This window comes from Halanaerobium sehlinense (genome assembly GCF_055379485.1).
Genome location: NZ_AP042442.1, coordinates 1,153,428 through 1,211,098 on the forward strand (window position 1 = coordinate 1,153,428; position 57,671 = coordinate 1,211,098).

Genomic DNA, 57,671 nt, shown 5'->3' on the forward strand with positions numbered 1-57,671 from the left:
TCCCAGAAGTAGGAGATTATGGAGCAGGAATGGTTTTTCTGCCGCAGGACGAAAAGAAGAGAGAAGAAATTATAGATTTAGTTGAAAAGATTGTTAGTAAAGAAGAACAAAAAGTTCTTGGCTGGCGCAGGGTAACGGTTGAGGCAGCAGAAATTGGAAAGTCAGCCCTGGAAGTAATGCCAGATTTTTATCAAATTTTTATTGAGAAGTCTAAAGAAGTAGAGCAGGGAATAGATTTTGAACGAAAATTATATTTAATCCGCAAAAAAATTGAAAATAAGATTCGTAGTTCAGAGTATAAAGGGGAGCTTTATTTTGCCTCACTCTCCAGCCGCACCTTAGTCTATAAGGGAATGCTGACCCCCGAGCAGCTGGAAGGATTTTTCCCGGATTTAAGTCAGCCAGAAATGAAGACAGCGATTGCTCTGGTGCATTCACGCTTCAGCACAAATACCTTTCCCAGCTGGGAGAGGGCACATCCCAACCGCTATTTGATCCATAATGGTGAGATTAATACCATGCTGGGTAATCAAAACTGGATGCGGGCCCGGGAAGGGATTTTTGAGAGTGATATTTTCAGCGATGATCTAAAAGAACTGCTGCCGGTTATTGCACCTGAAGGTAGTGACTCAGCTCGTTTTGATAATGTTTTAGAGTTTTTAGCTCTAAATGGCCGCTCACTTGCTCATTCGGTGATGATGATGATTCCCGAACCATGGGAGCATAACGAAGAGATGGAAAAAGAGAAGAGAGATTTTTATCATTACCACAGCACCTTAATCGAAGCCTGGGATGGCCCGGCTGCCATGGCCTTTACTGATGGTACTCAGGTGGGAGCAGTGCTTGATCGGAATGGTCTGCGCCCATCCAGATATTATCTGACAGATGATGATTTACTGATTCTTTCTTCCGAAGTTGGAGTTTTAGAACTTCCAGAAGAAAAAGTTATCAGCAAACAGCGTCTCGAGCCAGGTAAAATGCTCTTATTAGATACAGAAGAAGGCAGAATTATAAATGATGAAGAGTTAAAAGCAGAAATAGCCGCAGCAGAACCATATGGCAGCTGGCTTGAAGAAGAGCTGATAGAGCTTGAAGATTTAAAAGTTGAAGCAGATCAGTCAGAATCTGAAAATAAAACCGAAGCAAAGGATTTGCAGCCATCCCAGCTGGTTAAGCTGCAGAAGAGTTTCGGCTACAGTTATGAGGACCTGCAGAAAATTTTAATTCCGATGGCCCGGGATGGAGTCGATCCAATTGGCTCAATGGGGAATGATGCCTCCTTGGCAGTTTTATCTGACCAGCCACAGCTTTTATATAACTATTTTAAACAGCGTTTTGCTCAGGTAACCAACCCACCTATCGATTCAATTAGAGAAAAGTTAATTACTGCAAGCAATACTTTTCTGGGCTCAGAAGGCAACCTGCTGCAGCCGGATTCGTTAAGCTGTCGTCAGCTTGAGTTAGAACATCCACTGCTCAGTAATGAAGAATTAGAGTTAATTAAAGAACTTAATCAGCCTGGTTTCAAAACTGCTGCTCTGGATATTATCTTTGATAAAAAGGATAAGACAGGTAGTTTGGCTGCTAGAATGAAAGAACTTTGTGATGAAGCTGAAAAACTAGTAGAAGAAGGAATTAATATTTTAGTTCTTTCTGACCGGGGAGTAAATGGGGAGAAGATTGCAGTTCCAGCACTGCTTGCAGTTAGTGGAATTCACCATTATTTAATTGAAAAAGGATTAAGAACAAAGATAAGTCTAGTTTTAGAATCAGGAGAACCGAGAGAGGTTCACCATTTTTCAACTTTGATTGGTTATGGACTGGATGCAGTTAATCCTTATCTTGCTTATGCATCTCTGGAGAATCTGGTTGAAGAAGGCCACCTGGAAATTTCTAAAGAAAGGGCAGTAAAACAGTATATTAAGGCATCTGTCAAAGGTGTAATAAAGGTTATGGCTAAGATGGGAATTTCTACTGTTCAGAGCTATAGGGGAGCCCAGATTTTTGAAGCAATTGGAATATCTGATGAAGTTATAAATGAATATTTCTGCCGTACAGCATCACGAATCGGTGGAATTGGAATAGATGAAATAGAAAAAGAAAGTATTATGCGCCATGACAGTGCTTTTAAGGGAGTTAAAGTAGATAAAGAAACCTTAGAATCAGGAGGTCATTTCAGCTGGCGCAAAGACGGAGAAGAACACCTTTATGATCCGGAGACTATCTACTTACTGCAGCGGGCGGTAAGAGAAAATAATTACCAGCTATTTAAAGAATACAAAAATAAATTGAATGATCAGAGTTCAAAAATGATGACTCTGCGCGGGCTTTTAGAACCAGAATATCAGCCGCAGCCGATTCCTCTAGAGGAAGTTGAACCGGCTGAAGAAATTATGAAACGATTCAAAACTGGTGCAATGTCATATGGTTCAATCAGTCAGGAAGCTCATGAAGCACTTGCGATTGCAATGAATAGAGTTGGTGGAAAAAGCAATACTGGAGAAGGTGGTGAAGACCCAGAACGATTTACACCTGATCCGAACGGTGATCTGAGGAGCAGTGCCATAAAACAGGTTGCCTCAGGTCGTTTTGGAGTTAATGCCCATTATCTGAGTAATGCAGAAGAGATTCAGATTAAAATGGCTCAGGGAGCTAAGCCGGGTGAAGGTGGTCAGCTTCCAGGTAGAAAAGTATATCCCTGGATTGCAGAAACAAGAGGGACAACTCCAGGTGTTGGCTTAATTTCACCTCCTCCTCATCATGATATTTATTCAATTGAGGATTTAGCTCAGCTGATACATGACTTGAAAAATGCCAACCGTGAAGCCAGAATTAATGTTAAGCTGGTATCTGAAGTAGGAGTGGGTACAGTAGCAGCTGGTGTGGCCAAGGGAAAAGCAGATGTAATTTTAATCAGCGGTTATGATGGTGGGACAGGTGCTTCTCCCCGGACCAGTATTCGACACGCTGGACTTCCCTGGGAGCTTGGACTTTCTGAAACCCATCAGACACTGGTTTTAAATAATTTAAGAGATCGAGTAACTTTAGAAACAGATGGTAAAATAATGACAGGTAAGGATCTGGCAGTAGCAGCAATGCTGGGAGCTGAAGAATACGGATTTGCCACAACTCCTTTAGTTGCCTTAGGCTGTGTAATGATGAGAGTCTGCAGCAAAAATACCTGTCCGGTAGGAGTCGCAACTCAGGACCCGGAACTGCGGAAAAAGTTCCAGGGTAAGCCAGAACATGTTGTTAACTTTATGCGCTTTATGGCTGAGGACTTCCGCCATGAGCTGGCAGCTTTAGGTTTCCGCTCAGTAAATGAGCTTGTCGGTAGAGTTGATAAACTCAGACAGGATAAGCGCAGAGATCACTGGAAGGCAAAAGGGCTTGACTATTCTTCTATTCTTTATCAGCCAGAAAAGGTTAAAGAAAGAGCTGTTTACTGTCAGCAAAAACAGGATCACGGTCTGGATAAAAGTCTTGATCTGCGTGAACTGCTGGATTTAACAAAGGAAGCAGTAGAAAGTGGAGTTCAGATAGAAAAAGACTTAAAAATTAAAAACACAGATCGGGTTGTAGGGACTATTCTAGGAAATGAGATAACCAAACGCTATGGTGCAGAAGGTTTAAAAGAAGATACAATTCAACTTAATTTTGAAGGATCAGCAGGACAGAGCTTTGCCGCTTATTTACCTAAAGGAGTGACCTTCAGACTGAAAGGTGACAGCAATGATTATTTGGGTAAAGGACTATCAGGAGCTAAGGTTATTGTCGAGAAATCAGAAATGTCAAAGTTTAAGGCTGAAGAAAATATTATTATTGGAAATGTGGCCTTTTTTGGTGCAACTTCTGGTAATGCCTATATAGAAGGTAAGGCAGGAGAGCGTTTCTGTGTAAGAAATAGTGGAGTAAATGCTGTTGTCGAAGGCCTGGGAGACCACGGCTGTGAATATATGACAGGTGGAAAAGTTATAGTTCTCGGTCAGGTTGGCCGTAATTTTGCTGCTGGAATGACAGGTGGAACTGCCTATGTATTTGATATAGAAGCTGATTTCAAAGATAAGGCAAATACAGAGATGGTCAAACTTGATTATTTAACCGAAACAGAAGATGAAGTGATTGTTAAAGAAATGATTAAAGAACATTTAAAATATACCGGCAGTGATCGAGCCGCTGAAATTTTAAATAACTGGCAGGAATATAAAGAGAAGTTTATTCGCGTTATGCCTCTTGATTACCAGCGGATGGTTAATGCGATTGCCGAGTTTGAGACACAGGGCTTAAGCCGAAAAGATGCTTTAATGAAAGCTTTCGAAGAAAATGCTCATGATGAAGCTAGAGTAAGCGGAAATTAAGGACAGAGGAGGAAAATAAAAATGGGTAAAGCAACTGGATTTATGGAATATAAGCGGGAAGTTCCTAAAGAACGACCGCCTAAAGAACGAATAAATGACTGGCTTGAATTTAAAAATAAATTTAGCGAAAAAGCTGCTAAGATTCAGGGAGCCCGCTGTATGGAATGTGGTATCCCCTTCTGTCACAGTGGTCTTGAAATTGGAGGTATGGTTTCCGGCTGTCCGGTAAACAACTTAATTCCGGAGTGGAACGATCTAATCTATAAAGGGAAATGGGAAGAAGCGGTGAAAAGGCTGCTGAAAACTAATAATTTCCCCGAGTTCACAGGTCGAGTCTGTCCGGCTCCCTGTGAGGGATCCTGTACAGTAGGACTCAATGACCCGGCAGTTACAATTAAGGCAAATGAATATCAGATTATAGAAAAAGCCTTTTCCGAAGGCTGGATCAAGCCTGAACCACCAGAAAATAGAACGGGAAAATCAGCAGCAGTAGTGGGTTCTGGACCTGCTGGTCTGGCTGCAGCTGATCAGCTAAACAAATTAGGACACAAAGTAACTGTTTATGAACGTCAGGATAGAATTGGAGGACTTCTGGTTTACGGTATTCCAAATATGAAGCTTGATAAAGAACTAGTTCTCAAACGGCGTCTTGATATTATGGAGGCTGAAGGTGTAGAATTTATCACTGAGACTGAGATTGGTAAAGACCTGAGCCTGGATGAACTGAAAGAACAATTTGATGCAGTTGTTCTAACAGGTGGAGCAACTAAGCCTCGTGACCTTAAAGTTCCGGGTAGAGAGGCAGAAGGTGTTCATTTTGCTGTAGACTATCTAAAAGCAAACACAAAGCATATTTTAGGTGATCAGAATGAAGATTATATTTCTGCAGAAAATAAAGATGTAATTGTGATTGGTGGTGGTGATACTGGAACTGACTGTGTAGCAACTGCTGTCAGACAGGGTGCGAAAAGTGTAAATCAGTTTGAGATAATGCCTAAATCCCCATCTGAACGTCAGGCAGATAATCCCTGGCCTGAATGGCCCAAGACTCTTAAGGTTGATTATGGGCAGGAAGAGGCAATTGAAGTTTTTGGCTCTGATCCGCGAGAGTTTCTGATTATGACTGAAGAAATTCTGACTGAAGAAGTTGAGGCTGGAAAGATTGTAAATGGAGTTAAGACTGTTAAAATCAACTGGGAAAGAAATGATGAAAATCGCTTTGTACCTATTGAAAAGCCAGGAACAGAAAAAATATGGTCTGCTGATCTAATTTTAATTGCAATGGGATTTTTAGGACCGGAAGTGGATTTAATCGAGTCAGCAGGATTGGAGCAGGATAATCGCTCTAATGTTAAAGCAGAATATGGTGATTTTACTACAAATATTGAAGGGGTTTTTGCTGCTGGTGATATGCGCCGCGGCCAGAGTCTGATTGTAAATGCAATTGATGAGGGTAGAAAAGCAGCTCAAGAAGTAGATAAATATCTTCACGTGCACCTTCCGTTTGCGGGACCAATTTTTGGAAAATAAAATTAGATCTTTATAAAAACTACTTAACTCTCACTACCTATTATGATATAATATATTTAATGAAAAAATAATACTTATAGTATTCATCACAATAGCTAATCTTGTTAATGGAAACGATTAAGAGATAGGTGGTGTGAAAATTGGATCAGGAATTTTTAAATGCTATTAGACAAATAGTGAGGGAAGAAATATCTGGGGTAAAAACTGATGTATCTTCACTAAAAGATGATGTTTCTTCATTAAAAAGTGATGTATCTTCATTAAAAGGTGATGTATCTTCACTAAAAGATGATGTATCTTCATTAAAAGGTGATGTATCTTCATTAAAAGGTGATGTATCTTCACTAAAAGATGATGTTTCTTCATTAAAAACTGATGTATCTTCATTAAAAAGTGATGTGTCTTCACTAAAAACTGATGTGTCTTCACTAAAAACTGATGTGTCTTCACTAAAAACTGATGTTTCTTCACTAAAAACTGATGTATCAACCTTAAAGAAAGATGTAGCAGAAATGAAGCCTCAACTAGAAGAAAATACTCAGATGCTTAAGACTTTGCTTGCTAGAACTGATAATCATGGAGCAATGTTAGAACAGCTTAATTTAAGAGTATCTAGGCTTGAAGGAAATAAGAAAAAATATCAGAAATTGAATGATGACTTTTATCATCACAGTCATAAAGTACTTGTTGAAATAAAAGAACCAGTATTTAAAACTGACTCAGATGATCATTCTGATTCTTGACAATTTTCAAAAAACAATATATAATTAAACAAATTACAACTATATAATTAAAAGTTTTGAGAGGGAGGAAAATAATATTTAATGATTACAGAGAGTCGGTACTGCTGAGAACCGATATCTAAAAATTTATTTTTGTAGCCCTTGAACTGCAGTACTGAAAAAAGTAAGTGCTGTCGGAATCTTAATTTAAATGCATCCGTTATCATATGCAGAGGTATAAATGATTTAAAATCAGGAGTACTGAAGAGGCTGGCTAACAGCAAATTTGGGTGGTACCACGTGAGATGACTCTCGTCCCTATTAATAGTTTAACTATTAGTAGAGATGAGAGTTTTTTTATTTTAAGGATTTTTTTAAATTGATAATTTATCTTAAAAAGGAGTGAGCAGTATGAGTAGTAATGAAAAGCAGATTATGAGTGGAGCAGAAATTTTTGTTAGATCATTAGAGGCAGAAGGTGTAGATACTATATTTGGCTATATTGGGGCAAAGGTAATAGATATTTATGATAAATTGTACGATTCAAAAATTAGACATATTATGCCACATCATGAGCAGGGAGGAGTCCATGCAGCTGATGGATATGCGCGTTCAAGTGGGAAAACGGGAGTCTGTATTGCGACTTCAGGACCTGGTGCAGCAAATATGGTAACAGCACTAGCAACCGCAAATATGGATTCAGTTCCGCTGGTAGCCTTTACAGGTCAGGTGCCAAACAATATGATTGGTACTGATGGTTTTCAAGAAGCGGATATCAAAGGGGTAACTATGCCTATTACCAAAAACAACTATATTGTTAATGATGTAAAAAATTTAGCGAGAATAATTAAGGAAGCTTTCTATATTGCTTCTACCGGCAGACCCGGGCCAGTACTGGTTGATATACCGTCAAATATTTTAAAAGAAGAAACTGAGTTCAGTTATCCAAAAGAGGTTGATCTTCCTGGGTATAATCCAACTTATAGAGCAAATAAACTGCAGCTAAAAAGGGCTGCAGAGCTAATAAATGATTCAAATCAGCCGATTATCTATGCTGGAGGAGGTTCAATTATTTCAGGAGCAGAAAAGGAAATTGCCGAACTGGCAGCAAAAGCTGAAATACCGGTAACAACTACCCTAAATGGAATAGGTGTTTTTGATGAAAATAATTATTTATCCTTAGGAATGCTGGGAATGCATGGGACAACTGAAGCTAATTCAGCAATTACAAATTCTGACTTAATTATTGCGTTAGGTGCTCGGTTTGATGACCGTGTAACCGGAAAGATAGAAGAATTTGCAGTTGACGCAGATGTGATCCATATTGATATTGATCCTGCAGAAATAGCCAAAATAATAGAAACAAAAGTTCCAATTACAGCAGATGTTAAGACCGCTTTAAAAGAATTAATACCGCAAATTAAAGAGGTTAAAAGACCTGCCTGGATCAATGAAATCAACGAGTGGAGAAAAATTGATCAAAAAGCAGATCCTGAAAAAAGCAAAAAATTATTACCATCAGAGATTATAGAAACTCTTTATGATTTAACAGGTGGAGATGCAGTAATTACTGCTGGTGTTGGTCAGCATCAGATGTGGGCTGCTCAGTATTATAAATACAGTAAGCCCAGAACTTTTATTAGTTCAGGTGGTTTGGGAACTATGGGTTATGGTTTTCCAGCAGCTATTGGAGCTAAAATTGCTAATCCAGAAAAAGAAGTTTTTGCACTTGTTGGAGACGGCAGTTTTCAGATGAATATCCAGGAACTGGCAACTGCAGCTAAAAATCATGTGGCGGTAAAGATAATTATTTTTAATAATCAGTATCTCGGAATGGTTAGACAGTGGCAGGAATTATTTTATGACAAACGTTACTCTGCAACCTGTTTAAGAAGGCAGGTTAACTGTCCTCCTAAATGTTCGGGCCCTAATTCAGACTGTCCCGAAATGATTCCCAATTTTATTCAGGTAGCAAAAGGCTATGGAATCAAAGGGGAAACTATTACTGAGCGAAAAGATATTAAATCAGCTCTTCAAAATGCAATTAAAGCTAAAGAAAGTTATATTTTAAATTTTATGATTGAAGAAGAAGAAAATGTTTTTCCAATGGTTTCTGCAGGAGGAAGTCTTAAAGATATGATTTTAAGAAAAGATAAACAAAAATAGCAGTTAATCTATCTCAATTTATTTCTAATAATTTATTTTTAATAATTTTCACTAAAAATTCAAATAATTATCAAAAAATGTATTGCATATTCTATTAAAAAAACATACTATTAAAGTAAGAGAAAAATATATAGGAGAGTTATAAATTGAGATATTTTAACAAATTTACTTTTAAGGAAAAGATTATATTCTTCTGTTTTCTCACAGGATTCTTAACAAAATATAATTATCTTAACTGGTATATATTTCAAGTTAGTTCATTTTATATCTTAATTTCAAAAAATATTATTATGATATTGTTGGCTTTAGTATCTGCAAATTATTTATTAAAGAATAAAAAAAGAATTTACATCACATTTATAATTCACCTCTTTTTTACAGCTTTCTTTTTTGCAAATCTATGGTACAATAAATATTTCTCTAATTATTTAAGTGTCGCTGATATTACGATGGGCCAAGGCATACGTCCTTTTAAAGTTTTATTCCGACAGTTGATTGGTTATCATGACCTGTTATTTATTTTTGAAATACCTATTTTAATATTTTTATTTTACCACAGTTCTGCCCTTAAATCTGATGAGGTATCAATTTATAAAGATTCCAGAAAGTTTATTTTAACAATTTTTTTAATAATTATAGTAATTTTAGGAGGTCATATATACTATACAAATAATCTTTATGCAGTAAATGGCTTTTTAGAATTATACGAACACAGTACTCCTGCCTTTGTTAGTGTCTATGGTATTTTACCTCTTTATGCTGCCGAGTATATCATTTTAAATAATCAGGAGGAAACAGATGTTGAGGAAATAGATGAGGCTGAAATTGTGGAGGAAGAAGATTTAAGCCAAACTCATAAATTAGAAAACATTAAAAATATAATTGTAATTCAACTTGAATCTTTTGATCAAAAAATAATCGGTTATCAACATAATAATCAGGAAATAACTCCATTTTTAAATAAATTAAAAAAGAAATCACTTTACTTTAATAATATCTATGCTCAACATGTTAATGGAAGTTTTGATGCTGAATTTTCATTTTTAACTTCACTTTATCCTAGAAATAAAACTTATGCTTTTAAAACTAATGATATGTCAGAGTTTAATTCTATAGTAAAGGTATTAAAAGAACGAAATTATGAGTTTTTAGCTTTTCATGGAAACAAGGGGGATTTCTTTTATCGTGATAAAGCTTATCCGGAAATGGGTTTTGATAAATTTTATCATCGGGCTGATTTTACGCTAGAAAATGCTAAAGTTGCTGAAGAAAGTTATTTGGGAATCAATGATTATGATTTTTTTGAACAATCAATTAGTTATCTACAGCAGGCTAAAAAACCTTTTTTTGCCTTTTATATAACTGTTACCAGCCATACACCATTTGATTTTTATCCAGAAGATTATAGTCAACCAGAATTTGAGGACTTAGAGCCTCTGATAGTCAAAGATTATTTTAATTCACTTTACTTTACTGATCTTGCAGTTGAAAATTTTTTTGAGAAATTAAAAAATAAAGGCCTTTATCAAAATACTCTTTTTGTTTTTTATGCTGATCACAGTTCTGATATCAAAAAGGAAAGTTATAATTCCAGCGGCAACTTTCTGATGGAGTCTTCAGCAAAAGAGCCAGAAAATATTCCCTTAATGATTTTTAATCCTCAAATTCAGGCAAAAATAATTGATAAAACAGGAACCCATACAGATATTGCACCAACAATTTTAGATATTTTAGGGGATAGAGAAAAACCCGAGGGTTTTTTAGGAAACTCTTTATTAAAAAATGAAGAAAGACCTGTTTTGTTTTTACATGAGATGCCTCAAATTTTGTATAATGATAACCTATTTGTAAGATTACCAATGAGCTCAGATCAGAAAAATGACTTCGAAAGAATAGCATTAAAAAGTGAAGAAACAAAAAAAATAACTCTGAAAGAATCAGAAAAGGAAAGAATAGTCAATCTGATAGATTATATGCAAAAGATTATGAAAAAAAGTATATCAGAATCAGATTCTCAATAAATTGGGAGGTTATTAAATGAAGAATTTTTTTAAGAGGGCGTCAGTTTACATTCTAATAATGTTATTTGCAGCAGCAGTTATTTTTGGAGCCAATTATTATTATGGACAAAAAATTGCCGAAGATGTAACAGCTGAAATGAGAGAGGCAGCTTCAGCTAATAATTATCAGCTGAGGTCTATAGAAGTTACAAGTAATCCCTTACTCCAAAAGATAGATATTAAAAATCTTAATTTATCTCAGGCTGATCAATTTAATTTAATTATTAATCAGGCAGAAATAAACTTTGGTTGGCGGCAGATATTAAATTATATTAGAAACCAAGATTTTGAACTAGATAAAGATTTAGATAGTAATATTTATCAAATAAGGTTTTCAAATTTAAATGAGAATTATCAACTTGACTTTCAGGAGGCAGAGCTGCACTATCGAGGTAATTTAACTGAAGAAATATTTTTGGCCTTTAAAAATGATAATAATCTGCAGCCCTTATTAGACAGTGATCATCAGCTGGATTTTACTGCAGCTGAGCTTAAATATAATTTCCCTTACTATAGAAGCTATGGCCTAACTGATGAAGCATGGGCCGGACTATCAACATTTAATAACTTTGTTTTCAGAGCAGATTATAATAAAGATCAAAGAAATTTTAATCTCAAAGAATTTAATTTAAGCAGTGAGCTTTTAACTTTAATTTACAACTTTGAATCAATTATAGACTATAGTGATCAAAAACAGCAAATTACTTTTGAAGAATTGAAGGGTGATTATGATTTCCACCTGACAGCAGAAGATATAGATTTTGAAGCAAATAATTTTTATCAGGATTTAAGATTTAAACAGTTTGGTTTTAATGGGAGCTTTGATCTATCAAATTTAAATGATAGAGTTAGAGCTAATCAGCTTGATTTCAATTTAAAACTAACAGAATTTAAACTTGTGCTGGCAGAAATTTTAGCTCAGCAATTAAATCAGAATAGTTTTGGTATCCTTGCTGAAAATAATCAATTTGAAATACTAATTAATAGTTTTTCTTACCAGCAGCAGTACAGTCATCCTACCGGCAGCAGCCAATCTGAATTAGACTCATCAATGCTGCTTGCTGATTTAACTGCTGAATATAATTATAGTGAAGATATGCCATATATCAGCAGTGCCGAATTGAAATATAAACCTCAAACTGCTAAAGCAGAACAGCTTAATTCATTTCTGCAGCTTGTTTTAAATCAGCAAATAAGCAGAAATGAAGCTGGCTTTTATTCAATAAAGTTTTGGGGGCCAATTGATGATTTGAGTCTGGAATAAGTTTTAATTATTTTACAAATTAAAAGACAAAAACAGTCTCAAAAGAAGTAGCAGCAAGTTTTTATGTGAAATTACTTTACAAGCTGCAGTTAAAATGCTAAAATATAACTAGAAAATTTAATAAAACTAACGAGGATGGGTGAAATTCCCTACCGGTGGTAAAGTCCACAAATCCAAGAGGATTGATCTGATGAAATGCAGAACCGACAGTAAAGTCTGGAAGGGAGTTAGGTTATAAGTTTATTAATCTAATTTGTTTACTGAGCACTATAATTTTTTTAGCTGCAGGTAAACCGGTTTAATTTACTTATATTATAATATTCGACTATTTAAAGTCCTTCCAGTTTTGGAGGGGCTTTTTCTATTTTAAAGAGAATTATAGTTTAACTTAATTTTTCTGATATTAATAAATTTAAAGGGATTATTGCAGATTATTGGAGGTATAAAATGCAGGAATTTTCTAATGCTGATCAAAAATATATGAAAAGAGCTTTAGAATTGGCTGAGTTGGGAGAAGGAAGAACTTCACCGAACCCAATGGTTGGAGCTGTAGTTGTAAAGGATGGAAAAATAGTTGGTGAAGGTTATCATCAGGAATATGGTGGCCCACATGCAGAAGTATTTGCACTTGAAGAGGCAGGAGAAAAAGCTGTAGGAGCAGATATTTATGTTAGTTTAGAACCCTGCAGTCATTACGGCAAAACTCCTCCCTGTGCACAAAAGTTAATTGATTATGGAATAAGCCGAGCAGTAGTAGCAATGGTCGATCCCAATCCTGAGGTAGCTGGCCGAGGAATAGAGATGCTTCGAAAAGCTGGAATTGAAGTGGAAATTGGATTATTTAAGAAAGAGGCTCAGAAATTAAACGAGATCTTTTTGAAATATATTCAAAGTGATTATCCTTTTGTCTATTTGAAAAAAGCTCAAACTTTAGATGGTTATATTGCGAGTAAAACTGGTGATTCAAAGTGGATAACTAATTCAGCTGCCAGATTAGAAGGCCATAAACTAAGACATCGAGTTGATGCCATAATTGTCGGAATTGGAACTGTTTTGGCTGATGACCCTTCCCTGACAGCAAGGTTAGATAATAAAGAGGGAGTTGATCCATTAAGGGTTATCTTAGATCCTGATTTAGAAATACCGCTGGATGCAAAATTAATAAATCAGGATTCAACAGCAAAAACTTTAATAATTACGGCGGCAAATAGTGATAAAGCTGTTTTAGAAAAAAAAGAAAAATTATCAAAAAAAGAAATGGTGGAAATACTATCTTTGGAATCTAATAATAAATACTTTGATCTCAAAGAAGTTTTAAAAAGTTTAAGCCAGAGGAAAATAAGCAGCCTCTTAGTTGAAGGAGGAGCCAAACTGAGCCACACTTTTTTAAAAGAAGATCTTGTTGATAAATTCTACTATTTTATCGCTCCAAAAATCTATGGTGGTAGTGATGGCACAGCTTCTTTTTGTGGTAAAGGGCCAGAATTAATGTCAGATGCAGTTGATTTGAAAATCTTAGAACAAAAATTACTGGGAGATAATATATTACTGATTGCTGAAAGAAAATAGTTTCTATAACAGAATTAAAGCACATCTTCAATAAGCGATTGATATATTTTAAGGAGGTGGATTTATTGTTTAGTGGCATAGTTCAAGAAAAGGGTAAGTTTTTAAGAAAATTTAAAGGCAATAATAAATATCAATTAGAAATAAAGGCAGAAAAAGTTTTAGAAAACGTTAAAACTGGTGACAGTATTGCAGTTAATGGAGTCTGTTTAACAGTGGTTGATTATGGCAGCGATTATTTTAGAGCTGATGTAATGCCGGAAACACTTAAGGCAACAAATCTGGGAGATTTAGAACCTGACTCAATCTTGAATTTAGAACAATCTTTAAAAGCAAATGATTTCATTGGCGGCCATTTTGTTACAGGTCATGTTGATTCAACTGCTGTAGTAAAGTCAATAAAAAAAGAAAATAATGCTCAGATAATTGAGATGAAAGTAGACCAAGAAACAGAAAAATTTATTGTTCAAAAAGGATCAGTAGCTCTAAACGGAGTCAGTCTGACAGTAATGGGAATTGAAAATGGGATTCTAAAAATATCTTTAATTCCTGAAAGTTGGGCTGAAACTAATTTATCACTTTTAAGTGCTGGTGATCGAGTCAATATTGAAACTGATATGTTGGGTAAATATGTTTATAAAATGCTTAATAATTTAGACCAGCCAAATAAGCAGGATACAAAGATTTCTAAAAGTTTTTTAGCTGAAAATGGTTTTATTTAATTAACCAGATAATAAACTTAAACTTAATATAAATTTTGATTTGGAGGGAGAGTTAATATGGATAAAATAGAAGCAGCGATAGAAGATATCAAAGCTGGAAAAATGGTTGTAGTAGTTGATGATGAAGATAGAGAAAATGAAGGTGACCTTTTGATGGCTGCTGAAAAAGTAGATAAAAAAGCCATTAATTTTATGATTAAAGAGGCCAGAGGTCTGGTCTGTACTCCGATCGAAGCTGGATTGAGTCAAAAACTTGATTTAGAGATGATGGTAGAAAAAAATACAGAATCACATGGGACTGCTTTTACTGTTTCGGTTGATCATAAAAATGTTACAACTGGAATTTCTGCTCAAGAAAGAGCTTTAACAATTCAAAAACTAATTGATCCTGAATCAAAAGCAGAAGATTTTATGAGGCCTGGACATATATTCCCCTTAATCGCAAAAAAAGGTGGGGTTTTAAGAAGGGCCGGTCACACAGAAGCTGCTGTTGATTTAGCAAGGCTAGCAGGATTAAAACCAGCTGGTGTTATCTGTGAAATTATCAAAGAAGATGGTGAAATGGGAAGGCTTCCATTCCTAAAAGAATTTGCTAAAAAGCACGATTTAAAGTTAATTTCTATAGAAGATTTAATTAATTACAGAAAAGAAAAAGATAAACTGATTAATTTAGCAGCTGAAGCAGAACTGCCAACTGATTTTGGAGATTTTAAAATCAAGGTTTTCACAACAAAGGTAGATGATAAAGAGCATATTGCAATTATCAAAGGTAATATAGAAAATGAGGAAGATGTATTAGTTAGAGTCCACTCACAGTGTATCACAGGTGATATTTTTGGTTCAAAAAGATGTGACTGTGGTGAACAGCTGGCAGCAGCCTTACAGCTAATAGAAGATGAAGGCAGTGGTGTTGTTTTATATATGCGTCAGGAAGGAAGAGGAATCGGTTTAGTTAATAAAATTAAAGCTTATCAGCTGCAGGATCAGGGGATGGATACAGTTGAAGCTAATGTGGCTTTAGGTTTTGAGCCAGATTTAAGGGACTACGGTATTGGAGCCCAGATACTGAGTGAACTAGGCCTTTCAACAATTCGCCTTCTAACAAATAATCCAACCAAAATAGTTGGTTTAGAGGGATATGGACTAAAGGTGACCGAAAGAATTCCCTTAGAGATTGACCCAAATCAGGAAAACGAATTTTATCTAAAGGTAAAAAAAGATAAAATGGGACATCTTTTAGACTTTGATCATTAATTCAAAAAAGTCTTAATGAAATTATTTAAGATAAATAATAATTATGATTTGGAAATCAAGTTTAACAAAATTATAAATAAATTTAAAAAGGAGACTGATAAAATGAAAACTATTGAAGGAAAATTAAATGCACAGGGAATGAAAACAGCAGTTATTGTAGGTCGTTTTAATGAATTTATTTCAGGTAAATTGTTAGAAGGTGCAGTAGATGCTTTAAAAAGACATGGAATGGATGAAGCTGATATTGATGTAGTTTGGGTTCCTGGTGCTTTTGAAATACCCTTAACTGCAAAAAAAATAGCAGCAAAAGAAAAATATGATGGAGTTATCGCTTTAGGTGCAGTAATTAGAGGTGAAACACCTCACTTTGACTATGTTTCTGCAGAAGTTTCTAAGGGAGTTGCTAAGGCAGGTCTGGATACAGAAAAACCAGTTATTTTTGGAGTTTTAACAACTGATACAATCGAGCAGGCTATATCCAGAGCAGGAACTAAGTCTGGTAACAAAGGTTATGATGCAGCTGTTTCTATGATTGAAATGGTAAATCTTTTTAAAGAAATAGATTAAATCTATAAGGCTATTTATATTATTAGTATAATCCCCTGACAGTAAACAGATTGAGTTTAAATAATCTGTTAATGCTGAAAGGGGATTTTTAAATTTTTATTTATTGAATTAAAGCCCAAAATTAGTTATACTAATAAACAAACAGTCAAAAATGAGGGTAGGTTGGATAATGAAGAAAAAAAGATTTTTTTCTTTTTTGAAAAATGAAATTAACAGCATTAGCTTTAAAAATTTAGAAAATAATAAATCCTTTATTTTAATAAATAGTTTTTATATAATTGCTGCTGTATTTTTACTTATAGTACACTCGATAAATCTAAATGGTTTTAATATTTCATCTGATACTATTAAGGGGTTAATATCTCAGCTGCAGATCTTAATCCTGCTTTATTTAAGCTTAAATTTCAAAGAAACCGGAATTGCAGCTGCTTTGGTCTTAAATGTATTTTCTCAATCTTCAATGATTGCAGTTATGGTCATGGAAAATACATTTATTTATATGCCGGGTCTAATTGCATATACAACGTTTTTGATTGTAATCTTTTTGATTTACAATTACCAGCATGAAATCAATTCAAAAGTAGAAGAATTAGAGTCAGAAAAAGAAAAACTGCAGCATTTAGCATACCATGACAGCTTAACAAAAATTGCCAACAGGGAAATGATAATCAAAGAGCTTGACCATTTATCATCTTTGGCTAAAAATAATGAAATCAATTATAACTTAATTTTTATTGATATTAAAAATTTTAAAAGAATTAATGAATCCTGGGGTTTTGAAATCGGTGATTATATTTTAAAAGAAAGTGCCCAAAGATTGAAGAAAATTATTTATGATTCAGATCTAACTGGACGGCTTGGTGGGGATGAATTTGCAGTTGTTGTTAATCAGCAGTTAGGAAAAAAACAATTAAATAGGTATATCAGAAGTATTAAAAGAGAACTGGAAAAACCATATAAATATAAAAATAAAGAAGTAGTCTTGAACAGTAATTTTGGTATTTCAACTTTTCCTCAGGATGGAAAAAACAGCAAAGAAATAATTAGAAGTGCTGATATTGCAATGTATAAAGCAAAAACCAATGTAGACAAAGAAATAGAATTTTTTGCTGAGCATATGGAAAAAGAAGTTGTAATGGATGTTCAGCTGGAAGATGCCTTAAAAAAGCTATTAAAAATGAAGAATTTTATCTTATGTTTCAGCCCCAGTATAAAACAGATGGGAAAGAACTCAGAGGCTTTGAAGTTCTTCTGCGCCTTCATTCTTCCAAGTTAGGTTCAATTAGTCCAGCCATTTTTATTCCAGAAGCTGAAAAAAGTGGCTTAATTAAAGAAATAGGAGATTGGGTAATTAGAAGCTCTATTCAGAAATTCAATACTCTAAAAAATAATTTTAGCCAGAAAGTAATTTTATCGATTAATATTTCAGCGGTTCAGCTCACTGACCCTCAATTTCTAGATCAGATAGAAGACATTATAAAAACAGAAAAACCAGAAGGCTTTGAAATTGAATTTGAAATAACAGAATCTCATTTTATTTCAGATCAGGAACAGGTAATAGATGTCTTATATAAATTGAAGGATTTGGGTATCAGTATTGCTTTAGATGATTTTGGAACAGGATATGCTTCTTTAAGTTATTTGCAGCACATTCCTCTCGATATCTTAAAGATCGATAAATCTTTTATTGACTTAATTTCTCACAACTCAACCAGAGAAAAGATGATGGTTGCACCTTTAATTGAGATGTCACACCAGTGGGGAGTAAAGGTTATAGCAGAAGGTGTAGAAACAGTGGAACAGCTTCACTACTTAGAAGATCATAACTGTGATTATGTACAGGGTTTTCTGTTTAATAAACCTTTAAGCGAACACCAAATTACAAAATCTTTTTAATAAAAGAGCATTCTATAATTTGCTAATAAATATTAAAGGTATTTAAAATCTAGAAAAGATAATTAAAAAACTGAAAAAATGGAGTGATTTTATGTCAAAAATTAAATGGGCAAGATTATTAAGTGGTACAGATGTGCGGGGTAAAGCAATTTCAGATGCTGACAAGAAAGCTAATTTGACAGAAGAGGCTGCTGTAGGTATTGGTTTTGCTTTTGCAAAGTGGCTTGCCAATAATCTAAATAAAGATCAAAAAGAGCTAAAAATTGCAGTTGGTCATGATTCAAGATTAAGTGCTGATAAATTAAAAAAATCTCTTGCTCAGGGAATAAATGCAGCAGGGGCGGGATTTTTAAGTGCTGGGCTTGCTTCCACTCCAGCGATGTTTATGTCAACAGTTTTAGAAGGTCATAAATATGATGGGGCAATTATGATCACAGCCAGCCATTTACCTTTTGACAAAAATGGTTTCAAGTTTTTTACCAACCAGGGCGGTTTAGAAAAAGAAAACGTAAAAGAAATTCTAGAAATAGCAGCCGCATCAGAAAATGAAATTTTAGCTGAAGCTCAAATTGAAAATAAAAATGTTGAAATTAAGAGTATTGATTTAATTTCAGATTATGCTGAGCATATTAAAAATATTATTCGCAAAAATCTAAACCAGGAGCTCGATCAAGAAAACCCCCTGGCAGGTTTTAAAATAATTGTAGATGCTGGTAATGGAGCCGGTGGATTCTTTGCTGAAAAAATTCTGAGAGCTCTGGGAGCAGATACAGCAGGTAGTCAGTTTTTAGAACCAGATGGGAATTTTCCGAATCATGCTCCAAATCCGGAAAATAAAGAAGCAATGCATTCAACTCAACAAGCTGTTTTAAAACATAATGCAGACTTAGGTATCATTTTCGATACAGACGTTGATCGGGCAGCAGCAGTAGACAGCAGCGGGCAGGAGATTAACCGGAACAAATTAATTGCTCTTGCTTCCACAATAGTATTAGAGGATAATCCGGGAGCAACTATTGTTACAGATTCAGTTACTTCTGTTGGTTTAAAAGATTTTATTGAGGGAAAATTAGGGGGAGTACATCACAGGTTTAAAAGGGGTTATAAAAATGTGATTAATGAAGCTAAAAGACTTGAAGCTGAAGGTGTTAATGCACCACTTGCTATAGAAACTTCAGGTCATGCAGCTTTTAAAGAAAACTATTTTCTTGATGATGGTGCTTATTTGGTAGCAAAGGTTCTAATCAAAATGGCTAATTTAAAAGCAGAGTCAGATAAAAAAATAGGTGATTTAATTTCTGATCTTAAAGAAGCTGAGATTAAAAAAGAATATCGAATGACTATCGATTTAGATGATTTTAAAGATTATGGTCAGGGGATTCTGAGTGATTTAGAAACTTTTGTTAAAGAGCAGAAGGGTTGGGAGATTGCTCCAAATAACTATCAGGGACTGCGGGTAAACTGTGGTGGTAGTGACTGGTTTTTACTCAGAATGTCTTTACATGACCCAGTTTTAGTGCTTAATCTGGAGTGTGACAGGCAGGAGGATTTAGAAAAGATATTAGACAATTTGCGTGGATTTTTAAATAATTATGATCAACTTAAATCTATTCTTTAATTAGGAGGCTAATCATGGAGTATAGAAAATTAGGAAACTCAGATTTAAAAATTTCTGCAGTTGGTTTAGGAACCTGGGCTTATGGGAATGACACTTTTGGTAAAGTAGAGGATCAGCAGTCAATTAAAGCAATAAGAGCAGCTGTTGACTCCGGTATTAATTTAATAGATACCGCGCCCGCTTATGGTGATGGACATGCTGAAAAAGTTGTGGGTAAAGCAATTCAGGGAATTAGAGACAAGGTTGTTGTTGCAACAAAATGCGGTACTCATCGAGATGGCCCGAAATATATTCGTGACTTAAGTCCTCAAATAATTAGAACAGAAATAGAAAACTCATTGAAACGATTAGACATTGAACAGATAGATCTTTATCAAATTCACTGGCCTGATCCAGATACTCCTTTAGAAGACAGTGTAGAAGAACTATTAAAGCTAAAACAGGAAGGTAAATTTAAATACCTTGCAGTCTGCAATTTTGGAGTAGAGCTGATGCAGGAAATATCAGAAATGGCTGATATTATTTCACTGCAGCCGCAGTATTCACTGCTCAAAAGAGAGATAGAAGATCAAATTATTCCTTATCTCTTAAACAATAATTTAGGTACTCTAAGTTATGGAACTTTAGGTGGAGGAATTTTAAGTGGAAAGTATAAGGAAAGACCTCAGTTTGATGATGAAAAGGACAATCGAGCTGGCTTCTATCCATTTTTCAGAGAAGAAAATTGGGATCAAACTCAAAGCTTAATTCAACTCTTAAGAGAAATTGCTGCTAAAAATAATAAAACACCTGCTCAAACAGCAATCAGCTGGGCAATTAATCGACCAGCAATCACGACAGCTTTAGTAGGAGCTAAAAATGAAAAACAGGCTAGAGAAAATGCTGAAGCAGCAGATTTTAAATTGTCAAAAAAAGAAATGGAAGCTTTGACAAAAAAATCGAGTGAAGTAATTAAAAATTTACAAATTTAATTGGAACCGTTCTTAAATTTGTTTGACTGGGCAGCCTTTATGGCTGCTCTTTGCGATTATATAGACTGAAGTATATAATAAAATTAAGCTTTGAGTATAATTTTACATTTAAAGATAAATTAGTATGGGAGGAGGAATCAAATGGATAGGCCAGAGTTTGTAAATAGATATTACAAATTAGCAATTATTTCAGTTATTATAATATTTTTGATTTTTATTTTTTTTAATTATAATAAAAAAGTAGAGGAAGAAAATTTTTTCTTAGATAAAAACCTAAATAGACTGCAGTCTGAAGTCAATGTTATTCTAAATTCCTATGAGATAACTGCAGATGCTATTTTTAATAATGTTATTAATAGAGATGAAATTAAATCCACAATTTATAATGGCTGGCGTTTTGAAAATAATCGAGATAATTATCGAGCCTTTTTAAAATTTAAAATAAGTCCATTATTTGAAGATCTTAAAAAATATCATGTGCGCCAACTTCATTTTCATTTCAAAGATGGCACAAGCTTTTTGAGAATGCATCGTCCAGATACTTATGGTGATAATTTATTTGGGATCAGAGAAAGCATAGAGTATGTAAATACCAAAAAAGAAAAAATTGTTGGTTTTGAAGAAGGTAGGATTTTTAATGGCTATCGCTATATTTATCCACTAGAGTATAATGATCAGCATTTAGGTTCTGTTGAGTTGGGATTGTCTTTTACAGCTGTTACAGAATTATTAAAGAAAAATTTTGGCGGTTTAAAAGCATTTATAATAAAAAGGGATTTGATTGAAGAAATTGTTTTTGAGGCAGAACAAAAAAATTATAGAAATTCTTCTCTTTTAGATGATTACAGTTATGATAAAGAAATTTATAATAATTTGATTTCTACATCTGATGATTTATCTTTAGAAATAATGAGAGAAATTATCAGGCTCAATGAAGAAAAGATAGTCAGGCAGACAGCTTCAGAAAAATCATTTATAATTTCAGCTAAGGTTAATTATAACTACTATACAGGCAGTTTTATCAGTATCAGAGGAATTGATGATTTACATAAAGGCTATTTAATTAGTTACCAGGAAAATGATTCCTTGAAATTTATTAACAGCAAATTTTTTGATACAATTATTATTTCGATTATATTTTTGATTATTACAATTATTCTGCTGACCTTAATTTTTTCAAACAATAATAGATTAAGGTTTCTTGCCCATAATGATCAGCTCACAGAGATCAGCAATAGACATCATCTGAATATCATACTTGAAAAAGAGTATGAGCGAAAACAGAGATATAACAGCACTTTTTCTTTAATAATTTTTGATATTGATCACTTTAAAAAAATTAATGATAATTACGGTCACTATGCGGGTGATAAAATTCTAAAAGAAATGAGCAGCTTAATCCAGAACAATATTCGTGAAAATGATTATTTTGGCCGCTGGGGTGGAGAAGAATTTGTTATTATAGCTGCTGAGGTTAAACTTGAATCAGCTTATAAACTGGCTGAAAAATTAAGGAAAACAGTTGAAAATTATAATTTTATTGAAAAAGGGAATATTACTGCAAGTTTTGGTGTAGCTGAGATTACTTCAGCTGAAAACATAGATGATTTAATTAAAAGAGCAGATGATGCACTATACAGGGCCAAAAGAAATGGTAGGAATAGAGTTGAAATAGACAGTTAAAAATAGACGGGATAGAAAATTAAAAATAAAGAGGCTAGAAAATTAAGATAAATCAAAGATAGAAATTTAAAACTAGAAAAAAGTCCTGCAGCCAGTATAAAAAGCTTCAGGACTTTTGCTTTTCCTTCTATCATAAAATATTATTTAAATTAATCTTCTTTTTTTGCAGCCTCTTTTTCAGCTGCTGGTCTTTTTTCTTTATTTGCCTCAATTTTATCAATTAAGTCTGGAACTTTTTCTATAAGTTTTTCCAGTGATCCTTTATTTTTTACAGGCAGCATTTCTACTTCAGCTCCTCTGACTACTAAGATAGCATCAGGCGAAATTTTGCAGCCGACTCCACCTCCACCTCCTCCAGCTTTATTTTCTTCTTCACCAACACCGCCACCAAGACCAAAAGAAGCAGTAATGATTGGGATTAATTTAATTTCTCCAACTTCTATTGCTTCACCAACAACAGTTTCAGTTTTCAGAAAATGATCCAGCTTTTCATACATAGCCTCCATAATCTTTTGAGTTGTTTCCATAAAAATCACCTTTCTTTTATTTAGATTTATAAAGCATCCATAAAATTTTTAAAGTTTTAAAAGAAAAAATGAAAGCAAAAAAGTGCCAAAAAATTAATAAGGGGATGATTCTACCGCCAATAGCTCCTTTGCCTTTAAAGACCACCTCCTGCCAGTTTATTTCTGCAGTGATTTCTGGATAATCAAGCAGGCTTTTAAAAGTATAATAATAGGCCAAAAAAAGTCCATTATAATATGGATCGCCAAAAGAAAATAGAAGATCCAACTTTAAATAATCAGGCTTCAGCTTCTTAAGCAGATTAATAATAAATTGAAAGAAGTGTGATAAATTTTCTCTGTTAATTATGCTGAAAGGGAAGAGAGCTGCTCCTTTCTTTTTTTCTTTTTTTAATTTACTTTCCTCTTCCTCTTCAGAACTATCTTCAGCAGAAAAAAACTTAAATTTTTTTATAATAAATTTTTTGGACTTCTGCTGTATAAATTCAGCTGCCCCATTTTCTTCGACCAGCTTGCTGAGCTTAAATTCTTTTTTATAGCCAAGTATTTGAAAATAAATCAGCTTTTGATCTGCCTTTTTTTGTAAGTAAATTTTAAAAAATAGTACTGAAAAATAAAGATTTAAATCAAGTTTTTGATCATAATCAAAACTCAAAGCATAGTGGTAGGGAAGAGCCAGAATTGCAAGAATAAAGAATATTAAGATAATTAATAATAAAAATATAAGCTGCAGCAATTTGATTCCCTCCTTTAGCCTCAACTATATTATATAAAAAATTAGTTGGTTTGTATATTGATATTTTTGATTAATTCAGTTTTAGTTGGCAGTAGAACTATAATTAGTTAATAAAACAGCTAATAACTTTGATCAAATTTTAAAGATATAGCCTATTTAATAGACATAATTATATTCTTTCGATATAATGAGTTATAGTTATTAAAGTAGTAGGCAATATAATATTTAACGGAGGTAGAGAGTATGGAGTATATAAGCACTAGAGGTAATTATAAGCCGGTTAGTTCAGCTGAGGCGATTAGTTTAGGGATGGTGCCTGCAGGAGGGCTTTTTGTCCCTGAAGAAATACCTGAATTTAAATTAAATGAAATTACAGCCAGAAAAAATCAAAGCTATCAAAAACTGGCAGCCTGGATATTCAAGAAATTTTTAACCGATTTTAGTGAGGATGAAGTAGAAAAAGCTGTAGAGGCAGCTTATAGTGAGCAGAAATTTCCGGAGGCAGAAAAAACACCGCTTGTTAAGCTTAATCAAAATACATATATATTAGAACTCTGGCATGGGCCAACAGCAGCCTTTAAAGATATGGCTCTTCAGATTTTACCACAGCTGCTTGCTGAATCAGCAAAAAAGATGAAGATTGAAAATGAAATAGTAATTCTTGTAGCAACATCAGGTGACACAGGTAAAGCCGCTCTCGAAGGTTTTAAAGATGTTGAGGGAGTAAAAATTATTGTCTTTTACCCAGAAGCTGGAGTAAGTAGAGTTCAGGAAGATCAGATGAAAACAACTGCAGGAAAAAATACAGAAGTGGTTTCTCTTAAAGGAAATTTTGATGATTGTCAAAATGCAGTTAAGGATGTTTTTGCTGATCAGGAGCTGAAGCAGAAGCTGGAAAATAATAATTATCAATTTTCTTCAGCTAATTCAATAAACTGGGGAAGGCTGCTCCCACAAATTGTTTATTATTTTAAGGCTTATTTGAAACTACTGCAGGATGGAGAAATTGAAGCAGGTGAAAAAGTAAATTTTACAGTTCCAACCGGTAATTTCGGCAACATACTTGCAGGCTATTATGCCTATCGAATGGGACTTCCAGTTAATAAATTCATCTGTGCCTCAAATGACAATAAGGTTTTAACCGATTTTTTAGAAACAGGGATTTATGATATTAATCGTGATTTCAAAAAAACAATCAGCCCTTCAATGGATATTTTGATTTCATCGAATTTAGAACGTTTTCTTTTTGAAATGAATGGACATGACAGCGGCAAAATTAATGATTGGTACCAAAAGCTGAAAACAGATAAGAAATTCAAAATAGATGAGCGGACTTTTACTAAAATAAAGAAAATGTTCAGCGGTAAGTTCAGCAGTGAAGATGAAGCTAGAGCTGCTGTTAAAAAAACATATAAAAATTACAATTATTTAATCGATCCCCACACAGCAGTTGGGATTGACTCACTTCTTAAATACCGAGGTGACAGTGATGATCAAACAAAAACTGTTGTCGATTCTACAGCAAACCCCTATAAATTTAGTCGAGCTGTTTTAGAGTCACTAAAAGATGAAAAAATTGACAGGGATGAATATAGAATTATTGAAGAATTAGAAGCTTTGACTGCAACTAAAATTCACCGAGGTCTGGCAGGTCTAGAAAATATGAAAGCTAAACACCAGCAGAGCTGTGAGAAAGATGGTGTAAAAGAAAAAATAGAAGAGCTGCTAAAATTATAATTATTTTTTTAAGGCAGGAGATTTGATAATGGCAACCTTGATGGCATATCTACCGCTCTGGAAAGAAGCTTTAGTTCTGGCCTGGCCGGTAACTTTAAACCACATATTTACAACAGCAATGAGGACAACTGATATGATCTTAATGGGATTTTTTGGCCCGGCTGCAGTTACAGCTGTGGGCCTTGGAGATGTCTGGGAAAGTATAATTTTAAGGATTGGCCTGGGGCTTGGTACTGGCAGTATTTCTCTGATATCTCAAGAAAGCGGTACAAATACAGCAGCAGCTAAAGCTAATAAAGATATAATTTTATCTCAGGTTATTTTAATATCTTTTCTGATTGGACTTCCTTTTATTTTTGCTGCGGTAGTTTTTGCAGAAGAAATGATAGCCCTACTTGGTGCAGCTCCAAGAGTAATAGAGCTTGGAGCACAGTATCTCTTGATAATTTTTGCAGCTGCTCCTTTTAGAATAATTGCAATAGTAGCTGCAAGGGCTCTTCAGGGAAGTGGAGACACCAGGACTCCAATGATTGTTGAAGTCATCTCAAACTGTATTAATATTATTTTGTCAGTTGGTCTTGCTCTAGGTATTGGCTTTTTCCCAGAAATAGGAGTGGCCGGAGTTGGAATTGGAACCTTTACTGCTAAAACTCTGTCAGCAATTATTTTTATTTTTATCTTTTTAAGTCCTAAAAGCGAATTCACCTTAAAAAATCCAATTAAAAACTGGGATTTAATTTTAATTAAACAGCTAATTAAAGTAAGTTCACCTAAAATTGCAGAAGGGCTTTATCAGAGTTTTATTACTTTTCCTTTTAATTCTATTGTGCTTCTTTTTGGAACAGAAGCAGCAGCTGCTTACCATATAGCAAGAAGAGTTTTTCAACAGCTGATAGCACCGATGCATCGAGCCTATTATACAGTAACAGCTATTTTAAGCGGTCAAAAAATTGGAGCAGCCAAAATAGATGAGAGCAAAAAAACTGTAGAGGCAATGCTGATTTTAACTGTTATTTCAATTGGAAGTTTTTCACTTATAATCTTTTTTGCTTCTCCTTATTTAGTTAGACTATTTGGCGATAATCCTCAAACTTTAGCAATTGCTGTTAAATTCATGAAAGCTTTAAGTTTAGGAGGTCCTGTAATTACAATCTATGGTGTTTTAGCAGGCCATTTGAATGGTGCTGGGAATACGAATTCTGCTTTTTACGCCAATGTTATTTCTCAAACTCTATTAAAGCTTGGCTTAAGTTATCTGCTTGCCGTATTTTTTGACCTTGGAATTATAGGAGTTTTAATTGCTCTTCCAGCCGACTTTTTTGGCAGGGCACTTTGGGTAAGTCGAAAATATTTAAGTAATGACTGGATAGCTGAAGCTGATATTTTGATTAATGAAAGAAGAAAATCCAGTAATTGAGGCAGGTTTTAATCAACTTAGAAAGAAATAAATAATAGAGAAGGATATTATTTATAATATTTAAAAATGATTAATAATAAAAAATATACTTTAAAATAATTCGAGGTGGAAAAATGGAATTTAGACAGGCAGAAATGAAGGATATTCCTCAGATTATGGAAATTATTCAGGCTGCCCAGCAGTATTTAAAAGAAGAGGGAATAGACCAGTGGCAGAATAATTATCCTAATCCTGAATCACTAAAAGCGGATATAATAAATAACAACTCTTATCTAATTGAAGATAGAGATAAAATAATTGCAACAGCTGCAGTGATTTTTGGTGATGATCCTACTTATAGTTATATTGAAGGTGGTAAATGGCTTAGTTCAGGTAATTATGGAGTTATCCATCGAGCTGCAGTGGCAGAAAATTATAAGGGACAGGGCATTGTTTCCGAAATATTTGCTCAAACTTATAAACTGGCAGCAGAAAAAGGGATCACAAGTATTAGGATTGATACCCACCCAGAAAATATAGCAATGCAGCGGGCAATAAAAAAGGAAGGATTTCAGTATTGTGGTATTATTTATACTGCAGATGACAGCAAACGATTTGCTTATGAAAAACTAATTTGATTTTATTAAAAATTTTTTAAACCGCTTTTAAGCGACTTATTGAAGCTGAAAACTTTAAAAGGAGGGGAAAATGAAAGACTTAAAATATTTAAAATTACTGTCAGAACAGTTTCCCAATATACCCGAAGTTAGTACAGAAATTATTAACTTGAAGGCAATTTTGAATCTGCCTAAGAGTACGGAGCATTTTCTGACAGATCTGCATGGAGAAGCTGAAGCCTTTAAATATATGCTAAAAACTGCTTCAGGAGTTATTGAGTATAAAATAGATCAAATTTTTGGTGACCGATTAAAAGATACTGAAAAAAGAGAGCTTGCTACTTTGATTTTTTATCCCAAAACAAAAATGAAAGAGTTAGATGAAAGAGGTGGAATTCCACCAGAATGGTACAAAGAAGCTCTAGATTATATGGTTCGAATCACACAGGAAGTTTCTTCAATTTATACTAGATCAAAGGTTAGAAAAGCTCTGCCTGAAAAGTTTTCATATATTATTGAAGAGCTGCTGCATATTAAAGAATGTGACCCAAATAAAGAAGCTTATAAAGATAAGATACTGACAACTATAATTGAAATTGGGAGGGCAAAGGACTTTATTATAGCCCTATCAGAACTAATCCAGAGTTTTGCAGTTGACAAACTTCATATTATTGGAGATATTTATGACCGTGGGCCAGCCCCGGATGTAATTATGAATGTTCTAAAATCACATCATAATGTTGATATTCAGTGGGGTAATCACGATATATTATGGATGGGAGCTGCTTTAGGTCAGCAGTCTCTGGTTGCTACTGCTTTAAGAATTGCTCTGCGATATGGCAATTTAGAGTTTTTAGAAGAAAGATACGGGGTTAATATGAGACCTCTTTCCAGATTTGCAATGAATTACTATCCTGAGCCAGATCCAGAACTATTTGAACCACAGCTGATTAATAAAGAACTGGATCAAAATGAAATTAAAATAATGGCTCAGATGCAGAAGGCTATAGCGGTAATTCAATTTAAATTGGAAGGTCAGCTAATCAAAAAACATCCCGAATTTAAGATGAATGAGGCCTTATATTTAGAAAAAATTGATTATGATAATTATACTTTAGATCTTAACGGGAAAAAATATCAATTAACTGATAAAAATTTCCCAACAATAAAACCAGAAGATCCCTATACTTTAAGCACCTGGGAAAAAGAGGTAATAGATCAATTAAGTTATTCTTTTAAAAATAATGATAAACTACAGGAAGACATTAAATTTCTCTTTAATAATGGCAGTATGTATAAAAAGTATAATGGTAATTTGTTATTTCACGGCTGTGTGCCTCTGACAGAAGCTGGAGATTTTTCAATCATTGAGGTCAATGGAGAAAAGTACAGCGGCAAAAAATTAATGGACTTTTTTGACGATATTGTCAGACGCAGTTATTCGAGTAAAGAGGAAGAAGCTGATTTTAAAGACTGGCTCTGGTATCTCTGGCGTGGTGAGTTTTCTCCTTTATTTGGTAAAGATCGAATGACAACATTTTTAAGATATTTTACTGATGAGGATGAGCCGGAACTATATAAAGAAAATAAGAATCCATATTATCAGGCCCGAGAAAATGAGTTTATCTGCAAGAAAATTCTATCCGAGTTTGGGCTGGATACAGAAAGAGGACACATCATTAATGGACATACTCCAGTAGCAGAAAAGATGGGGGAAAGTCCGATCAAAGGAAATGGGAGGCTGCTGGTAATTGACGGTGGAATTGCAGCTGCTTACCATGAAAAAACAGGGATTGCAGGTTATACTTTAACTTACAGCAATACAAAAATGCGTTTGATGTCACATGAACCATTTATCAGCAAACAGGATGCTCTGCATAAAGACAGCAGGGATACAATTTCAGCAGTAGAGGTATTGAAGTTCGACCGACCTCAAAAAATTGCTGATACAGATATTGGTGAAAAACTAAATGAAGATGTAAAATACTTGATGCAGCTCCTTGCTGCTTATAAAGATGGTATTATAAAAGAAAAATACAACTAAGACTATCAACCAGGGAAGTAAAATTCCCTGGTTTTTTAATGTTCATTTATGTGCACGCACCGGGTGCGTGCACATAAATAAACATAACTGATAACAAGACAAAACTAAAGATTATAAATTCTGTCATTTGTAATAGCTGCCATAACTATTTTTCTTTTCCTTGCTATTTCAGGACTAACGGAATAAAATAAAATTAGAAATTAAGAAGTCCGAAAAATCAAATCTGCTTTTAAGTGACATAATTTAATAAGACGATTCTAAGTTTGCAGATTATAAGCTTATAATTTAAACTTTCTTAATTTTGAAAATTTGCAATTATCAGTTTTAAATTAAAACTTTTGGCCAAAAGGAGTAGTAACTATGAAAATCAGTTCTAGAACTAAAAAGATTATTAAAATCTTAATTGAAAATGATGATTATATTGTAACTGATCAGATTGCAGAAAAGTTAGATGTAAGCTCCAGGACTATTTTAAGGGAGCTTAAAAAGGTTGAAAAATGGCTTCAAAAAAATAATATTCTACTGGATAAGAAAAAAGGAACGGGAATTCGATTAGAATGCAGCCTCGATGAAAAAAGAAGAGTTAAAGAACTCTTAGAATTTGAAAGTGTTGACAAATACTATTCACCAGCTGAGAGAAGAATGATTATTTTAGCTGAACTGCTAAAAGATCAGCGTCCAAACAAATTATATGCTTTTACCAGAGTTTTAAATGTTTCTGAGGCCACAATAAGTAATGATCTTGATGAGATTGAGAAGTGGCTGCAGGATTATCAATTAAAGTTAGTCAGAAAACCCGGCCTGGGTGTTTATCTTAAAGGTAAAGAAAGAGAAATTCGTAAGGCAAGTATTAACCTTCTTTATCAGAATTTTGATTTAGAAGAAATATTACTGCTGCTGCAGGATAAATATTCGGAAAAAGAACAGTCACTGCGAAAAACAATTTCTAAAAACAGACTTTTAAATTTAATCGGACTTGACACAATAAATCTCTTAGATAATTATATAAAAGAATTGGAAACAAAAATGGACTACAGACTGGCTGATGATTCATATGCTGCTTTAATGGTGCACCTGGCGATCGCTTTAAAAAGAATTAAAGAAGGAGATCAAATTACAATTGAGCAGAAGCTTTTAGAAAAAATCAAAAATAATGATGAATTTTTGATTGCTAAAAATTTGGTAAGTTCAATTGCAGATGCTTTCAGTGTAGAAATTCCAGAGGCAGAAGTTGCATATGTAACCATGCATTTAATGGGGAGTAAGGGTCGAGGTGGAATCTATAATGATGAAATATCGATGACAGATGATTATCATTTAGTTTACCTTACAAGAAAAATGATTGAAAAGGCTGAAATTGAATTAGGTATCTATTTAGAAGATGATGAAGAGCTTTTAATTGGCCTGGTTAGACACTTAGAGCCAACAATTAATCGGATCAAACTGAATTTGGATATCAGAAATCCACTTTTAGCTGAAATAAAAGAAAAGTATGAAGAACTTTTTCAGGTCTCTAAAAAATGTGCAGCAATTTTAGCAGCAGAAGAAAAGATAGAAGTTCCAGAGTCTGAAGCCGCCTATATAGCAATGCATTTAGGCTCGGCTGTTGAAAGGAAGAGAAAGCCACAACAAAAATACAGAGCAGCTGTTGCCTGTACAAGTGGGATAGGAGCTTCAAGGCTTTTGGCTTCAAGATTAAGCAAAGAATTTGAAAACATAGAAATAACTTCACTTATTTCAACCTTAGACTTTGATAATCAGGTAATCAAAGATCTTAATCTAGATTTAATAATTTCAACAGTGTCGATTCCCAAAAGTGAAATACCTGTAATTGTTGTAAACCCTCTTTTAAATGAAAAACAGCAGCAGGAAATTAATGATTTTCTGCTCAATCATCAGGCAAAAAATCAGCAAAGCAGTAAGAAAATAACTCTAAAAGAAAAACTAGAAATGATAAATAATTACAATCAGGGAATCTTGGAGGTTTTAAATAACTTTCAACTTATAAATAGCTATCATTATAAAACAGTAGACAAATTAATCGAAGATGCTGCTCAGCTTCTGAGCAATTCTCAAAGACAGAAGCGAGAAGTTGAAAAAGACTTAACTTCAAGAGAAGAAAAAGGAAGCACAGTCTTAAAGCATAATCAAATCATGTTATTACACTGTCAGAGCAGTGCTGTTAGAGAATTATATTTTGCAGTTATCAGACCGGATAAAAGTTTTGAGATTATAACTGAAGCTGGGGAAAAAACAGTGATAGAAATTGTAATTGTGATGGCTGCCCCGATAAAAGGAAGTACCCAGGGAAGAGAGGTACTGAGTGAAATAAGTCATTTATTGATTGAAAATCAGGATTTTATAGATGCGGTTAAAGTAGGAAGCAGGGAAGAAATTTACTATGGTTTATCAGAGCATTTTGACTATTTTTTACAGCAAAAAAGTACTGTAAATTATCACAAGGAGGAAAAATAAATGCAGAAAAGCAGTTTTCAAAATAAAGTTCAGAGTTTTGGTAGATTTTTAAGTGGAATGGTAATGCCTAACATTGGTGCCTTTATCGCCTGGGGTTTAATTACAGCCTTTTTTATTCCAACTGGCTGGGTTCCAAATGAAGGGCTGGCAAGTTTAGTTGGTCCGATGATCACCTATATGCTGCCTCTTTTAATAGCCTTTTCCGGTGGTAAATTAGTCGCTGGTGTTAGAGGGGGAGTAGTTGGAGTAGTAGCTACTATGGGAGTAATTGTTGGTTCTGATATTCCAATGTTTATTGGAGCTATGATTATGGGACCTTTTGGTGGCTGGACCATCAAACATGTTGATCGGGCATTTGAAGGTAAAATTAAATCAGGTTTTGAAATGCTGGTCAATAACTTTTCAGCTGGAATAATGGGTGGTTTACTGGCAGTTTTAGCCTATCAGATTATTGGGCCAATTGTTGTCGGACTAAATGAAATTTTAAGAATTGGTGTTAATGCCTTTGTCAGCCGGGGTTTACTGCCTTTAGCTTCAATCTTTATTGAGCCGGCAAAAATCTTATTTTTAAATAATGCAATTAACCACGGTGTCTTAGGACCATTGGGGATCCAACAGGTAGAAGAAGCAGGTAAATCAATCTTTTTCATGCTGGAAACAAATCCCGGTCCCGGCCTTGGAATACTATTAGCTTACTGGATCTTTGCCAAAGGTATGGTAAAACAATCTGCACCTGGAGCAATAATAATTCACTTTTTTGGTGGAATTCACGAAATTTACTTCCCCTATGTTCTAATGAAGCCCTCACTTTTACTGGCGGTTATCGGTGGCGGAGCAAGCGGAATCTTTACCTTTAGATTATTTAATACTGGTCTGGTAGCAACTCCTTCTCCTGGTAGTATTTTTGCTTATCTTGCTATGACACCAAGAGGTAATTATTTAGGAGTGTTTGCTGGTATTTTGATCGCCACTGCAGTTTCTTTTGTCATTGCTTCTGTTTTAATTAAAAGGTCGGTTGCTAGAGGAGACACCATGGAGTTTGAATCTGCCCAATCAAAGGTAAGAGAGCAAAAGGGTAGAGATTTACACATGGATAAAAAAGCTAAAACAGTTAGTGCAGCTGAAGTAAATAAAATTGTTTTTGCCTGTGATGCAGGTATGGGATCAAGTGCAATGGGAGCTGGAAAACTGCGCAAAAAGATTAAGGCTGCTGGTTTAGACATTATAGTTGTCAACAAAGCGATCAATGAAATACCAGAGGATGCACAAATTGTAATTACACATCAAAATTTAACCGAACGGGCAAAAGGAGTGGCACCTCAGGCAGAGCATATCTCAATTCAGGATTTTCTGCAGACACCTGCCTATGACCAATTAGTAAATAGACTTGTTGAAGATAATAAAAAAGAAGCAGATCAATCAAATATAACTAAAAAAACTGCTGCTGAAAATAACTCAGGCTCTAATTCTTCTGAAAATAAAAAAATACTAAAGAAAAAAAATATAAAACTGGGTCTTGAAAGTGTTGACAGAGAAAAGGCAATAAAGATGGCTGGAGAACTATTAGTTGAAAGCGGGTATGTAGAAGAAGACTATGTTGATGCTATGCTTGACCGTGAAAAAGAAATGTCAACCTATATTGGTCAGGGAGTTGCAATCCCTCACGGAGTAGGAGCTGCAAAGAAAAAAATTAATAAAACTGGAATTTCAATTCTGCAGTTTCCTGAAGGCATAGATTTTGAAGGAGAAACAGCTTATTTAGTAATTGGAATTGCAGGAGTAGGAAATGAACATCTGAAAGTCTTAGCTAACCTATCGGAATTAATTGAAGAAGATACAGGAGCAGAAAAATTAAGGACAACAGATGATCTCAATTACATTTATAAGAAGTTTACTATTTAAAAGATAAACAAACTCTCTGCTCAGCTTTAGTTTTAAAAATTGCTGAGCAGGGATCAAAGTTTAGTGCAGTTGAAAATATTTTAATAAGGATTGATGCTGATGATAAAAACACTAACCTTAAATCCGGCTTTAGATAAAACAATAATTGTAGAAAATTTCAAAGTTAATCACTTAAATCGAATCAAAAAAGTGCATAAAGATGCTGGTGGTAAAGGGATTAATGTTTCTAAGATGCTTAAAAATTTAGGTCAAGAAAGTACAGCGGCAGGTTTTTTAGGTGGAGCAGCTGGTGAATATATAATAAAAGAAGTTGAAAAAATTGGGATAAAATCTGAATTTGTGCAGACTGAAGCAGAAACAAGAACAAATACTAAAATGGTTGATCCACTCAATAATACCTTTACTGATCTAAATGAGTCAGGAGCGGTTGTAACCTCTGTACAAATTTTGGAGTTAAAGGAAAAAATATTTGCCGATTTGAATAAAAATGATATTTTAGTGCTGGCAGGCAGTGTACCACAGGGAGTTAAAACAGATATTTACCAAAAAATTATAGCTGCTGCCAACCAAAAAGAAATAAAAACAATTTTAGATGCAGATGGTGAATTATTTAGAAAAGCTGTTCAGGCTTCTCCAACGTTGATTAAGCCTAACGAGCATGAGCTAGAACTTCATTTTAATGAAGAATTTAATGACTTAAAAACTATGGTTCGAAAGGCAGAAAGTCTTCTAAAAACTGGGGTAGAAATGATTATGCTGTCTCTAGGCAAAGAAGGAGCAGTTTTTATCACTGCAGATAAAAACATCAAAATCGAAGCTCTAAAATTAGATGTTAAAAGTACAGTTGGAGCAGGAGATGCAATGGTAGCTGGTTTAGCATATGGTTTAGAAAACAAACTTAAGCTTGAAGAAATGCTGAAAACTGCCGCTGCCTGCAGCAGTGCAACTTTAATTAAAAATGGTACAAAAATGGGAAATAGAGAAGATGTAGAAAGACTTAAAGAAACGATTCAAATCAAGGAACTTCAAACTAAATCTTAACTGAAAAAACTTTTTTAAAAAACAAACTAAACAAAGGGTGATCAACTAATGAAAACAAGAGCGGTCCGCATATATGGTGAAAATGATCTTAGATTAGAAGAATTTGAGCTTCCAGAAATTAAAGATGATGAAATTTTAGCAAGAATTGTCTCAAACAGTATCTGTATGTCGACATATAAAGCAGTTATTCAGGGTGGACGTCACAAGAGGGTTCCTGATGATGTTGCAGATAACCCAACAATTACCGGACATGAATTTGCAGGAGAGATAGTTAAAGTGGGTAAAAAGTGGCAGGATCAGTTTGAGCCGGGCGAAAAATTTGCAGTTCAGCCTGCCTTAAACTACAAGGGGAGTCCTTATGCTCCAGGGTATTCCTACAAATATTTTGGCGGTAATACAGAATATACAATTATTCCTCAGGAAGTTATGGAATTAGGTTATCTTTTAAAATATGAGGGAGATGGATTTTATGAGGCCTCACTTTCAGAGCCCATGTCCTGTATCGTAGGTGGCTATCATGCAGTTTATCACACAGAAAGTAATAACTATATTCATAAAATGGGAATAGTAGAAGGCGGAAAAGTTGCTCTTTTGGGGGCAGCGGGTCCAATGGGCTTAGGAGCGATCGATTATGCCCTGCATGCAGATCGTAAACCATCAGTAGTTGTAGTAACAGATATTAACCAGGATCGTCTGGATCGAGCAGCCAGCTTATTCACTCAGGCAGAGGCAGAAAAACAGGCGGTCGAACTCCATTTTGTCAACACTGCAGAGATGGAAGACGTACCGGCTGAACTTAAAGAACTGGTTGGGGGCGAAGGTTATGATGATGTATTTGTCTATGCACCGGTGAGAGAGCTGGCAGAACAGGGAGACCAGATTCTGGGTAAAGACGGCTGTATGAACTTTTTTGCAGGCCCAACAGATAAAAATCTTTCTGCAGAATTTAACCTGTACAATATTCACTATTCTCCAACTCACATTATGGGTTCAACTGGTGGTAATGATGATGATATGCGCGAGTCACTCAAGCTTTCAGCAGAGGGAAGATTAAATCCAGCAACAATGATTACCCATGTTGGTGGACTGGACAGTGCAGCTGATACTATTCAGAATCTGCCAAAAATTCCCGGTGGGAAAAAACTAATCTATACTTCAATTGATATGGAACTGACAGCTTTAGAAGATTTTGCTAAAAAAGGCGAAGCTAATCATAAGTTTGCTGAATTAGCAGATATTATTGAGAATAATAATGGACTCTGGTCAGCAGCAGCGGAGAATTATTTACTAGAAAATTTCAAAAAATAGAATTTCAAATCAGAAAAATTAAGTATTAGCTATTAAACACTAGTTAATACAAATAAACAGGAGTGAATAAATATGAAAAAAGCAGATTTCATTTTAGAACATGAGGAAGGATTTCATGCCAGACCTGCCGGTATTTTTTCAAAGCAGGCGAGTAAATTCAAATCAGACCTTGTACTTTTTAAAAATGGTAATGAAGATAAAGAGTATAATCCCAAAAGTATAATTTCGATTATGACAATGGGAGCAACCCAGAATGATAAGATAACCATTCAAGCAGATGGTAATGACGAAGAAGAAGCAGTCAACTCTCTGCTTGAGCTGGTAAAAAATGATTTTAAATTAGTTAAAAATTAATTTAATAAAATACAGCAGCAATTTTGCTAAAAGGCCCATCATTTTGGACAGGTGATGGGTCTTTGTTTGTTTATGTGCACGCACCCGGTGCGTGCACATAAACAAACATTAGCTGAATTTATTAAAAAAAATAGAGGAATCGTGAAATTTATAATGAATAGTATATAATAATCGACAAAATATTTAGGTCAATATAATTAAACAAGGGAGGGTTATTGTGAAAGGAAAGTGGAGTTATTTATTATTTTTACCAGCATTTTTATTTATAATTTTCTTTTTAGTTGTACCAATTTTACTAACAATGGTCAGCACAGTTCAGGTAGATAGCGGCTGGACATTAAGTGGATATTCTAACTTCTTTAAAGATTATTATTTAAGAGATATTTATTTTAGAACTCTTAAAATTGCTGGAATTACAACTATTTTAGCTGCTTTTTTAGGTTTTCCTACCTCATATTATATTTCCAGATCTGCTAAGAAATATAGAGGTATTTTTTTAGTTTTAGCAGTTTTTCCACTGCTGACAAGTCCTGTTGTGCGTTCATTTAGCTGGATGATTATTTTAGGGAAGAATGGAATAATCAATGATATATTATTAGCTTTATCATTAGTTGAAGAACCACTTAATTTACTGTACACTGAGTTTTCTGTAATTACAGGTCTTTTATATTTATTTTTACCTTTGATGATTTTATCACTGGTAGGTGTTATGGAGAATATTGATGGTGAACTTATAAGAGCTGCAGAAAGTTTAGGTGCTTCAAAATTTAAGGCATTCATGAAGGTCGTTTTCCCTTTAAGTTTACCCGGGTTAATTATTGGGACATCACTTGTTTTTACAGGTAGTTTTACTGCTTATACAACACCAATGCTTTTGGGAGGAGATAAAACAAGAGTGCTGTCAACTTTAATCTATGAGAATGCTCTGGCTTTATTCAACTGGGAACAGGCTTCTCTAATTGCTGCAGTAATGATATTAACTACCTTTACTATTGTTATATTAATTAATTATTTCTCAGACAAACTGAATCCAGGGGGTGTAAAATAATGAATGAAAAAGGCAAAACTTTAAGTGTGTTCACATTAATTGTTTATTTTTTCTTAATAGCACCACTTTTAATAATTACTTTAACAGCCTTTGGTGAATCAGAATTTCTCAAATTTCCTCCTGATTCTTTTTCCGTCCGCTGGTTTGTCAATGTTTTTCAGACGGAAATGTTTATCAACACTTTTGTGATCAGTTTAAAGGTTGCTGTTATATCAACGCTTTTGGCTCTTTTAATGGGGATTCCAGCATCATATATAATTAGCAGAGGTAATTTTAAGCATAAAAGATTAATCGAATCTTTTTTCTTATCACCGGTTTTAATTCCTCAAATTGTATTTGGGTTTTCACTCTTTAATTTTTTAATAATTAAACTGAAGCTTCCCGTTCTTTCCAGTCTGCTGATTGGACATACAATTTTTATAATGCCTTACATAATTAGAGTAATATCGGCAAATTTAGAGAATTTTGACTATGAAATAGAAGAAGCAGCAGTTATTTTTGGGGCCAGTCCTTTAAAAACATTTTTCATTATAGTACTGCCCAATATAAGTTCAGGTGTAATTGCGAGCTTTATTCTTGCTTTTATCAATTCTTTTAATAATGTTCCAATTTCAGTGTTTTTAACCGGACCGGGTATCAGCACCCTACCGATCCAGATGATGAGTTATGTAGAATATTATTTTGATCCAACAGTTGCAGCACTTTCTGTTTTATTAATGCTGATGACTACAGTTTTAATGTTTATCATTGAAAGAAGTTTAGGTCTAAATTATTTTGTAGAAAATTAGTAGGAGGTAAGAGATGTCTTTTCTTTCATTAGAAAATTTAAAAGTTGCATATGGTAAAAATACAGTTTTAGAAGATTTTAATTTGAGTATTAATAAGGGAGAATTCGTTTCACTACTTGGCCCCAGCGGATGTGGAAAAACAACTACTTTAAGATCTATTGCCGGTTTTGTTAAGGCTCAAAAGGGTAAAATAATGTTTAAAGGCCAGGATTTTACTGATGTACCAGTACATAAAAAGCACTTTGGTTTTGTTTTTCAAAATTATGCCCTCTTTCCACATCTAAACGTTTTTGACAATGTGGCTTTTGGACTAAAAATGCAGAAAACAGCAGAGTCCGAAATCAAAACCAGAGTAGAAAAAATGATTGACCTTGTTGGTTTAAGTGGATTTTTAAAACGATATCCGGCAGAATTGTCAGGTGGCCAGCAGCAGCGGGTTGCTTTAGCTCGAGCTTTGGTAATTGAACCAGACCTGCTGCTTTTAGATGAACCATTGAGTAACCTTGATGCTAAATTACGGGTAGAAATGAGGGTTGAAATCAGAAATATCCAGCAAAAACTAGGTCTAACTACAGTCTATGTAACACATGATCAGGAAGAATGTTTTTCAATTTCTGACCGGGTAGTTGTGATGAAAGATGGTGAAATAGAACAGCTGGACAGTCCTGAAAAAATATATAGAAATCCGGAAACAGAATTTGTTGCAGATTTTGTTGGCTTTGAAAACTTTTTTGATCTATTCCGAGATGGAGATGATTTTAAAACAGAAGCAGGAGATTTGTTTCACGTAAGTTCAGTTAACTTAAAAAATAATAAAGATAAATTCCGGGCTTCAATCCGCCCAAATGATATAGAAATAACAAGAGCTGGAGGTGAGGAAAAAGATAACTCAATCAGAGGCAAAATCAAAATTAGTACTTTTTTAGGTGAAAAATATCAGTATAATGTTGAAACAGAGTATGGAGAATTTGTCGTCAATGCAGCAACTGAAAAGAGAATTGAAAATGATGCTCAAGTAAATTTATATTTTCCAGAAGAAAAAATAATTTTAGTCAGGGAGGAATAAAATGTTTAAAAAACGTCTATCAATCTTATTAGTTATGGTTTTTGTAATGTCTGTTCTTTTAACTTCAGCAGTAATGGCTCAAGAAACACTTGTAATCTCAACCTGGGGGTACAATGAGGATCTATTGTGGAAGAACCTTTATGAACCCTTTGAAGAAAAATATGATTGTGAAATTCAATTAGAAGTTGGAAACAACTCTACTCGTTTAAACAAAGTAAAAATGCGTCAGGGGTCAACAGTTGATGTTATTTACTTAGCTGAATCATTTGCGCTTGATGCGATAAACTCAGGAATGATTGCTGAGCTGAACAGAGATAATATTCCTAACATAGAAAAACTGTATCCAGTTGCCAGAAATCCACATGGAGAGCAGTATGGACCTGCTTATACACTTGTTAAATTGGGAATTATTTATGATCAAAATTCTGTAGAAGAGCCAATCGAATCCTGGTTTGACCTCTGGGATGAATCTTTAGTAGAAAATGTGTCAATTCCAGACTTTAATACAACTTCAGGGCCAGCAATGCTGATTATGGCAGCTGAAAAAGCAGGAGTAAGTTTAGCTGAAAACCCTGATCAGGCTTTTGCAGAGTTAGAAAAAATGAAAGAAAATGTTGTTAAAAACTATTCTCGTTCATCTGATGTAGCAAATATGTTTGCTCAGGGAGAAATAGTAGCAGCACCGGCAATGGACTTTGCTTTCTTCAGAGTTAAAGATGCAGTTGATGGATCTGTCTGGTTAAATCCTAAAGAAGGATCATTTGCTAACTTTAACACCTTAAATATTGTTAAAGGTAGTGATAACAAAGAACTGGCCGAGAAGTTTATCAACTATGCAATCAGCAAAGAAGTACAGACTAAAATGGCTTTAGATAAGGTAGAATCACCTTTGAATATGGAAGTTGAATTAACAGAAGCAGAAGCTGAAGGTTTAACTTATGGAGCCGAATTAATTAACAGCTTAAATACAATTGACTGGTCTTTAATTAACGAAAACAAAGAAGAATGGATGAACCGCTGGAACAGAATGTTTGCTTATTAAATTGAAGCAGTCTAAATATTTCAGGAAAATCATTGAATTTAGAGCTTAAATAAGCAGCAAAATAACAGTTTAGGGGGATTAATGGTGGAAGAAGTAGATATTTTATTTAAAAATGCAAATGTTTATAATAGTTATTTCAAAAAGTTTTTTAAAGGACATTTAGCAGTGAAAAATGATCAGATAGTCTATACTGGAGAAGCTTATCCAGAGCAGATTAGAGCAGAGCAGGAAATAGAAGCGGAAGGTAAATATATTATTCCGGGTTTAATTGATATCCATATGCATATCGAAAGTTCAATGGCAGCACCAAAGCAGTTTGCAGATGAAATAATCAAACACGGTTTAACAACTATTGTTTCAGAACCACATGAGATTGCTAATGTTTTTGGAATTGAAGGCATTAAAGCAATGATTAAAGCTGGTGAAGAGGCAGCAGTTGATATTTATTATGCTATTCCCAGCTCTGTTCCTTCCACTTCCTCAAAACTGGAAACTACAGGTGCTCAGATCTCTGTCGAAGAAGTTGCAGAGTTAATTGGCGAAGATAAGGTAATTTGTCTGGGTGAAGTTATGAATAATGAGGCTGTTTTAAGTGGTGATCAAAACCTGCCGATAAATAAAATTTTAAGTTTTTTAAATGAAAACCATCCCGATTACATTATCGAAGGTCATATTCCTTCTTTGGTAGGGGAAGAGCTGGCCCAGTTTGCAGCAAAAGGGATTAATTCAGACCACTGTCTGCAGTCTGTCGAAAGATTGAGGGACAGAATTTATAATGGAGTTTTTGTAGAAATTCAGGAAAAATCCCTGCGGTCTGAGGTTATTAATTATATTCTTGAAAATGATATTTACGAACATCTAGCTTTAGTAACTGATGATGTGATGGCTGATACTTTAGTTAAAGATGGTCATTTAGACCATATTTTAAGAAAAATTGTTGAGATGGGAGTTAGTATTGAAAATGCTATTTATATGGCAACATACACGCCTGCTAGAAGAATGAGATTATATGATCGAGGCGTTTTAGCTCCAAATAAAAGAGCAGATTTTATTATCCTTGATGATTTAGAATCATTTAATATCGAAGAGGTTTATGCTGAGGGTAAAAAGGTTTACACTAATGGTCAAACAGAAGCTAAAAATTACACAAAGGCTTTCCCTGCAAAATTTTACAATTCAGTTAATATTGATAAATTAACTGCAGAAAATCTTCAGATTAAGCATGCTTCAAATCAAGAAAAAGTTAAGTGCAGAATTATAGAGGTTAAGTCCGAAAGCACATATACAGAAGCCAAAACTGCAGAGCTGAAGCTGGAAGCTGGAGTTGTAGGCTGGGAGCAGAGTGATTTTAATTTAGCAGCAGTAATTTCCCGCTATGGCAGTGGTGATTTTGCTAAAGCTTTAATTAGCGGCAGCACCATTAAAAGAGGAGCAGTTGCAACAACTTATGCCCATGACCACCACAACTTATATTTAATTGCTTCAAATATGGAAGATGCTCTAATAGCTGCCAACTGGGTAATTGAAAACCAGGGAGGATACTGTGTAGTCGAAAATGGTGAAATCAAAGCCTCACTCCAGCTTGAAGTTGCAGGTATTTTAACTGAAAAGCCGCTGGATCTGCTGGCAGAAAAAATTTCAAAAATTAGAGAGGCTATGGTCGAGTTAGGCTATGAGCACTATAACCCGATTATGTCCTTAAGCACCAACACCTTACCAGTGAGTCCCGCTTTAAAGCTGACTGACAAAGGTTTAATAGATGTAGAAAAGATGGAAGTTGTTAATTTATTTATTGATGAGGAGGAATAATTAAAAGTGGATTACGATAAGACATTACAAAAACATATTAGATGTAAAAAAGGAGACATTGCAAAATACGTTTTGGTTCCAGGTGATCCTGGCCGGGCAGAAAGAATTGCTGCAAAATTTGATAAGGCAGAAAAAATAGCTGTCAATCGAGAATATACTGTTTTTACAGGAGAGAAAGATGGAGTAGAATTAAGCGTGTGTTCAACCGGAATTGGCGGTCCTTCAGCTGCAATTGCCATGGAAGAGCTGGCTAAACTGGGGGCAGATACCTTCATTCGAGTTGGTTCAGCAGGTGGTAGAAAAGAAGATATGCCTGTAGGTAGTGTTGCGGTAGTAAATTCTGCTTACCGAGGTGAGGGAACTTCTTTCGAATATTTAGCAGCAAATTATCCGGCTGTAGCAGATGATGGGATTACCGATGCCTTAAAAAAGGCAGCTGCAGACTTAGGACAGGAAGTTTATGTTGGAGGGAGTTACACCAGAGATGCTTATTACATGCAGAATGAGGATTTAAACCAGGAACTTTTAAATACCCAGATGATAGTTTCTGAAATGGAATGTGCCACCTTATTTGTAGTTGCTGCCAAAAGAAATTTAAAGGTTGGAGCCATTGTTGGTACTGATTCCAACATAATTAAGAAAAAACAGTTCAGCCTGGAAGAAAAGGATCGACTTTTTAAAGAGGCAGAATCAAAATCAATTGACATTGCGATTCAAGCCTTAGTTGATTTAGCAAAAGCAGAAGCTTAAAAAGTAAAAACAAAATATCTTTTAACTTAAACCACCTGAAGAGGTGGTTTTTGTTCATTTATGTTCACGCACCGGGTGCGTGAACATAAATGAGCATCGTTTTAAAAACCTCTTTTTTGTCCATCCCAGGGAGGATCTTTTTCATCTTTAAATTCATCGACTCCAGGGCCACCCAGATTATTTAAACGCCAGATTCCATAAAGGTAGCTGATAGCCAAAACTACTGTAATTGTTGGCCAGCCTAAAATGATATTTACCCAGGCTAAGTTGAGCACTGCGTCGCTGAAAAATAAGTTAAGCTGAATTGTGAGCCTCAAAGCAAAATAAAGAGCCCAAAATATTGTGACCTCTCGATAGGCTGGTTTTATATCATCACGCCAGAACCATTGCAGCGGCCAACCCCGGCTTAAATGGCTGGCCCAGGCAGCTAAAGGCCTGCCAATTATGATAGAAATGATTGAAGCCAGTAAAAACAGAGTTGAAGATGTCAGTGCAGGAATGAAATAACTGCTCGCATTATTACTTAGATAAGCAAGTGAAGAGGCAAAAACAACCCCGATTAAGCCTGCAAGAGAATATTTCCAATTTTCTTTTTTAATAATCCTTCTGCTGAAATTAAATAATGCTGCTGCCACTGCCAGAAAAACTGCAGGAATCAGGCCAAATATTGAATTACTTACTGCATAAATTATTGGTGGCAGCAGAGCATCAAAGGTTTTATTTAAAAATATAGAGCGTAATTCTTCCATGATTTCTTCTTTTTTTAGATCCATTTTATCGGCCCCTTTTTTATCTATTCTTATTTTAAAATCAGTATACAAAATTTTTAAAATTTTAGCAATAATTTAAAGGATATTTTTAACTGAGCAAGAATTATAATTATTATAAGCTTTAATTTAGAAATTATTAGAAAATCAAATGGAGATGAGTAAAAATGGAGCTGAGTAAGGAAAAGAATAGAGACAATATTTTTATTAAAATAATTTATTTTCTTCTTTTTTTATTGTTTTTAATTATTTTATCTAAATTTTTTCTAGGTAAAGTAAATGATCAGGTTAATTACTTATTTGGTCTGGCTTATTTTGTCTTTTTAATTTTGAGCTTTCAGTATATTTTAAAGGATTATTATGATCAAAAAACATTAACTATCTGGATCTTTCAGTTGAATGGCTATGTTTTATTCTTATTTTTAGAATATCATACTATAGTTAAAATTTACATAATAATTCAAATGTTAATAGGATTATTACTTAACTACAGGCAAATTAATTTATTTAAAAATAAAAATAAAAAAATAAAATATTTAAGTTTTCATGATGAAATGACAGGATTACATAATAGAAGATACTTTGAAAATGTTCTGGCAGAGTTTAATGATCCAGCTGAACATAATTTATCTGTAATCATCGCTGATATAAATGATTTGAAAATTATAAATGACAACCATGGTCATAAAAAAGGTGACCATTACATTAAATCAGCAGCAAAGTTATTGAAGTCTGAACTGCGGCAGAAGGATATTATTTCTCGAATTGGTGGAGATGAATTTGCAATAATTCTACCAGATACTGACCAAAAAACATGTAAGCAGATTGTTAAAAGATTAAAGGAAAAAATAAAAGAACACCCTGAAAATAATTTTAGTATTGCCTTTGGTTATGTTCATCACAGTCATCAATATAATAGTTTAGAAGAAATGGTTAATAATGCTGATAAAAATATGTACTATAATAAGAATAAATTTAAGGCTAAAAAAAGTATTATAAGAAATTCCAGCTATCATGTGCTTGAACCTGATGTTCACTATTAGTTTTTAAATTAATTTTTGCTAAAAACTTTTAAAAGAAAGGAAATTATTATTAAGACTATTAAATTAAGATTCTATGGTTATCTAAATAAATTTATTGACCCTGATCAGAAAAATCTGAAGTCTGTCGACCAGTACTATTATTTGCATTATTATAAAGGTCGTCAAACTATTAAAGATCGGATAGAAAGCTTGGGAATTCCTCATCCAGAGGTTGCTTTGATCTTAAAAAATTCTCAACCAGTAGATTTTTCTTATCTGGTGCAGTCAGAAGATTTCTTTTCTGTTTACCCGTATCTATATAATTTTAAGCTGAGACCAGGAGAATCTCTGCTGCCTGAATATCCAGCAAAACCAAAGTTTATTCTCGATGTTCACCTGGGCAAGCTGGCCCTCTATTTAAGGCGTTTTGGTTTTGACACAGCTTATAGAAATGATTATCTGGACAAAGAAATTGCAGAACAGGCAGTTAGCGAAAAAAGAATAATTTTAAGCAGAGATAGGGGATTATTAATGCGGAAAAAGGTTAAATGGGCTAAATTTATCTGGCATGATGATCCTCAGGCACAGCTGAAAGAAGTTTTTGCAAGATTTAATTTAGGTCAATATTATCCTGACCAAGAAAGCCGCTGTGTTAACTGCAATAGTAAATTAATAGATGTCGATAAAGAGGAAATTATAGAAAGACTGGAACCAAAAACGAAGAAATATTTTGAAGAATTTAAATACTGTCAGCAGTGCGATAAAATTTACTGGAAGGGCTCTCATTTTGAGAAAACAGAAGAAATGCTCGATCAATTAAATAATGATCATTAAAATAATAATATATTTTTTAAAACTTTAGATTACTTCAAAAGCTTCTTAACTCTACTCAAATTAAAATATCTGCAGAATTATGTTATAATTAGTTTAAAGTATTGAGTGGAGGTGGCTCAAATGGCTGAATATGTCATCGGGGACATTCACGGAGAAATAGAAGAATTAGAGATAATTCTTGGAAAAATTAATTATAACTCTGAGACTGATAAATTGATATTTTTAGGCGACTATATTGATCGTGGTGCTAGTTCCTATCAGGTTTATAAATATATTAGAAAACTGGATAATGGTAGAAATATTTTTTTAAGAGGAAACCATGAGGAAATGATGATTGATGCTGTTCTAAACAATAATAATGTTAATCTCTGGTATCAGAATGGAGGCCGAAAAACAGAAGCCAGTTTTCCAAATCAAAGTGAGCTAAAAGAGGCTGCTCATTTTTTTGATTCACTTCCATATTATCAGGCAGATCAAAATTATATATTTGTCCATGCCGGTATTAATCCTGCACTGACTTTAGAAGAACAGACAAAACATGATTTAATCTGGATTCGCTATAAATTTTTAGGAGCTAAAAGTGAAGATTTTAAAGAAGAAAGAACAATAGTTGCCGGACATACACCTGTTGCCGAAGTTAAATTTGAGGGAAATAAAATCCTGGTTGATACCGGATCAGGTAAGGGAGGAATTTTAAGTGCTGTTGATTTAAAAACTAAAGAAGTTTACAGCACTAGTGATGAGAATCCTATTGCCTCATTTTTGATTTAAAGTTAATAGTCTAATTCAAGCTAAAATTTTTTAAAGTTCATAAAATCAGAAGTGGAATTTAAAAAACCACGTAACTTGAAAAGCGCTGACCTTAATTTTAAGGATACAGCGCTTTAACTTTTTTAGATATTATTTGACATAGCAGATAGTTTAAAGTGCTAGTTACTTCTAAAGGTGAACTTTCCTGTATATGCATAAATTACAGCAATAATTGGGGCCAGAAAAGACAGGAATGTATAGGGAATATAGCTAAAGCCAATATCCATCACATTTTGAATATAGACTGAAACAACTCCCCAGGGTAAAATAGAACAGCCCAGAGTAGAAGCAGTTTCCAAAGAACGGGAAAGCACATTAGTATCAATGTCCATTTCTTGATAAGCAGGAGCCAGAGTTCGGCCCGGAATTACAATTGAAACAAACATCTCACCAGTTGCTAAAAGCATAACATAAGCTGAAGTTAAAGAAATTAAAATTAAATCCCGTGGTTTCTTAACTACTTTTAACATCGATTCGAGTAATACTTCTAAAATTCTTGCTTTTTCCAGAATACCGCCCATCGCAGTTCCAGCCATAATGATGGCAACTGTGCTCATCATATTATTGATTCCCCCCTGAGTTAAGAGGTTATCTAAAAGCGCCATTCCTGTATCTGCCTGGTAGCCGTTGGCAGCTGCATTTAAGATTTCTGCAAAGCCCGCCCCCTGAGTTAAAAAAGCAAAAATAGAAGCTGTAATAAAGCTGATTGAAAGTGAGGCAATAGCAGGCGTTTTAAATAATGAAAGCAGCAGCATTAAAGCTGGTGGAATTAAAGTCCACAAAGAAATATTAAAATTACTGCTTAGATTTTCCATAATTATTGAAATTTGATTTAGATCGGCTCCACCATCAAGATAAGAGGCCCCTAGAATAGAGTAAAGAATCAAGCTGATCAAAGCTGCTGGAGCTGATATGTAAAGCATTGATTTAATATGTTCAAATAAATCTGTACTGCTCATCGCAGCCGTTAAATTAGTTGAATCTGACATTGGCGAGATTTTATCCCCCAGCATAGCTCCAGAGACTATTGCCCCAACCGTTATGGCCTTTGGTACTCCCAGTCCTTCAGCAACCCCCAGTAAAACAATCCCCATAGTAGCAATTGTTCCAAAAGAACTTCCAATTAAAATAGAAGTAATAGCTGCTAAAATAAATGCTGCCGGCAGGAAAATACCTGGACTTAAAAAATTAAGACCGTAGTAGATCATTGTCTGGATAGTTCCTGATAAAATCCAGCTTCCAATAACCATCCCAATAATAATTAAGATTAAAGAAGCTCCAATAGCATTTTTAATTCCCGAAATCATGCCTTTTTCAATTTGATGCCAGCTTAACCCCATAAAAAGAGCAAAAACTGCAGCTGTCATAGCACCTAAAACAAGGGCACTCTCTAAAACTAAAATTGTTCTAATTGAAATTAAAATAACTGCAATAACTACAGATAAGGCAGTTACAGCACTTTTTAAAGCAGGTTTTTTTATTTCACTTGTTTCCATTTTTTTACCACCTTTATTATGTATTTATAAGTTTAGTTAAATTTTGCACTATTTCTATGATACCTTTTAAATTGCTTAAAATCAAGAAAGAATCACAGCAAATATAAAATTATAAACCTCTTTAGATTTTTTAAATCCAACTAAAATAGCCAGTTAATTTTGACAAATATTCGGAAAAATCTTATAATTTATTTGATGGAACTTAAAAAATTACGAGGAGTGGTAGTTATGGCAAATCCAGAAAATCGTGTTTCTGAAAATGTTGCTGGTGATTATTATGTTGATGACCAATGTATAGCCTGTGGAATTTGTGTTGGTGAAGCTCCAGATAATTTTGAAATGGGGGCTGATTATGCTTATGTATCAAAACAGCCAGAAAATGAAGTCGAAAAGACAGCCTGTGAAAGTGCTTTAGCAGCCTGCCCCGTTGATGCAATTGGCAGTGATGGTTAAAATTAATAAGTTACTTACTGTGGAGGGGTAGAACCCTCCATTTTTTTGAGTAGTCGGAGCTAATTATTATTAGTTTACTATATAAATATATTTTTATCGCTAATCTTGACAAAATAAATATGTTTAGTTATAATTATAAGCGATTGAACTTGATAATCAGTCTCAATCAATAATAGTTTATACTTGCTTTAAATCTTTTATCAGAAAAAAATAACTAAAAACCACAAGGAGGATTTATTTTGTTAAATAAAAAGAATTACATAGCTGTTTTGGTAATGGTTTTATTATTAACTATAACTTTAAGTATTTCGGTGATGGCAGAAACAAGAGTTGTAGAGCATGCAATGGGAGAAACTGAGATCGAAGGAACTCCAAAGAGGGTAGTAACCCTTTATCAGGGTGCAAATGATGCTGCTCATGCCCTTGGCATACCCCTGGTTGGTATTGTGGAATCCTGGGTCGAAAAACCTGTATATAAGTATTTGCGGGACGACCTTAGCGATGTTAAGCAGGTTGGACTCGAAACTCAGCCAAATCTAGAAGAAATCAGTAAATTAAATCCAGACTTAATCATTGCTTCTAAAATGAGGCATGAAGATATTTATAATCTTTTATCTCAAATTGCTCCAACAGTAATGGAAGAAACAGTTTTTAGATATAGGGAAACAGTTAAATTATTGGGAGAAGCTGCAGGTAGAGAAGAAAAAGCTGAAGCTGTTTTAAAAAACTGGGATCAGCGGGCTGCAGATTTCAGAGAAAAAATTGAAGCTAAAATGGGAGCTAAATGGCCGCTCGAGGTTGCAGTTTTAAACTTTAGAGCAGACCATGCCCGGATTTATTACAGTGGATATGCTGGGAGAATTTTAAACGAACTTGGTTTTGAAAGACCAGAAGCACATAAGGAAGATACATGGGGAGTTAAACTGACTTCTAAAGAAAGTATCCCGGAAATGAATGCAGAAGCCTTTTTTATTTTCATGTCAGATGATCAAGCTGTAGAAAATACTTATAATGAATGGACTGAACATCCACTCTGGGAAAACTTAGATGCCGTTCAAAATGAGCAGGTATTTAGAGTTGATCAGGTTGCCTGGAATATGGCCGGAGGAATTGAATCAGCTCATATTATGTTAGACCAATTATATGAACACTTTGAACTGGAAGAATAAACCTTATGACTCATATTTTGCGTAATCAAAAAGCAAAATTGAATATGCTGCTCTTTTTAATTATTTTGTTAATGACAGCAGCAGTTTTTAGTCTGGCTGTTGGCCAGCACTTTGTTTCTCTGGAAAGTGTTTACAGGGCGCTCTTTAATTATGATCAGCAGTCAACCAGACATATAATAATCCGTTCAACCAGGTTGAGCAGAACTGTAATTGCTCTGGCAGCTGGAGGGAGTCTTGCTGTTGCTGGTGCTTTGATGCAGGCTCTGACCGGCAATCCACTTGCTGCACCTGGTATTTTTGGTCTTAACTCAGGTGCTGTTTTTCTGCTGGTGATTGCAGCTGCATTTTTTGGAGTCACTTCAATGAATATTAGTATCTGGCTAGCATTTTTTGGTTCAATGCTGGCTGGCTTACTGGTTTATTTTATTGCTTCTCTGGGAAGGAGTGGGCTTTCTTCTTTAAAAATGATACTCGCCGGAGCTGCAGTTACTGCTCTTTTTCATTCCTTTACTCAGGGGCTTTTGGTGGTTAATCAGGAGAGTTTAGAGAGTGTTCTTTTCTGGCTTTCTGGCTCAACTGCCGGTAGAGATCTTGAAATGATTATACCCCTGCTGCCATTTATTTTAGGAGCAGTAATTCTGGCTCTAATTCTGGCCAAAGATATTAATATTTTACTGATTGGAGAGGAAATGGCAGCCGGTCTGGGGCAAAAGACTATTGTGATTAAAATTTTGCTCGGTCTAAGTATTGTCATTTTAGCCGGCAGCTCAGTGGCTGCAGCAGGAGCAATATCATTTATTGGTTTAGTAGTTCCCCATATCAGCCGCTTTTTTGTCGGCAATAACTACCACTGGTTAATAATTTATTCTTTTATAATCGGAGCAGTCATGCTTTTAATTGCAGATATAATAGCCAGAATTATTATAATGCCGCAGGAAGTACCGATTGGAGTAATGACAGCATTTATGGGAGCTCCATTTTTTGTTTATATTGTCAGGCGGGGGTTTAAAGTTAATGCTTAAAAACTTAAAAATTTCACGGGAGATTATCTTAATTTTTGGACTTATTTTGCTGGCAGGGCTGATCTTTATTCTTTCTTTATCCTTAGGCAGCAGTTATATTTCACCCCTGACCGTAATCCGTCACTTTTTGGGTCTGGAAGAGGGGGCTTATAATTTTACAATAAATATTTTAAGATTACCTCGAACCTTAATGGCTTTCTTAGTTGGAGCAGCTCTATCAGTTTCTGGACTAATTCTGCAGGCAAATATTAAAAACCCTCTGGCTTCTCCAGATATAATTGGGATTACCGGAGGGGCTTCTGCAGGAGCAATTACTTACTTAAGTTTTTTTAGTGCTGATTATGGTATCACCGGTCTACCCATTGCTGCAATTTTCGGAGCAGCAGTGGTTTCAGCTTTAATCTATTTTTTAGCCTGGCAGAAGGGAGTCACCTCAATCAGACTGGTTTTGATCGGAATTGGGATTGCAGCAGCCGTAGATGCACTGGTAACAATGATTATTGTCTTCAGTCCAATCAGTACCACAGTCCAGTCCTATGTCTGGCTTACCGGCAGTATTTATGGTACAAACTGGGATGAGCTTTTTCAATTTCTACCCTGGGTTATAATTTTTATTCCACTGGCTTTCGGATTTTATAAAAGTTTAAATCTGCTTGCATTGGGTGATAAGATTGCTGCCAGTCTGGGTTTAAATATTCAGCTTAACCGCTTTTTCTTGATGTTAATCAGTGTTGCCCTTGCTGGTTCTGCAGTAGCCTATGCCGGAGGAGTTGCCTTTATTGGACTAATTGCACCCCATATAGCTCGAAAATTGGGAGGTAAATCCTATTCAATCTTAATTATTTATTCAATCTTAAGTGGAGGGATGATTTTGATGGGAGCAGATTTGCTTGCCCGAACAGCCTTTTTACCACTTGATTTGCCGGCAGGAGTTTTTGTTTCCGGAATCGGAGCCCCATTTTTTATTTATTTACTATACAGAAACCGCAATCAATTTTAAAGGAGGTAGAACTTTGGCTATTTTAGAAACCAAAAATTTATCACTGGCCTATGACAAAGATAAAATTATCGATAATTTAAACTTAGAAATACCAGAAGGAGAAATTACTATTTTTATTGGTGGTAATGGATCTGGTAAATCAACTCTGCTTAATTCTATGGCTCGACTTTTAAAGCCTGTAGAGGGTTCTGTAGAATTAAAGGGAGAAGATATTAATCAGCTTTCAACCAAAGAAGTGGCAAAAAAGCTTGCCTTTTTACCTCAAAGCTCTACTATTCCAGAGGGGATCACAGTCCGCAAGCTGGTAGAACAGGGAAGATATCCCTACCAAAAATGGTATCAGACTTCAAGCAGTGAGGACCAAAAAATAGTAGAAAAAGTCTTAAAGGATACTGGACTTTTGGAGCTCGCCGATCGTGATTTGAGTTCACTTTCTGGGGGGCAGCGGCAGCGGGCCTGGCTGGCAATGGTTTTAGCTCAGGACACGGAAATAATCTTACTTGATGAACCAACCACCTATCTTGATCTTTCCCATCAGGTTGATCTGCTTGATCTGCTCTATGAATTAAACCAGAAAGATCAGCGGACAATTATTATGGTTCTGCACGATTTAAACTTAGCCTGCCGCTATGCCGATCATATAGTGGCTGTAAAAGATAAGGGTGTTTTTGCTCAGGGTAAACCAGAAGAGGTTATTGATGAAGAAGTGATTAAAGAAGTTTTTGATTTAAACTGTCAGATAGTTTCTGATCCTGTATTTGGAACTCCTCTCTGTATTCCAACAGGAAAGAGCAAAAAGAACAAATTGAATCGAGCAATATAAATTTTAGGCTGCTGTTATATTAAACAGCAGTTTTATATTTTAATAATTTTTTTAATAACAACTTATTGACTTATGTTCATAATCTGCATATAATTTGGTTGAGGTGATGCAAAATGAAAATAAAATATGATTGTTACCCCTGTATTTTAAGACAGAGCATTGAATCAGCTGAGATGATTGGAGCTGATGACCAGAAAATAAAGCAGATTATTAAACATTTTGGGGAGATCTTAGCTCCCGCTTTAAACAATGATTTTACAGCACCTATGCTTGCTGCTCAAATGCAGAAATATATTAAAAAATTAACTAAAGTTAAAGACCCATATTTTGATTTAAAAGAAAAAAATTTAATCCAGGCTCACAAACTGCTGCCGCTGGTAGAAAAAGAAATTGCAGCCGCAGAAGATTCACTATTAGCAGCTCTTTTGATGTCAGCAATGGGTAATTCTATTGACGCAGGAGTCAGTCTTAATGTTAATATTAAAGAAAACATTGACCAGGCGATAGAGAATTCATTTGCCCACAGTGATTACCCTCGTTTTAAAGATGAACTTCAGTCAGCATCAAGATTACTCATAATTGCAGACAATACAGGTGAGGCGCTTTTTGACCGCCTGCTTTTAAAAGAGTTAAAACCATATAACTTAAAGATTACATATGCAGTTAGAGAGATCCCTATTTTAAACGATATTACCGCAGAAAAAGCTAAAGAACTCGGGATTAACGAATATGCAGAAATTATTAAAAGCGGTACCACTGCTCCGGGAATGCTGATGGAAGAGGCCTCAGCAGAATTTTTAGCTGCTTATCAAGAGGCTGATCTAGTAATTTCTAAGGGTCAGGGTAATTTAGAAGGTGTGCTTGATATTGAGGAAGATATCTATTTCTTGCTTAAAGCAAAATGTGAAATAATAGCTGAGGTTTTAGAGGCCGGGCTTAATGATTTTCTCTTTCTCTACCGCTAGAACATAAACTTGAGTAATCTACTTACTATTAAAATCAGGTAAAAAATATTATTATATAGTCAGCAGGGCAGGATATTATATCATTGATATAAATAGGAGGTAGATTGAATGGATTATTTATTTGCAACTTCGATTTTATTATTGGCGGTATTTGGCCTAAGTGCCAGTGTTTCAGCTCAGGAATTAATTCCTTATGATCAGCAGATGAATGAGTTAGAAACTGAAACTGCCACTTTTGGTCTCGGCTGTTTCTGGGGACCTGACGGATCATTTGGTGCTTTAGAAGGAGTAGTTAGAACCCGAGTTGGCTATGCAGGGGGAGAAATGAAAGATCCAAGATATACAAAAATAGGTGACCACACAGAAACTGTTCAGATTGATTATGATCCAGATCAGATTTCTTATCTGGAGCTGGTGGAGATTTTCTTCAACAGCCACAATGCATTTGCTGAAGCCTATTCAAGACAGTATGCTTCATTAATTCTCTATCATAACGAAGAGCAGCGGCAAACTGCTTTAGAGGTTAAAGAAAATTTAGAGGCTGAAAGAAATCGCGAAGTTAAAACTGTAATTAAAGAATTAGATAGATTTTATTTAGCTGAAAATTATCATCAGAAATTTAGATTACAGCAGAAAACTGAATTTAGAGACCATTACTTTGAAATGATGAAGATTGAAGAATTTATAAACTCTCCAACTATCAGTAAAATTAATGGTTATGTTAGCGGTAAGGGTGAGCGCAATGAGATTATTCAAAATATCGGTAACTTTGCTCTGACAGATAAACTGCAGGAGGAACTTCTAAGATTGAATGGAATTGATCCAGCAGAATGTACAACTTTCTGTAAGACAGAAGATGCCGATTCTGTAGTGATCAACGAAGAAGAATCCGACGCTGAATTAAGAGAGCGTCTAACAGATCTGCAGTATAAGGTGACTCAGCTTGATGCAACTGAGCCTGCATTTAACAATAAGTACTGGGATAATAAAGATCCAGGTATTTATGTTGATGTAGTTTCAGGAGAGCCGCTTTTTTCTTCAACAGATAAATTTGAGTCTGGTTCGGGCTGGCCGAGCTTCACTAAGCCGCTGGTTGAAGAAAATATAGTGGAAGTAGAAGATAATTCACTCTGGATGAAAAGGATTGAAGTTAGATCCAAAAATGCCGACTCCCATTTAGGTCATGTCTTTGAGGATGGGCCTAAGCCAACCGGACTGCGCTACTGCATGAATTCAGCTGCCCTAAGGTTTATTCCAGCTGAAGATCTGGCTGAAGAGGGTTATGAGGAGTTCGAATACCTTTTTGATTAATGTACACGCACCGTGAACCACCCGATTTATGTTCTATTATGTCGAAAACTATCAAATAAAAAGCAAATGAAACTTTAAACGACAAAAGCTGACAGGTTCACGGTGCGTGCCAGCTTTTGTCGATTTATCAATTATATTATGTTATTCTGGAATCTTAGATTTATTCAGCAACCTTAAAAGTAGGAACATCTTCTTTTTCTTTGGCTGCATCAATTAATTCTTTGACCCGCATCACATCACCTTCATCAAATTTAGATAGGTCATCATTATTATTAATTGATTCATAAATTTTATCAAAATCTTCATAGGCAATACCAAATTCTTTTTCATCTCGGTCGCTTTCATCTCCACGGCAACCACCAGTTGGAGGACGATTAATAATTTTTTCTGGTACACCTAGAACTTCTGCCAGTTCCCAGACCTGTGTTTTATTTAGGTCACCGATTGGTCTCATGTCTGTAGCTCCATCACCATAAAGGGTATAGTAACCTGCTAAAATTTCACTTTTGTTGCTGGTACCCATTACAACATAATTTTTCTTTTCAGCTATATAATAAAGAGTCATCATTCTAAGTCTGGTCTGAATATTTTGTTCAGCCGGATTAGTAGTTGGAATCTTAGTTTGAGGCCAGTGTTCTCTTTTGTTTTCCTCAATATCAATACTCTGTAATCTATTTTCCAGCGGCTCATTTATTTCTTTCATATTAACCTTCAAAGTTTCAATATCAAATTTATCTGCTAAAAGCTCAGCATATTCAACATCTTTGGTTACTGTTCCATTTGCCGGAAGCATAACTCCTAGTACGTTATCGCCAAAGGCTTCTTTGGCCAGCGCTCCAACTACTGAGGAGTCAATACCTCCACTGAGTCCTACTACAACACCATCTGCATTTCTTTTTTCAACTTCCTGCTGCATCCAATTCTGAATTTCCTGACTTAAATTCTGATCAATCATCTTTGACTATACCTCCTAAAGAAAAATTAATTTAATCTTTCTTTATTAATTCCACCATAGATTATAGGAAAGATAAGTTAAGCTGTCAAAATATAGAGACTCAATATATGTGATTAGATACTTCAAGCGTTAATTAAATACTTAAGACTAATTAATACTCCAGGCAAGTAGTTTTAACTAAAGAATTGAAACTTAAAACTGAGGTTAAAAAAATTTTTTAAAAATTGCTCTAACAGGGATTTAGTTTTTTAAAAGCTCAAAAGAGGATAAATTAGCTGCTTATTGAATTATATTAATATTGAAAGGGATTTAAAACTGGGCTTCATTTAAAATGACTATAAAACGATTATTTAAAGGAGGAACTCTTAATGAAATACAATGTAGCTGGAATTGAACTACAGTTGATTGAAGGAGATATAGCAGCTCAACCGGATATCGAAGCAGTGGTTAATGCTGCTAATGCTCAGTTGAAGACAGGTGGTGGAGTTGCAGGAGCAATTCATCGAGCGGCTGGCCCAAAACTAGAAGAAGCCTGCCGGGATCTGGCACCAATTCAGGTTGGAGAGGCAGTTATTACCTCTGCTTTTAAACTGCCAAATAAATATGTAGTCCATACTCTGGGTCCTGTTTACGGTCAGGACAAACCCGAAGCTGAACTGCTGGCTAGATGCTATAAAAATTCTTTACATCTGGTCGAGGAATGTCAGCTAAAAAGTGTTGCTTTTCCGGCCATTTCAACAGGTGTTTTTGGATACCCCATAAAAGAAGCCGCAGAAATTTCTTTAAAAACTGTGAAAGAAACTGCAGAAGAACTAAAAAAAATCAAGCTAATCCGTTTTGTATTATACAGCCGCAGTGATTTGGAAGTATATTCAGCAGTGGCTGAAAAGATATTTGATCAAAAATAAGGAGGCAGCATTTAGTGGAATTAATCGATTTAAGTTATGAAATTTATGAGGGAATGCCTGTTTATCCGGGTGACATAGAAGTTGAACTAGAAAATGACAAGAAAGTTAAAGAAGATGGTTATTCAAATCACAATTTAAAAATGGGAATGCATGCCGGAACTCATCTGGATTTACCAGCACATATGCTTAAGGACAATCGTTATATTTCAGATATTTCCTTAACTTATTTAAGCGGCAGAGCCAGGTTGTTAAATGCAGCTGGTCAAAAAGTGATCACTGTCAAAGATAAATATAATGATCTAATTGAAAAAGATGATATGGTAATTATTAAGACCGGTTTTGCAGCTAAATATGGGAAAGAAGAATATTTTAGAGAACATCCGGTTATTTCAGAAGAACTGGCCGAGTTTTTCGTTAAAAAAGAAATTAAACTGCTGGGATTTGACATGCCTTCACCTGACCAAAGCCCTTTTAGGATACATCACAAATTGTTTGAAAACAATATTTTTATATTAGAAAACTTATGTAATTTAGAAAAACTGCCGGAATTAGAAGCTTTTAAACTTTTTATTTTTCCGCTTAAAGTCCGAGCAGAAGCAGCTCCCTGTCGTGTCGCAGCAGAAATTTAATAATATATTGAAAAGAAAAACCAAATAAATTATTTGACAATTCAAAACTAGTATGTTAGTATCATTAGTATATTAAAAGGTGGTGGATTTTAGATGAATTTAGCATATCATAAAAAGTATAATAATTTAAATATGAAAGATTATGTATACAATGTTTTAAAAGAAAATATAATGAACTTAACAATAAAACCTGGTACAGTTTTAAAGAAAAAAGAAATTGCTAAAGAATTTGAAGTTAGCAGAACCCCAATAAGAGAAGCTTTTGTAAAATTAAAAGAAGAAGGATTAATTGATGTCTATCCCCAAAGAGGAACTTTTGTTTCTTATATTGATTTAGACAAAGTACAGGAAGCAAAATTTATGAGAGAAGCTTTAGAAACCAAGATAGTACAATTAGCTTGTGATGTGTTTCCTGAAGAGAAAATATTTGATTTAGAAACAAATCTAAAAGTACAGGAAATGAGTCTGCAGCAAAATAATTATATAAAGCTAT

Annotated in this window: 47 protein-coding genes, 1 pseudogene, 1 riboswitch and 1 other annotated feature (2 of these 50 cut by a window edge); of the genes and pseudogenes, 43 read left to right on the forward strand and 5 right to left on the reverse strand. The window is 34.6% G+C overall.

The window, feature by feature from the left end:
• The 15 genes from gltB to ACZ446_RS05645 form a co-directional block, all read left to right on the forward strand.
• Window positions 1–4,358: the 3' portion of a glutamate synthase large subunit gene (gene gltB, locus ACZ446_RS05575; protein ID WP_464394128.1), read on the forward strand. It extends 259 nt beyond the left edge of the window; 4,358 of the gene's 4,617 nt are visible here — the last part of the coding sequence; the start codon falls outside the window, past its left edge; it ends in the stop codon at window positions 4,356–4,358.
• A gap of 21 nt (window positions 4,359–4,379) precedes the next feature.
• Window positions 4,380–5,888, forward strand: a complete 1,509-nt coding sequence (locus tag ACZ446_RS05580; protein WP_464394129.1) for a glutamate synthase subunit beta — start codon at window positions 4,380–4,382, stop codon at window positions 5,886–5,888.
• A gap of 140 nt (window positions 5,889–6,028) precedes the next feature.
• On the forward strand, window positions 6,029–6,631 hold the full coding sequence (locus tag ACZ446_RS05585) for a zinc ribbon domain-containing protein (protein ID WP_464394130.1): 603 nt from the start codon (window positions 6,029–6,031) through the stop codon (window positions 6,629–6,631).
• Between the two features lie 47 nt (window positions 6,632–6,678).
• Window positions 6,679–6,933 (forward strand) — a binding site (T-box leader).
• Window positions 6,934–7,021: 88 nt separating this feature from the next.
• Entirely contained in the window at window positions 7,022–8,776 is a 1,755-nt protein-coding gene (ilvB, locus tag ACZ446_RS05590) for a biosynthetic-type acetolactate synthase large subunit (RefSeq protein ID WP_464394131.1), read from the forward strand.
• A 449-nt stretch (window positions 8,777–9,225) separates the two neighbouring features.
• Complete coding sequence (locus ACZ446_RS05595; RefSeq protein WP_464394132.1) at window positions 9,226–10,797, forward strand: LTA synthase family protein; 1,572 nt, start codon at window positions 9,226–9,228, stop codon at window positions 10,795–10,797.
• A gap of 16 nt (window positions 10,798–10,813) precedes the next feature.
• Window positions 10,814–12,100, forward strand: a complete 1,287-nt coding sequence (locus ACZ446_RS05600; RefSeq protein ID WP_464394133.1) for a hypothetical protein — start codon at window positions 10,814–10,816, stop codon at window positions 12,098–12,100.
• A gap of 121 nt (window positions 12,101–12,221) precedes the next feature.
• A riboswitch (FMN riboswitch) is annotated at window positions 12,222–12,336 on the forward strand.
• Window positions 12,337–12,547: 211 nt separating this feature from the next.
• Window positions 12,548–13,669, forward strand: a complete 1,122-nt coding sequence (gene ribD / locus ACZ446_RS05605) for a bifunctional diaminohydroxyphosphoribosylaminopyrimidine deaminase/5-amino-6-(5-phosphoribosylamino)uracil reductase RibD (RefSeq protein ID WP_464394134.1) — start codon at window positions 12,548–12,550, stop codon at window positions 13,667–13,669.
• A 56-nt stretch (window positions 13,670–13,725) separates the two neighbouring features.
• A complete protein-coding gene (ribE, locus tag ACZ446_RS05610) occupies window positions 13,726–14,388 on the forward strand; it encodes a riboflavin synthase (protein ID WP_464394135.1) in 663 nt (220 codons plus the stop codon).
• 57 nt (window positions 14,389–14,445) lie between these two features.
• A complete protein-coding gene (locus ACZ446_RS05615) occupies window positions 14,446–15,642 on the forward strand; it encodes a bifunctional 3,4-dihydroxy-2-butanone-4-phosphate synthase/GTP cyclohydrolase II (RefSeq protein WP_464394136.1) in 1,197 nt (398 codons plus the stop codon).
• Window positions 15,643–15,744: 102 nt separating this feature from the next.
• Window positions 15,745–16,209, forward strand: coding sequence for a 6,7-dimethyl-8-ribityllumazine synthase (gene ribH, locus ACZ446_RS05620; RefSeq protein WP_464394137.1), 465 nt, complete (start codon window positions 15,745–15,747; stop codon window positions 16,207–16,209).
• A gap of 169 nt (window positions 16,210–16,378) precedes the next feature.
• On the forward strand, window positions 16,379–17,485 hold the full coding sequence (locus ACZ446_RS05625; RefSeq protein ID WP_464394138.1) for a diguanylate cyclase domain-containing protein: 1,107 nt from the start codon (window positions 16,379–16,381) through the stop codon (window positions 17,483–17,485).
• Window positions 17,404–18,105 carry an EAL domain-containing protein gene (locus tag ACZ446_RS05630; protein WP_464394139.1) on the forward strand — a complete coding sequence of 234 codons (702 nt, stop codon included), beginning with the start codon at window positions 17,404–17,406 and terminating at the stop codon, window positions 18,103–18,105. The genes ACZ446_RS05625 and ACZ446_RS05630 overlap by 82 nt, the downstream gene beginning before the upstream one ends.
• Before the next feature lie 91 nt (window positions 18,106–18,196).
• A complete protein-coding gene (locus ACZ446_RS05635) occupies window positions 18,197–19,723 on the forward strand; it encodes a phosphohexomutase domain-containing protein (protein ID WP_464394140.1) in 1,527 nt (508 codons plus the stop codon).
• Between the two features lie 14 nt (window positions 19,724–19,737).
• The gene (locus ACZ446_RS05640; RefSeq protein WP_464394141.1) at window positions 19,738–20,694 is read left to right on the forward strand and encodes an aldo/keto reductase; all 957 of its coding nucleotides are present in this window, start codon (window positions 19,738–19,740) and stop codon (window positions 20,692–20,694) included.
• 141 nt (window positions 20,695–20,835) lie between these two features.
• Entirely contained in the window at window positions 20,836–22,377 is a 1,542-nt protein-coding gene (locus tag ACZ446_RS05645) for a sensor domain-containing diguanylate cyclase (protein WP_464394142.1), read from the forward strand.
• A 149-nt stretch (window positions 22,378–22,526) separates the two neighbouring features.
• Here the strand turns inward: ACZ446_RS05645 and ACZ446_RS05650 are convergent, their stop codons facing one another.
• Together ACZ446_RS05650 and ACZ446_RS05655 are read right to left on the reverse strand one after the other, a co-directional pair.
• Entirely contained in the window at window positions 22,527–22,904 is a 378-nt protein-coding gene (locus ACZ446_RS05650; protein WP_464394143.1) for a GerW family sporulation protein, read from the reverse strand.
• A 16-nt stretch (window positions 22,905–22,920) separates the two neighbouring features.
• Entirely contained in the window at window positions 22,921–23,637 is a 717-nt protein-coding gene (locus ACZ446_RS05655; RefSeq protein ID WP_464394144.1) for a hypothetical protein, read from the reverse strand.
• A 243-nt stretch (window positions 23,638–23,880) separates the two neighbouring features.
• On the opposite strand from ACZ446_RS05655, the gene thrC reads away from it, so the two are divergent.
• The 15 genes from thrC (at window position 23,881) to ACZ446_RS05730 (ending at window position 43,014) form a co-directional block, all read left to right on the forward strand.
• Complete coding sequence (thrC, locus tag ACZ446_RS05660) at window positions 23,881–25,374, forward strand: threonine synthase (RefSeq protein WP_464394145.1); 1,494 nt, start codon at window positions 23,881–23,883, stop codon at window positions 25,372–25,374.
• 28 nt (window positions 25,375–25,402) lie between these two features.
• Window positions 25,403–26,791: an MATE family efflux transporter gene (locus ACZ446_RS05665; protein WP_464394146.1), complete on the forward strand. Its 1,389-nt coding sequence runs from the start codon at window positions 25,403–25,405 to the stop codon at window positions 26,789–26,791.
• A gap of 113 nt (window positions 26,792–26,904) precedes the next feature.
• Window positions 26,905–27,408 carry a GNAT family N-acetyltransferase gene (locus ACZ446_RS05670; protein WP_464394147.1) on the forward strand — a complete coding sequence of 168 codons (504 nt, stop codon included), beginning with the start codon at window positions 26,905–26,907 and terminating at the stop codon, window positions 27,406–27,408.
• A 70-nt stretch (window positions 27,409–27,478) separates the two neighbouring features.
• Window positions 27,479–29,431, forward strand: a complete 1,953-nt coding sequence (locus ACZ446_RS05675; RefSeq protein ID WP_464394148.1) for a fructose-1,6-bisphosphatase — start codon at window positions 27,479–27,481, stop codon at window positions 29,429–29,431.
• A gap of 360 nt (window positions 29,432–29,791) precedes the next feature.
• Window positions 29,792–31,906: a BglG family transcription antiterminator gene (locus tag ACZ446_RS05680; RefSeq protein WP_464394149.1), complete on the forward strand. Its 2,115-nt coding sequence runs from the start codon at window positions 29,792–29,794 to the stop codon at window positions 31,904–31,906.
• Window positions 31,907–33,808, forward strand: coding sequence for a PTS mannitol transporter subunit IICBA (locus ACZ446_RS05685; RefSeq protein WP_464394150.1), 1,902 nt, complete (start codon window positions 31,907–31,909; stop codon window positions 33,806–33,808).
• Between the two features lie 99 nt (window positions 33,809–33,907).
• Window positions 33,908–34,849, forward strand: coding sequence for a 1-phosphofructokinase (gene pfkB / locus ACZ446_RS05690; RefSeq protein ID WP_464394151.1), 942 nt, complete (start codon window positions 33,908–33,910; stop codon window positions 34,847–34,849).
• 48 nt (window positions 34,850–34,897) lie between these two features.
• Window positions 34,898–36,157 carry a zinc-binding dehydrogenase gene (locus tag ACZ446_RS05695; protein WP_464394152.1) on the forward strand — a complete coding sequence of 420 codons (1,260 nt, stop codon included), beginning with the start codon at window positions 34,898–34,900 and terminating at the stop codon, window positions 36,155–36,157.
• Window positions 36,158–36,229: 72 nt separating this feature from the next.
• Window positions 36,230–36,511: an HPr family phosphocarrier protein gene (locus ACZ446_RS05700; protein ID WP_464394153.1), complete on the forward strand. Its 282-nt coding sequence runs from the start codon at window positions 36,230–36,232 to the stop codon at window positions 36,509–36,511.
• Window positions 36,512–36,728: 217 nt separating this feature from the next.
• A complete protein-coding gene (locus ACZ446_RS05705) occupies window positions 36,729–37,559 on the forward strand; it encodes an ABC transporter permease (RefSeq protein ID WP_464394154.1) in 831 nt (276 codons plus the stop codon).
• Window positions 37,559–38,347 (forward strand): ABC transporter permease, encoded by a 789-nt coding sequence (locus ACZ446_RS05710; RefSeq protein ID WP_089720071.1) that lies wholly within the window; start codon window positions 37,559–37,561, stop codon window positions 38,345–38,347. Before ACZ446_RS05705 ends, ACZ446_RS05710 begins: the two co-directional genes overlap by 1 nt.
• A 13-nt stretch (window positions 38,348–38,360) precedes the next feature.
• Complete coding sequence (locus ACZ446_RS05715) at window positions 38,361–39,413, forward strand: ABC transporter ATP-binding protein (RefSeq protein ID WP_464394155.1); 1,053 nt, start codon at window positions 38,361–38,363, stop codon at window positions 39,411–39,413.
• 1 nt (window position 39,414) lies between these two features.
• Window positions 39,415–40,455 carry an ABC transporter substrate-binding protein gene (locus ACZ446_RS05720; RefSeq protein ID WP_464394156.1) on the forward strand — a complete coding sequence of 347 codons (1,041 nt, stop codon included), beginning with the start codon at window positions 39,415–39,417 and terminating at the stop codon, window positions 40,453–40,455.
• An 81-nt stretch (window positions 40,456–40,536) separates the two neighbouring features.
• On the forward strand, window positions 40,537–42,264 hold the full coding sequence (locus tag ACZ446_RS05725; RefSeq protein WP_464394157.1) for an adenine deaminase: 1,728 nt from the start codon (window positions 40,537–40,539) through the stop codon (window positions 42,262–42,264).
• A gap of 6 nt (window positions 42,265–42,270) precedes the next feature.
• The gene (locus ACZ446_RS05730; protein ID WP_464394158.1) at window positions 42,271–43,014 is read left to right on the forward strand and encodes a nucleoside phosphorylase; all 744 of its coding nucleotides are present in this window, start codon (window positions 42,271–42,273) and stop codon (window positions 43,012–43,014) included.
• 101 nt (window positions 43,015–43,115) lie between these two features.
• Here the strand turns inward: ACZ446_RS05730 and ACZ446_RS05735 are convergent, their stop codons facing one another.
• The gene (locus ACZ446_RS05735) at window positions 43,116–43,787 is read right to left on the reverse strand and encodes a DUF3159 domain-containing protein (RefSeq protein ID WP_464394159.1); all 672 of its coding nucleotides are present in this window, start codon (window positions 43,785–43,787) and stop codon (window positions 43,116–43,118) included.
• Window positions 43,788–43,948: 161 nt separating this feature from the next.
• On the opposite strand from ACZ446_RS05735, the gene ACZ446_RS05740 reads away from it, so the two are divergent.
• The 3 genes from ACZ446_RS05740 to ACZ446_RS05750 all read left to right on the forward strand — a co-directional run bounded on the left by ACZ446_RS05740 (window position 43,949) and on the right by ACZ446_RS05750 (window position 46,408).
• Entirely contained in the window at window positions 43,949–44,824 is an 876-nt protein-coding gene (locus ACZ446_RS05740) for a GGDEF domain-containing protein (protein ID WP_464394160.1), read from the forward strand.
• 15 nt (window positions 44,825–44,839) lie between these two features.
• Window positions 44,840–45,637 (forward strand): Mut7-C RNAse domain-containing protein, encoded by a 798-nt coding sequence (locus tag ACZ446_RS05745; protein ID WP_464394161.1) that lies wholly within the window; start codon window positions 44,840–44,842, stop codon window positions 45,635–45,637.
• A 120-nt stretch (window positions 45,638–45,757) separates the two neighbouring features.
• Window positions 45,758–46,408: a metallophosphoesterase family protein gene (locus tag ACZ446_RS05750; RefSeq protein WP_464394162.1), complete on the forward strand. Its 651-nt coding sequence runs from the start codon at window positions 45,758–45,760 to the stop codon at window positions 46,406–46,408.
• 158 nt (window positions 46,409–46,566) lie between these two features.
• Here ACZ446_RS05750 and nhaC read toward each other — a convergent pair whose 3' ends face one another.
• The gene (gene nhaC, locus ACZ446_RS05755; protein ID WP_464394163.1) at window positions 46,567–47,943 is read right to left on the reverse strand and encodes a Na+/H+ antiporter NhaC; all 1,377 of its coding nucleotides are present in this window, start codon (window positions 47,941–47,943) and stop codon (window positions 46,567–46,569) included.
• Window positions 47,944–48,171: 228 nt separating this feature from the next.
• Between nhaC and ACZ446_RS05760 the strand changes: the two genes are divergently transcribed.
• The 7 genes and pseudogenes from ACZ446_RS05760 to msrB all read left to right on the forward strand — a co-directional run bounded on the left by ACZ446_RS05760 (window position 48,172) and on the right by msrB (window position 54,686).
• A complete protein-coding gene (locus tag ACZ446_RS05760; protein WP_464394164.1) occupies window positions 48,172–48,396 on the forward strand; it encodes a ferredoxin in 225 nt (74 codons plus the stop codon).
• A gap of 275 nt (window positions 48,397–48,671) precedes the next feature.
• On the forward strand, window positions 48,672–49,565 hold the full coding sequence (locus tag ACZ446_RS05765; RefSeq protein ID WP_464394377.1) for an ABC transporter substrate-binding protein: 894 nt from the start codon (window positions 48,672–48,674) through the stop codon (window positions 49,563–49,565).
• 5 nt (window positions 49,566–49,570) lie between these two features.
• On the forward strand, window positions 49,571–50,587 hold the full coding sequence (locus ACZ446_RS05770; protein WP_464394165.1) for a FecCD family ABC transporter permease: 1,017 nt from the start codon (window positions 49,571–49,573) through the stop codon (window positions 50,585–50,587).
• Entirely contained in the window at window positions 50,580–51,587 is a 1,008-nt protein-coding gene (locus ACZ446_RS05775) for a FecCD family ABC transporter permease (protein ID WP_464394166.1), read from the forward strand. The genes ACZ446_RS05770 and ACZ446_RS05775 overlap by 8 nt, the downstream gene beginning before the upstream one ends.
• A gap of 115 nt (window positions 51,588–51,702) precedes the next feature.
• A pseudogene (locus tag ACZ446_RS05780) lies at window positions 51,703–52,410 on the forward strand (ABC transporter ATP-binding protein); the annotation flags it as partial.
• A gap of 113 nt (window positions 52,411–52,523) precedes the next feature.
• The gene (locus tag ACZ446_RS05785) at window positions 52,524–53,375 is read left to right on the forward strand and encodes a damage-control phosphatase ARMT1 family protein (RefSeq protein ID WP_464394167.1); all 852 of its coding nucleotides are present in this window, start codon (window positions 52,524–52,526) and stop codon (window positions 53,373–53,375) included.
• 108 nt (window positions 53,376–53,483) lie between these two features.
• A complete protein-coding gene (msrB, locus tag ACZ446_RS05790; protein ID WP_464394168.1) occupies window positions 53,484–54,686 on the forward strand; it encodes a peptide-methionine (R)-S-oxide reductase MsrB in 1,203 nt (400 codons plus the stop codon).
• A 160-nt stretch (window positions 54,687–54,846) separates the two neighbouring features.
• Here msrB and nadE read toward each other — a convergent pair whose 3' ends face one another.
• On the reverse strand, window positions 54,847–55,641 hold the full coding sequence (gene nadE, locus ACZ446_RS05795) for an NAD(+) synthase (protein ID WP_464394169.1): 795 nt from the start codon (window positions 55,639–55,641) through the stop codon (window positions 54,847–54,849).
• Window positions 55,642–56,009: 368 nt separating this feature from the next.
• Here nadE and ACZ446_RS05800 point away from each other — a divergent pair, with 368 nt between their 5' ends.
• The 3 genes from ACZ446_RS05800 to ACZ446_RS05810 all read left to right on the forward strand — a co-directional run.
• On the forward strand, window positions 56,010–56,549 hold the full coding sequence (locus ACZ446_RS05800) for a macro domain-containing protein (RefSeq protein ID WP_464394170.1): 540 nt from the start codon (window positions 56,010–56,012) through the stop codon (window positions 56,547–56,549).
• Window positions 56,550–56,563: 14 nt separating this feature from the next.
• The gene (locus ACZ446_RS05805; RefSeq protein WP_464394171.1) at window positions 56,564–57,178 is read left to right on the forward strand and encodes a cyclase family protein; all 615 of its coding nucleotides are present in this window, start codon (window positions 56,564–56,566) and stop codon (window positions 57,176–57,178) included.
• Between the two features lie 93 nt (window positions 57,179–57,271).
• Window positions 57,272–57,671: the 5' portion of a GntR family transcriptional regulator gene (locus tag ACZ446_RS05810; RefSeq protein ID WP_464394172.1), read on the forward strand. The gene runs 287 nt beyond the window's last position; only the first 400 of its 687 coding nucleotides appear in the window; it begins with the start codon at window positions 57,272–57,274; the stop codon falls past the right edge of the window.

Bases quoted from the DNA above. Each gene is read 5' to 3' on its own strand.
- ACZ446_RS05740 (WP_464394160.1), top strand. From the start codon at position 43,949: ATGGAGCTGAGTAAGGAAAAGAATAGAGACAATATTTTTATTAAAATA.
- ACZ446_RS05715 (WP_464394155.1), top strand. From the start codon at position 38,361: ATGTCTTTTCTTTCATTAGAAAATTTAAAAGTTGCATATGGTAAAAAT.
- pfkB (WP_464394151.1), top strand. From the start codon at position 33,908: ATGATAAAAACACTAACCTTAAATCCGGCTTTAGATAAAACAATAATT.
- ACZ446_RS05680 (WP_464394149.1), top strand. From the start codon at position 29,792: ATGAAAATCAGTTCTAGAACTAAAAAGATTATTAAAATCTTAATTGAA.
- ribD (WP_464394134.1), top strand. From the start codon at position 12,548: ATGCAGGAATTTTCTAATGCTGATCAAAAATATATGAAAAGAGCTTTA.
- ACZ446_RS05675 (WP_464394148.1), top strand. From the start codon at position 27,479: ATGAAAGACTTAAAATATTTAAAATTACTGTCAGAACAGTTTCCCAAT.
- thrC (WP_464394145.1), top strand. From the start codon at position 23,881: ATGGAGTATATAAGCACTAGAGGTAATTATAAGCCGGTTAGTTCAGCT.
- ACZ446_RS05695 (WP_464394152.1), top strand. From the start codon at position 34,898: ATGAAAACAAGAGCGGTCCGCATATATGGTGAAAATGATCTTAGATTA.
- ACZ446_RS05580 (WP_464394129.1), top strand. From the start codon at position 4,380: ATGGGTAAAGCAACTGGATTTATGGAATATAAGCGGGAAGTTCCTAAA.
- ACZ446_RS05600 (WP_464394133.1), top strand. From the start codon at position 10,814: ATGAAGAATTTTTTTAAGAGGGCGTCAGTTTACATTCTAATAATGTTA.
- ACZ446_RS05785 (WP_464394167.1), top strand. From the start codon at position 52,524: ATGAAAATAAAATATGATTGTTACCCCTGTATTTTAAGACAGAGCATT.
- ACZ446_RS05615 (WP_464394136.1), top strand. From the start codon at position 14,446: ATGGATAAAATAGAAGCAGCGATAGAAGATATCAAAGCTGGAAAAATG.
- nadE (WP_464394169.1), bottom strand. From the start codon at position 55,641: ATGATTGATCAGAATTTAAGTCAGGAAATTCAGAATTGGATGCAGCAG.
- ribH (WP_464394137.1), top strand. From the start codon at position 15,745: ATGAAAACTATTGAAGGAAAATTAAATGCACAGGGAATGAAAACAGCA.
- ACZ446_RS05765 (WP_464394377.1), top strand. From the start codon at position 48,672: ATGGTTTTATTATTAACTATAACTTTAAGTATTTCGGTGATGGCAGAA.
- ACZ446_RS05710 (WP_089720071.1), top strand. From the start codon at position 37,559: ATGAATGAAAAAGGCAAAACTTTAAGTGTGTTCACATTAATTGTTTAT.
- ACZ446_RS05630 (WP_464394139.1), top strand. From the start codon at position 17,404: ATGTTTCAGCCCCAGTATAAAACAGATGGGAAAGAACTCAGAGGCTTT.
- ACZ446_RS05625 (WP_464394138.1), top strand. From the start codon at position 16,379: ATGAAGAAAAAAAGATTTTTTTCTTTTTTGAAAAATGAAATTAACAGC.
- ACZ446_RS05775 (WP_464394166.1), top strand. From the start codon at position 50,580: ATGCTTAAAAACTTAAAAATTTCACGGGAGATTATCTTAATTTTTGGA.
- nhaC (WP_464394163.1), bottom strand. From the start codon at position 47,943: ATGGAAACAAGTGAAATAAAAAAACCTGCTTTAAAAAGTGCTGTAACT.
- ACZ446_RS05700 (WP_464394153.1), top strand. From the start codon at position 36,230: ATGAAAAAAGCAGATTTCATTTTAGAACATGAGGAAGGATTTCATGCC.
- msrB (WP_464394168.1), top strand. From the start codon at position 53,484: ATGGATTATTTATTTGCAACTTCGATTTTATTATTGGCGGTATTTGGC.
- ACZ446_RS05735 (WP_464394159.1), bottom strand. From the start codon at position 43,787: ATGGATCTAAAAAAAGAAGAAATCATGGAAGAATTACGCTCTATATTT.
- ACZ446_RS05650 (WP_464394143.1), bottom strand. From the start codon at position 22,904: ATGGAAACAACTCAAAAGATTATGGAGGCTATGTATGAAAAGCTGGAT.
- ACZ446_RS05665 (WP_464394146.1), top strand. From the start codon at position 25,403: ATGGCAACCTTGATGGCATATCTACCGCTCTGGAAAGAAGCTTTAGTT.
- ilvB (WP_464394131.1), top strand. From the start codon at position 7,022: ATGAGTAGTAATGAAAAGCAGATTATGAGTGGAGCAGAAATTTTTGTT.
- ACZ446_RS05770 (WP_464394165.1), top strand. From the start codon at position 49,571: ATGACTCATATTTTGCGTAATCAAAAAGCAAAATTGAATATGCTGCTC.
- ACZ446_RS05640 (WP_464394141.1), top strand. From the start codon at position 19,738: ATGGAGTATAGAAAATTAGGAAACTCAGATTTAAAAATTTCTGCAGTT.
- ACZ446_RS05750 (WP_464394162.1), top strand. From the start codon at position 45,758: ATGGCTGAATATGTCATCGGGGACATTCACGGAGAAATAGAAGAATTA.
- ACZ446_RS05685 (WP_464394150.1), top strand. From the start codon at position 31,907: ATGCAGAAAAGCAGTTTTCAAAATAAAGTTCAGAGTTTTGGTAGATTT.
- ACZ446_RS05720 (WP_464394156.1), top strand. From the start codon at position 39,415: ATGTTTAAAAAACGTCTATCAATCTTATTAGTTATGGTTTTTGTAATG.
- ACZ446_RS05595 (WP_464394132.1), top strand. From the start codon at position 9,226: ATGGGCCAAGGCATACGTCCTTTTAAAGTTTTATTCCGACAGTTGATT.
- ACZ446_RS05670 (WP_464394147.1), top strand. From the start codon at position 26,905: ATGGAATTTAGACAGGCAGAAATGAAGGATATTCCTCAGATTATGGAA.
- ACZ446_RS05725 (WP_464394157.1), top strand. From the start codon at position 40,537: ATGGTGGAAGAAGTAGATATTTTATTTAAAAATGCAAATGTTTATAAT.
- ACZ446_RS05800 (WP_464394170.1), top strand. From the start codon at position 56,010: ATGAAATACAATGTAGCTGGAATTGAACTACAGTTGATTGAAGGAGAT.
- ACZ446_RS05635 (WP_464394140.1), top strand. From the start codon at position 18,197: ATGTCAAAAATTAAATGGGCAAGATTATTAAGTGGTACAGATGTGCGG.
- ACZ446_RS05760 (WP_464394164.1), top strand. From the start codon at position 48,172: ATGGCAAATCCAGAAAATCGTGTTTCTGAAAATGTTGCTGGTGATTAT.
- ACZ446_RS05645 (WP_464394142.1), top strand. From the start codon at position 20,836: ATGGATAGGCCAGAGTTTGTAAATAGATATTACAAATTAGCAATTATT.